General features: G+C 43.3%; 46 protein-coding genes (1 of these 46 running past the window's edge). 28 read left to right on the top strand and 18 right to left on the bottom strand.

All coding sequences use genetic code 11. The annotated features are described in order from the left end of the window. Both Q0590_RS15460 and Q0590_RS15455 read left to right on the top strand, forming a co-directional pair. A protein-coding gene (locus Q0590_RS15460; protein WP_302038470.1) for a PA14 domain-containing protein crosses the window boundary here: on the top strand, window positions 1–1,268 show its 3' portion. The gene continues 526 nt to the left of window position 1, outside the view; only the last 1,268 of its 1,794 coding nucleotides appear in the window; its start codon lies beyond the left edge, outside the window; its stop codon occupies window positions 1,266–1,268. A gap of 865 nt (window positions 1,269–2,133) precedes the next feature. Next, window positions 2,134–5,625 carry a PA14 domain-containing protein gene (locus tag Q0590_RS15455; RefSeq protein ID WP_302038469.1) on the top strand — a complete coding sequence of 1,164 codons (3,492 nt, stop codon included), beginning with the start codon at window positions 2,134–2,136 and terminating at the stop codon, window positions 5,623–5,625. A gap of 129 nt (window positions 5,626–5,754) precedes the next feature. Here Q0590_RS15455 and Q0590_RS15450 read toward each other — a convergent pair whose 3' ends face one another. Both Q0590_RS15450 and Q0590_RS15445 read right to left on the bottom strand, forming a co-directional pair. After that, the gene (locus Q0590_RS15450; protein WP_302038468.1) at window positions 5,755–6,402 is read right to left on the bottom strand and encodes a bifunctional 4-hydroxy-2-oxoglutarate aldolase/2-dehydro-3-deoxy-phosphogluconate aldolase; all 648 of its coding nucleotides are present in this window, start codon (window positions 6,400–6,402) and stop codon (window positions 5,755–5,757) included. Between the two features lie 76 nt (window positions 6,403–6,478). Then, window positions 6,479–7,477, bottom strand: coding sequence for a 2-dehydro-3-deoxygalactonokinase (locus tag Q0590_RS15445; RefSeq protein WP_302038467.1), 999 nt, complete (start codon window positions 7,475–7,477; stop codon window positions 6,479–6,481). A gap of 277 nt (window positions 7,478–7,754) precedes the next feature. On the opposite strand from Q0590_RS15445, the gene Q0590_RS15440 reads away from it, so the two are divergent. After that, the gene (locus Q0590_RS15440; RefSeq protein ID WP_302038466.1) at window positions 7,755–7,958 is read left to right on the top strand and encodes a hypothetical protein; all 204 of its coding nucleotides are present in this window, start codon (window positions 7,755–7,757) and stop codon (window positions 7,956–7,958) included. Window positions 7,959–8,089: 131 nt separating this feature from the next. On the opposite strand, the gene menB is transcribed toward Q0590_RS15440, so the two are convergent. Together menB and menD are read right to left on the bottom strand one after the other, a co-directional pair. After that, window positions 8,090–8,914 carry a 1,4-dihydroxy-2-naphthoyl-CoA synthase gene (gene menB / locus Q0590_RS15435; RefSeq protein ID WP_302038465.1) on the bottom strand — a complete coding sequence of 275 codons (825 nt, stop codon included), beginning with the start codon at window positions 8,912–8,914 and terminating at the stop codon, window positions 8,090–8,092. 49 nt (window positions 8,915–8,963) lie between these two features. Beyond that, entirely contained in the window at window positions 8,964–10,691 is a 1,728-nt protein-coding gene (gene menD, locus Q0590_RS15430; RefSeq protein WP_302038464.1) for a 2-succinyl-5-enolpyruvyl-6-hydroxy-3-cyclohexene-1-carboxylic-acid synthase, read from the bottom strand. A gap of 278 nt (window positions 10,692–10,969) precedes the next feature. On the opposite strand from menD, the gene trpA reads away from it, so the two are divergent. The 3 genes from trpA to Q0590_RS15415 are packed head-to-tail and all read left to right on the top strand — an operon-like array spanning window position 10,970 to window position 13,217. Next, the gene (trpA, locus tag Q0590_RS15425) at window positions 10,970–11,758 is read left to right on the top strand and encodes a tryptophan synthase subunit alpha (protein ID WP_302038463.1); all 789 of its coding nucleotides are present in this window, start codon (window positions 10,970–10,972) and stop codon (window positions 11,756–11,758) included. Window positions 11,759–11,814: 56 nt separating this feature from the next. Beyond that, on the top strand, window positions 11,815–12,831 hold the full coding sequence (aroF, locus tag Q0590_RS15420; RefSeq protein ID WP_302038462.1) for a 3-deoxy-7-phosphoheptulonate synthase: 1,017 nt from the start codon (window positions 11,815–11,817) through the stop codon (window positions 12,829–12,831). A gap of 41 nt (window positions 12,832–12,872) precedes the next feature. Continuing rightward, window positions 12,873–13,217 carry a protein-tyrosine-phosphatase gene (locus tag Q0590_RS15415; protein WP_302038461.1) on the top strand — a complete coding sequence of 115 codons (345 nt, stop codon included), beginning with the start codon at window positions 12,873–12,875 and terminating at the stop codon, window positions 13,215–13,217. 156 nt (window positions 13,218–13,373) lie between these two features. Here the strand turns inward: Q0590_RS15415 and Q0590_RS15410 are convergent, their stop codons facing one another. Then, entirely contained in the window at window positions 13,374–15,764 is a 2,391-nt protein-coding gene (locus Q0590_RS15410) for an OmpA family protein (protein WP_302038460.1), read from the bottom strand. A 77-nt stretch (window positions 15,765–15,841) separates the two neighbouring features. Further along, the gene (locus Q0590_RS15405; RefSeq protein WP_302038459.1) at window positions 15,842–17,026 is read right to left on the bottom strand and encodes a hypothetical protein; all 1,185 of its coding nucleotides are present in this window, start codon (window positions 17,024–17,026) and stop codon (window positions 15,842–15,844) included. 238 nt (window positions 17,027–17,264) lie between these two features. Here Q0590_RS15405 and Q0590_RS15400 point away from each other — a divergent pair, with 238 nt between their 5' ends. The 15 genes from Q0590_RS15400 to Q0590_RS15330 all read left to right on the top strand — a co-directional run bounded on the left by Q0590_RS15400 (window position 17,265) and on the right by Q0590_RS15330 (window position 31,576). Next, window positions 17,265–17,807, top strand: a complete 543-nt coding sequence (locus Q0590_RS15400) for a GFO_1088 family ECF-type sigma factor (protein WP_366970446.1) — start codon at window positions 17,265–17,267, stop codon at window positions 17,805–17,807. Then, window positions 17,794–18,588, top strand: a complete 795-nt coding sequence (locus Q0590_RS15395) for a HEAT repeat domain-containing protein (protein WP_302038458.1) — start codon at window positions 17,794–17,796, stop codon at window positions 18,586–18,588. Before Q0590_RS15400 ends, Q0590_RS15395 begins: the two co-directional genes overlap by 14 nt. A 153-nt stretch (window positions 18,589–18,741) precedes the next feature. Then, window positions 18,742–19,632, top strand: coding sequence for a DUF4097 family beta strand repeat-containing protein (locus tag Q0590_RS15390; protein WP_302038457.1), 891 nt, complete (start codon window positions 18,742–18,744; stop codon window positions 19,630–19,632). A gap of 107 nt (window positions 19,633–19,739) precedes the next feature. After that, the gene (locus Q0590_RS15385) at window positions 19,740–20,447 is read left to right on the top strand and encodes a DUF4097 family beta strand repeat-containing protein (RefSeq protein WP_302038456.1); all 708 of its coding nucleotides are present in this window, start codon (window positions 19,740–19,742) and stop codon (window positions 20,445–20,447) included. Between the two features lie 59 nt (window positions 20,448–20,506). Further along, window positions 20,507–21,334 carry a DUF4097 family beta strand repeat-containing protein gene (locus Q0590_RS15380; RefSeq protein WP_302038455.1) on the top strand — a complete coding sequence of 276 codons (828 nt, stop codon included), beginning with the start codon at window positions 20,507–20,509 and terminating at the stop codon, window positions 21,332–21,334. Between the two features lie 41 nt (window positions 21,335–21,375). After that, window positions 21,376–22,077 (top strand): DUF4097 family beta strand repeat-containing protein, encoded by a 702-nt coding sequence (locus Q0590_RS15375; protein WP_302038454.1) that lies wholly within the window; start codon window positions 21,376–21,378, stop codon window positions 22,075–22,077. Between the two features lie 144 nt (window positions 22,078–22,221). Beyond that, on the top strand, window positions 22,222–22,902 hold the full coding sequence (locus Q0590_RS15370; RefSeq protein WP_302038453.1) for a response regulator transcription factor: 681 nt from the start codon (window positions 22,222–22,224) through the stop codon (window positions 22,900–22,902). 2 nt (window positions 22,903–22,904) lie between these two features. Beyond that, window positions 22,905–24,281 carry a HAMP domain-containing sensor histidine kinase gene (locus tag Q0590_RS15365; protein WP_302038452.1) on the top strand — a complete coding sequence of 459 codons (1,377 nt, stop codon included), beginning with the start codon at window positions 22,905–22,907 and terminating at the stop codon, window positions 24,279–24,281. A gap of 332 nt (window positions 24,282–24,613) precedes the next feature. After that, the gene (locus Q0590_RS15360) at window positions 24,614–24,847 is read left to right on the top strand and encodes a hypothetical protein (protein WP_302038451.1); all 234 of its coding nucleotides are present in this window, start codon (window positions 24,614–24,616) and stop codon (window positions 24,845–24,847) included. A gap of 2 nt (window positions 24,848–24,849) precedes the next feature. Further along, complete coding sequence (locus Q0590_RS15355) at window positions 24,850–25,929, top strand: TolC family protein (protein ID WP_302038450.1); 1,080 nt, start codon at window positions 24,850–24,852, stop codon at window positions 25,927–25,929. 66 nt (window positions 25,930–25,995) lie between these two features. Then, the gene (locus Q0590_RS15350) at window positions 25,996–26,163 is read left to right on the top strand and encodes a hypothetical protein (protein ID WP_302038449.1); all 168 of its coding nucleotides are present in this window, start codon (window positions 25,996–25,998) and stop codon (window positions 26,161–26,163) included. 38 nt (window positions 26,164–26,201) lie between these two features. Continuing rightward, entirely contained in the window at window positions 26,202–27,314 is a 1,113-nt protein-coding gene (locus Q0590_RS15345) for an efflux RND transporter periplasmic adaptor subunit (protein ID WP_302038448.1), read from the top strand. A gap of 108 nt (window positions 27,315–27,422) precedes the next feature. Then, the gene (locus Q0590_RS15340) at window positions 27,423–30,551 is read left to right on the top strand and encodes an efflux RND transporter permease subunit (RefSeq protein WP_302038447.1); all 3,129 of its coding nucleotides are present in this window, start codon (window positions 27,423–27,425) and stop codon (window positions 30,549–30,551) included. Between the two features lie 177 nt (window positions 30,552–30,728). Further along, window positions 30,729–31,085: a DUF6152 family protein gene (locus Q0590_RS15335; protein WP_302038446.1), complete on the top strand. Its 357-nt coding sequence runs from the start codon at window positions 30,729–30,731 to the stop codon at window positions 31,083–31,085. Continuing rightward, window positions 31,085–31,576 (top strand): DUF6644 family protein, encoded by a 492-nt coding sequence (locus Q0590_RS15330; RefSeq protein WP_302038445.1) that lies wholly within the window; start codon window positions 31,085–31,087, stop codon window positions 31,574–31,576. Before Q0590_RS15335 ends, Q0590_RS15330 begins: the two co-directional genes overlap by 1 nt. Here the strand turns inward: Q0590_RS15330 and Q0590_RS15325 are convergent. The 4 genes from Q0590_RS15325 to Q0590_RS15310 form a co-directional block, all read right to left on the bottom strand. Beyond that, window positions 31,573–32,469: an NAD(P)-dependent oxidoreductase gene (locus Q0590_RS15325; RefSeq protein WP_302038444.1), complete on the bottom strand. Its 897-nt coding sequence runs from the start codon at window positions 32,467–32,469 to the stop codon at window positions 31,573–31,575. The two genes, Q0590_RS15330 and Q0590_RS15325, sit on opposite strands and share 4 nt — an antisense overlap. 47 nt (window positions 32,470–32,516) lie before the next feature. Next, the gene (locus tag Q0590_RS15320) at window positions 32,517–33,245 is read right to left on the bottom strand and encodes a DUF72 domain-containing protein (RefSeq protein ID WP_302038443.1); all 729 of its coding nucleotides are present in this window, start codon (window positions 33,243–33,245) and stop codon (window positions 32,517–32,519) included. 70 nt (window positions 33,246–33,315) lie between these two features. After that, window positions 33,316–35,667, bottom strand: a complete 2,352-nt coding sequence (locus Q0590_RS15315; RefSeq protein ID WP_302038442.1) for a GH92 family glycosyl hydrolase — start codon at window positions 35,665–35,667, stop codon at window positions 33,316–33,318. Window positions 35,668–35,832: 165 nt separating this feature from the next. Continuing rightward, window positions 35,833–36,372 (bottom strand): tetratricopeptide repeat protein, encoded by a 540-nt coding sequence (locus Q0590_RS15310; RefSeq protein ID WP_302038441.1) that lies wholly within the window; start codon window positions 36,370–36,372, stop codon window positions 35,833–35,835. 276 nt (window positions 36,373–36,648) lie between these two features. Between Q0590_RS15310 and Q0590_RS15305 the strand changes: the two genes are divergently transcribed. The 4 genes from Q0590_RS15305 (at window position 36,649) to Q0590_RS15290 (ending at window position 41,268) form a co-directional block, all read left to right on the top strand. Continuing rightward, window positions 36,649–37,329, top strand: a complete 681-nt coding sequence (locus Q0590_RS15305) for a phospholipase D-like domain-containing protein (protein ID WP_302038440.1) — start codon at window positions 36,649–36,651, stop codon at window positions 37,327–37,329. Between the two features lie 210 nt (window positions 37,330–37,539). Continuing rightward, on the top strand, window positions 37,540–38,889 hold the full coding sequence (gene mgtE / locus Q0590_RS15300; protein WP_302038439.1) for a magnesium transporter: 1,350 nt from the start codon (window positions 37,540–37,542) through the stop codon (window positions 38,887–38,889). Between the two features lie 64 nt (window positions 38,890–38,953). Next, window positions 38,954–39,892, top strand: coding sequence for a 2-hydroxyacid dehydrogenase (locus Q0590_RS15295; protein ID WP_302038438.1), 939 nt, complete (start codon window positions 38,954–38,956; stop codon window positions 39,890–39,892). Between the two features lie 302 nt (window positions 39,893–40,194). Next, window positions 40,195–41,268 carry a GRAS family protein gene (locus Q0590_RS15290; protein WP_302038437.1) on the top strand — a complete coding sequence of 358 codons (1,074 nt, stop codon included), beginning with the start codon at window positions 40,195–40,197 and terminating at the stop codon, window positions 41,266–41,268. A 98-nt stretch (window positions 41,269–41,366) separates the two neighbouring features. Here the strand turns inward: Q0590_RS15290 and Q0590_RS15285 are convergent, their stop codons facing one another. The 3 genes from Q0590_RS15285 to Q0590_RS15275 form a co-directional block, all read right to left on the bottom strand. After that, complete coding sequence (locus Q0590_RS15285; RefSeq protein WP_302038436.1) at window positions 41,367–41,759, bottom strand: hypothetical protein; 393 nt, start codon at window positions 41,757–41,759, stop codon at window positions 41,367–41,369. A 349-nt stretch (window positions 41,760–42,108) separates the two neighbouring features. Then, window positions 42,109–43,020 (bottom strand): ROK family protein, encoded by a 912-nt coding sequence (locus Q0590_RS15280; protein WP_302038435.1) that lies wholly within the window; start codon window positions 43,018–43,020, stop codon window positions 42,109–42,111. 169 nt (window positions 43,021–43,189) lie between these two features. Continuing rightward, on the bottom strand, window positions 43,190–47,737 hold the full coding sequence (locus Q0590_RS15275) for a PKD domain-containing protein (RefSeq protein WP_302038434.1): 4,548 nt from the start codon (window positions 47,735–47,737) through the stop codon (window positions 43,190–43,192). Window positions 47,738–48,251: 514 nt separating this feature from the next. Here Q0590_RS15275 and Q0590_RS15270 point away from each other — a divergent pair. The 3 genes from Q0590_RS15270 to gap all read left to right on the top strand — a co-directional run bounded on the left by Q0590_RS15270 (window position 48,252) and on the right by gap (window position 51,135). Further along, window positions 48,252–49,274 (top strand): PorP/SprF family type IX secretion system membrane protein, encoded by a 1,023-nt coding sequence (locus Q0590_RS15270; RefSeq protein WP_302038433.1) that lies wholly within the window; start codon window positions 48,252–48,254, stop codon window positions 49,272–49,274. 15 nt (window positions 49,275–49,289) lie between these two features. Further along, window positions 49,290–50,012, top strand: coding sequence for a hypothetical protein (locus tag Q0590_RS15265; RefSeq protein WP_302038432.1), 723 nt, complete (start codon window positions 49,290–49,292; stop codon window positions 50,010–50,012). 115 nt (window positions 50,013–50,127) lie between these two features. Continuing rightward, the gene (gap, locus tag Q0590_RS15260; protein WP_302038431.1) at window positions 50,128–51,135 is read left to right on the top strand and encodes a type I glyceraldehyde-3-phosphate dehydrogenase; all 1,008 of its coding nucleotides are present in this window, start codon (window positions 50,128–50,130) and stop codon (window positions 51,133–51,135) included. Window positions 51,136–51,219: 84 nt separating this feature from the next. Here gap and Q0590_RS15255 read toward each other — a convergent pair whose 3' ends face one another. The 5 genes from Q0590_RS15255 to Q0590_RS15235 all read right to left on the bottom strand — a co-directional run bounded on the left by Q0590_RS15255 (window position 51,220) and on the right by Q0590_RS15235 (window position 57,351). Beyond that, window positions 51,220–52,461 carry an MFS transporter gene (locus tag Q0590_RS15255; protein WP_302038430.1) on the bottom strand — a complete coding sequence of 414 codons (1,242 nt, stop codon included), beginning with the start codon at window positions 52,459–52,461 and terminating at the stop codon, window positions 51,220–51,222. 302 nt (window positions 52,462–52,763) lie between these two features. After that, window positions 52,764–54,845 (bottom strand): vWA domain-containing protein, encoded by a 2,082-nt coding sequence (locus Q0590_RS15250; protein WP_302038429.1) that lies wholly within the window; start codon window positions 54,843–54,845, stop codon window positions 52,764–52,766. A gap of 39 nt (window positions 54,846–54,884) precedes the next feature. Next, window positions 54,885–55,448 (bottom strand): NUDIX hydrolase, encoded by a 564-nt coding sequence (locus Q0590_RS15245; protein ID WP_302038428.1) that lies wholly within the window; start codon window positions 55,446–55,448, stop codon window positions 54,885–54,887. Between the two features lie 276 nt (window positions 55,449–55,724). After that, a complete protein-coding gene (gene fabG / locus Q0590_RS15240; RefSeq protein ID WP_302038427.1) occupies window positions 55,725–56,471 on the bottom strand; it encodes a 3-oxoacyl-[acyl-carrier-protein] reductase in 747 nt (248 codons plus the stop codon). Window positions 56,472–56,565: 94 nt separating this feature from the next. Next, complete coding sequence (locus Q0590_RS15235) at window positions 56,566–57,351, bottom strand: class I SAM-dependent methyltransferase (RefSeq protein WP_302038426.1); 786 nt, start codon at window positions 57,349–57,351, stop codon at window positions 56,566–56,568. Window positions 57,352–57,671: the final 320 nt, after the last annotated feature.

Here is a 57,671-nt window from a genome sequence, read left to right as displayed (position 1 = left end):
CTAACATAGGAGGATTTATAGTAGAAAGCGGAGGCAATGATTTTTACAAAGCTCCGGATGCTTTTCATTATGTCAATCAGCCTTTCAGTGGCAATGCCACCATTGTAGCAAAGGTAGAAAGTATAGGTAATACCCATCCCAATGCTTTAGCAGGGGTAATGATCAGACAAGACCAAACCCCTAGTAGTTCCTTTGTAGCTGTGGCCGTTACTCCTTCGGGAAACATTAACTTTATGTGGCGGCAAGGAGCGGCTACCCCTGGGTATAAGTCGGTTCCCGGTGCTGCTCCTAAATGGCTCAAACTGTCTAGAAATGGCAATATGTTTACTGCCTATCATTCAATAGATGGATCATCCTGGACTGCCATTGGGGAAACAACCATTACGATGAGTAACTCTACGTATGTTGGCATGGCCCTGACTTCCCAAAGCTCTCAGCTAAATAGGGCTACCTTTTCCAATGTGGCAGTAAGTACTACCTCTTCCACACCTGCATGCACAGCCAGTGGCAGTATTTTGCGGGAATACTGGGCTAATGTACGAGGAGGAACTGTAGCCGATATTCCCTTTAGTATTAGTCCCACTTCCGTTACTCAACTTTCTTCATTTGAAACCCCTTCAGGAATTGGCGATAACTATGGTCAGCGGATCAGAGGCTATATTTGTGCGCCTGCTACCGGCAGTTACACTTTCTATATAGCAGCTGATGATCAGGCAGAGTTATGGCTGAGTTCGAGTGACAGCCCGGCAAGTAAACAAAAGATTGCCTACCTGACTGCACATACTTCAGCCAGGCAATGGACCAAGTATGCTTCTCAAAAATCGGTAGCTGTTAACTTGGAGAAAGGGAAGAAGTATTACATCGAAGCTTTGCACAAAGAAGCAGTTTATGGCGATAACTTAGCGGTCGGCTGGACTACACCAGGCAGCACAAGCATCTCAGTGATTCCAGGTTCTGTACTGTCACCTTTTGTGCCTTCGGCTGCTAGATTGGCCGGAGAAGCTGAGCTGCAAGCAAGCCCACTGGTGGTTTACCCGAATCCTTTCTCAGATAAGCTGACTATTGCTACAGGCGAACAAGAAGGCAAGGTAACAATTACCCTTACGGATGTAGTAGGCAAAACTTATTTTGTAAAAGAATATGTTCTATCCGGCCAGTCGGAAGTGGAGCTGGCCTTAACAGGGCTCTCGCTGAAAGCAGGCATGCATCTGCTTAAATTGCAGTCAGAAAATGGCAAAACACAGGTGATCAAATTACTTAAGAAGTAGAAAGCCCAGGTTAGTCATTTCTTGTTAACATACGAAAGGCAGATTGAATTATTCAGTCTGCCTTTCATTTTTTCTTGCTAAGCTTCAATAGACCGATCTAAAAATTATTTTTATAACATGCAGCTATCAACAGGTTAATTGGAGAGATTTTTGTTGCAAAATAAATAAAAAATACCTGTTTCCAGGTATTGACAAGCATAATCGGATAAAGTACCTTTGTTTTCTACACTTTTGCTAAGCCCAGTTTCAGCATTTCTGCGGGCTACATAACCTAAGTAAAATTTTTGCCCAGATACTCATACAGGCATTAACTTTTTGCTGGCAACTCCGTTTATTTATTCATTCACACACCAGTAAAAAAGCTCTAACGTACATGAATCTAGCACGGCAGTTATTATTTTTATATCAACTTGCTTATTATCATCTTAACTTTTCGAATGTATGTACAAGCTTTTAACTTACTCAACAAGCCACTGTATTTGCCCGTAAGGCCGGTTTTTGCTCAACCTGCACGTACACAATAATCCACTTTTGTAATTACTACGCTTACCTCACTAACGACGCCATAGCTACTAGTTATGACTCCTGTTACAGGTATGCCTATGTTTAACGGATAAGGAATTTATAGTACTATAAATACAGCTAAAATCGTTTACTAACCCATTTGCACCACCCACTTTTGCCGGTATATAAAACATAACTATTCACCATAAATTTTTTCTTATTTCCTACAACTACCTTTTTTATGATACATTTATTACCCTCACCTTTACCGTGCGTTCCGGCCTGGATGTCCTTTCACTGTAAAATTTCTAAATATACTGCTGTTTTTCTAAGTGTAATTATTCTTTCGCTCTCACCTCTGATGGCTCAGGAATTTTCATTGCAGTTGCAATATACACCTCAACTGACGGATGTGAATGGTACAGCATTTTTCCCTGCTTATACACCCGATTTTGGAAATGAACTATGGAAAAGCAATGGTACTAGTGCAGGTACAGTTCGTGTAAAAAACCTGCTTGCAGGTTATAGCGAGCCAAGCGGTGATCTTTATAATCTGACTAGAGTAGGCAATAGCTTATTTTTTATAGCTCAAGATATGGAAGGCAAAAATGCTTTATGGAAAAGCGATGGGACAGCTCAAGGGACGGTGAAGCTCAAAGTTATTACAGAACCTGGAAATTTTTACCAGTTTACCGATGTGAATGGGGTACTGTATTTCATAGTTGAAAAAGCTCTTGGTATTTACGACTTATGGAAGAGTGACGGGACAGCAGCTGGAACGCTCATTCTCAAAAGCTTTGAATCTCCCACTGGGGGGACTTCCTTTCCCTATTCATTTGTAGAGGATATCCGCTTAGTAAATGGGAATGGTACCTTATACTTTACAGCCATTGATTACACCTACGGCTTAGAACTATGGAAAAGCAATGGCACTAGTGCAGGTACAGTTTTGGTGAAAGATATACGTCCAGGTCCGGGCTTTTCAGGAATCACTTCTTTAGCTTACTGGAACGGAAACCTATACTTTGATGCCAATGATGGAGGGGCAGCCGGCTTAGAACTATGGAAAAGCAATGGTACGGCTTCAGGTACGGTAATGGTAAAGGATATTGCACCCAATCAAGCTGGGTCAGCGGATTATGCTGGTTCCTATCCTAAAGATTTTAAAGTGTACAACGGAGCCTTATATTTTGTAGCGAGTGGCTCTTTTGATACAAGGAATCCATATCAGAATCAAAACCGGGAATTATGGAAAACAGATGGTACTGCCCAGGGCACCGTATTAGTGAAAGACATTGCCCCAGGTTTATTCGGGTCTCATCCCAGTCAACTAACTATTTCTAACGGTACTTTATTTTTTGTGGCCGATCATGATCGGGCAAGTGCTACGGAGTATGCTGCCGGTGAATTGTGGAAAACAGATGGTACCACCCAGGGCACGGTTTTAGTAAAAGATATTGCCCCTGGCGCAGCCGGTTCTGTACCAGTAGAATTAACCGATGTGAATGGAGTTTTATACTTCGCAGCAGATAAAAATGGTATAAGCGATGGGTATACAGCTCCTAGCTGGGAGTTGTGGAAAAGTAATGGCACAGCGCAAGGGACCGTTTTGGTAAAAGAAGTTGTTCCCACTGATTTACTAGCTGTGAATGGCAGCTTGCTTTTTGCAACAACAGCAAACCAATTATGGAAGAGTGATGGAACAGCGGCAGGCACGATGGAATTAAAAGTACACATACCTCCGGCTACTTGCAGTGCCACAGGTGGCTTATCAAGAGAATACTGGGCAAATGTGTCCGGTACCACTGTGTCTACTATTCCGCTGACAAGTACTCCTACTTCTTCTACCCAACTTACTTCTTTTGAAACCCCTTCCGGTATTGGCGATAATTACGGACAGCGTCTCAGAGGATTTATTTGTGCACCATACAGTGGGAATTATACTTTCTATGTTGCCTCAGATGATCATAGCGAACTCTGGCTGAGCAATAATGAGAATCCGGAAGGAAAACAAAAAATAGCTTCTGTTACCGGATACGCCAGCCCGAAACAATGGACGAAATATGCTTCCCAAAAATCGGCAACCATATATATGGAAAGAGGCTACAAATACTATATAGAAGCCTTGCACAAAGAAGGAGCCGGAGGCGACCATCTGGCGGTTGCCTGGACAACCCCAGGTAGCAATGCTATATCTGTCATTTCGGGTGCTTCACTGTCTCCCTATGTAGAAAACAAACTTCCAGTGGTTACCATTACATCTCCGGTAAATGGAGAAAAAATACCAACTTCTCCTGCGTCTCTTACAGTTACAGCTACTGCCTCTGATGCAGATGGCTCCGTTAACAGAGTTGAATTCTATGCAGACAATGGAAGTACATCTTTTGTAGAATACGACTATACAGCCCCATACAGTGTTACCTGGAATGATGCGGAGGCTGGAACTTACCGTATAAGTGCCCGGGTAGTCGACAATCAGGATGGGTATAGTGAGCTGGCAGAAGTAACCGTAACGGTTGATGGCTTACCTGAACCCTGGGCAGGCTCGGATGTGGGAACTCCACTTACTAAAAGAGGTAGTTCAGGGTACCGGAATGGCGTATTTACTCTTAAAAGTGCAGGCAATGATTTTTACCGGGCACCAGACGATTTTTATTACGTCTATCAACCCTTAAATGGCAATGTTGCGATTGTAGCTAAAGTAGAAAGCCTGCAAAACACCCATCCGAATGCACTGGCTGGCATAATGATCCGGGAACATTTTGGCACGGATGCCTCCTTTGTAGCTACTGCCGTGAACCCCTCAGGTAATACTAACTTTATGTGGCGGCAAGAAAGTAGTTCTCCCGGCTATAAATCAGTTCCTGGTACGGCTCCCAGATGGCTCAAACTAGAAAGAAACGGCAACAGCTTTACTTCTTCCTATTCTTCAGATGGAGTAAACTGGACGGCGATCGGACAAACTACCATCAATATGGGAAGTGATATTTATGTAGGGTTGGCACTGACTTCACAAAACAGCAGTAGTTTTAATACGGCTACTTTCTCTAATGTGTCAATTACGTCGCCTGCTATGCTTGCCTGCTCTGCTACCGGTAGTATTTTACGGGAGTACTGGGCGAATGTCAGGGGAGGAGCTGTAACCGATATTCCGGTCAACACCGTTCCGGCCTCTTCTACCCAACTTACTTCGTTTGAAACGCCATCTGGCATTGGCGACAACTACGGGCAGCGCATCCGGGGCTATATTTGCCCATCGGTAACCGGCAATTATACCTTCTATCTGGCATCTGATGACCAGGGAGAATTATGGCTGAGTACCAACGACAATCCGGCAAGCAAACAAAAGATTGCCTATATCACCGGACATGCTGCCAGCAGGCAGTGGACGAAATTTCCAACCCAGAAGTCAGTAGAAATCGCTTTGGAAAAAGGCAAAAAGTATTACATCGAAGCCTTACATAAAGAATCCGTCTATGGCGATAACTTAGCTGTCGGCTGGACACTTCCCGGCAGCACAAGCATTCAAGTACTTCCAGGATCAGTACTATCGCCTGTTGTGCCTGCTGCTAGAATAGTTAGTGAACAAGATGTTGAGGAAATTTTAATATCCGCATACCCAAATCCTTTTTCAGATAAATTAACCATTGCTACACAAGGGCAACAGGGCAAGGTAATTATTAGCCTGACAGATGTGGTAGGCAAAACCTATTTTATCCATGATTATTCACTTTCCGGACAAGCAGAACTAAGCCTTGACTTCTCAGCCTTACAGTTAAAAGCAGGAATGCATCTGCTCAAACTGCAATCAGAAGATGGCAAAATACAGGTGATAAAAGTTGTGAAAAAGTAATTTTTGAGATAAAAACTCATTTTGTAAAAATTCACAGGGCAGGTTGCGTAGTTCAACTTGCCCTATTTTTTATTACCAGTAAGTATCCTTATACCGGAAATAAAAGCAAGAAAGTATTTATTTGACCGGCTACTTTGCAGACGAACGCTTGTACTGCTCATACGCTTGATATACGTTCGTGAAATGTTTTCTGAGCTCATGCCTGTTCTCTTCTGGTAACAACTTTGCAGGAAACAGCTGGCTGCCCATACCAACTCCTTCTGCCCCAGCTTTAAAAAAATCAGCCAGGTTCTCCGCAGATACCCCACCGGTTGGTAACAGTTTTACCTCATTCAAGGGTGCTTTTACCTCTTTAATATAGGCAGCACCTAGTGTGGTGGCCGGGAATACTTTCACCATACTGGCACCCGCCTGCCAGGCTGTATAAATTTCAGTAGGCGTGTAGGCGCCGGGAAATATAGGAATTTGCTGCTGTACACATAAAGCAATTATTTTTTCGCTAACTACAGGCGTAACAATGTATGTGGCGCCTGCTTCCAAAGCAGTTTGTAAGTCTTGTTGGGTGCAAACCGTGCCTGCGCCAATATTTAACTTCCCTTCATAGGTGCTTCTCAGATTCTTAATTGTTTCTACTGCCCCTTGTGAGTTCATCGTAATTTCTAGGTTGGTAAACCCGGCGTCTATATACAATGGAATCATGTTGTATAGAGCCGATGGGGCTACACCCCGGAGGATTCCAATAATGGGTAGTTTGTAAAATAATTCCCAGGAGAACATAAAGTGTTAGGGTTTAATGCGTTTGTTAAATTTATGGATACGCCCTTATGTGTGAAAAGCCAGGCTCACGAACTTGCTAAGGTAATGCATTAAGGCTGTATCCTACTTGCCGTTGACCTGCTATAGCCGATTGATCTATTAATTCTCCAGAGATAACGGTCAGGTTTTTGGTTAACTCGAGTACTTCTGCCGCTGCCTGGTAGAAATTTAGCAAGTGACTGCTGCTACATAAATATATAGGGGTTTGTGGCTGCTTGGCAAGTTCCTGCAATTCATACCCGATTAGTAAGCCACTTAAGTAGAAGTAGTTTTGCTGCTTTGTTCGTTCTTTAAACAATTCACCAGTACGTACGGTAAACAACGCATGCAGAATATTTTGTAGTTCCACCCCAGCCTGCACCCCCTGTTTGAATGGCAGCATCATTTCATCACTAAGTGTTGCCGTATCTCTTTTTTCTACAGAAGCTTGTAAGATCGTATGATTGGAAATTGTCTGGAAAAGTTCGCCGGTCATATAGGTGCGGAAGGAGGTAATGTAGCCGTTTTCTACCCGGATATGTTTGGAATGAGTGCCCGGAAACACGCAAATGGCATTATCTATCTGATGAGTAGCCGCCAGTCCGATGAGCTGTGTTTCTTCGCCACGCATGACATCCTGTGAACTTTTCAAACCGGAAAGTAAATATGTATCATGTGGAAAACCGGGCTGAGCCGTAAGAGTGTGAACGATGGCATTGGTTCCATTCAGCGCAAAGGGTAACGAAGCATAGGGCAGTTCAAGCATTCCGATGGAAGAAGAAGCCATACCGGATATAAACATGGGAATGCCCTGTAGCAGAAACGCAAGTTGCTTACGTAACTCCTGCAAATGGGTCTGTATAAACTGTGTATAGTAAGTTATTCTTTCCTGCTGTGTGGGTGGATTGGCGGCACTATAGTTTAGAAATGCTTGATAAGTAGCCGCTATGCCCTGGCCATCAGAAATTTCATGCAATACCCGGCCAGAAGCAGTTTCTGCCAAACGCAATCTGAACGCAGACGTACCCCAGTCGCAACTGATAAAATAGGGATGCATAACGAATAGGTTAATTGTATATATAAGCGCTGGCAAGTAAATGGATTCCTGGCAAATTTTATTCTTTACTAACAAATAATATCCTGCTTTTCCAGAAAAATAAGTTGCCAGATACTGGATTATTCCAGGTTTGAAGCACAAATGTAAAAAAATTAGTCCGTACAAATACGGATTTTGCGATTAAATACCCATTTTATACAACTTAAACATTTCAGGATAAGTAGAAAGAAGCGGGCAATAGTATTGTTGCCTGTAAACATTTTTTAACGTTGTGCCCATGCACTACTATGTACGAGTTGATGATTTAGAGGGAAATATTAAGTTTTATTTCAGATTTGAGGACAAAACCAGAGCTTTGGCTTTTTATAATATAACCTGCACCCAACATAACGGGAAGCCAGGGGTGGTAAAATTAATGGATAAGGAATATACTATTTTAGCCACTACCGTTTGTGGAAGCGATTACAGAGGAAATGAATAAACCTGTTGTAGTTGCCCCAGGTAGGATACTGCCTATAGTAGAACTTAACAGAGATTAGATAAAAAATACCCTGTAGTACACTAGCAAGACTACAGGGTAGATTAGTTTTAGCGGTGTGCAGATAAACAAAATCAGGGGAACTTAGGAAATTTTGAAAAGTCGGGTTTGCGTTTTTCAAGAAACGCATTTTTGCCTTCCTTTGCCTCATCAGATAAGTAATAAAGCAGGGTAGCATTCCCGGCTAGTTCCTGTATGCCTGCTTGCCCATCAAGTTCTGCATTAAAGGAAGCTTTTAGCATACGCAGGGCTATCGGGCTTTTTTCTAATATTTTCCGGCACCAGGCAACCGTGGTTTCTTCCAACTTTTCCAGGGGAACTACTTTGTTTACCAATCCCATATCCAGGGCTTCCTGTGCATTGTACTGGTCACATAAGAACCATATTTCCCTGGCTTTTTTCTGGCCGACAATACGCGCCAGGTATGAGGCGCCAAAGCCTCCATCAAAACTTCCTACTTTTGGGCCTGTCTGTCCAAATTTCGCATTATCGGCAGCAATGGTTAAGTCGCAAATGACGTGCAATACATGGCCGCCACCTATTGCCCAGCCGGCCACCATGGCAATGACTGGTTTAGGAATAGAACGGATTTGCTTCTGCAGGTCAAGCACATTCAATCGGGGTACATTGTCTTCGCCTACATAGCCGCCATGTCCACGTACACTCTGATCGCCACCGCTGCAGAAGGCTTGTCCACCTTCACCAGTCAATATTACCACGCCAATTCTATCGTCGTAGCGGCAAAGATCCATCGCTTCACGCATTTCCTGGATGGTAAGAGGAGTAAAGGCATTGTGTACCTTAGGACGGTTGATACTGATTTTGCCTATTCCATCATAATACTGGAACAGGATTTCCTTATATTCTTTAATTGTTTCCCACGGAAGAGTAGATTGCATAGAGATATATATTAGTAGTGAATAGAATTTGTTTCTGTACAAAAAGCTTTCAGGTAGTAAAGTACTGTTTAAACCTGGCATACACTTCGGCATTTACTGCCGGATCGGTTTCAATTTCCAGTAATTTGGCCCCACCAGATAAATCAAAAAAAGCCGTTAATTGTTTGCCAAGCTGTTCCCGGGAATTGCAATAAGAATAGAGCATGCCTGCATCTTTCGCTGTTAACTCGGCTGTATTCCGTTGCCTGGTTTCAAAATATTCTTCTAACTCTGGCTGACCTGCCGGGCCATCCAACAACCTGAAAATGCCACCACCATGGTTATTAAGCACAATAATCCGTAAATTTTTAGGCAGATAATTATGCCAGAGGCTGTTGCGGTCATATAGAAAAGCCATATCTCCGGTTAGTAATATCACTAGTTTTTCTGTGGTTAAGGCGGCTCCTAAGGCTGTACCATTGCTGCCATCTATGCCACTAGTGCCCCGGTTGGCAAATACTTCCACCGTCTGGCCTGCTTGCAAGCTGATAAAATTCGCATAGCGTACAGGCATGCTGTTGGCCAGATGCAAAATACTTTCGTCCGGCAAACGGTCCATCATTTCACTTACAGCTTCAAATTCACTGAAGCTGGCAGAGCTAAACAGTGAACTGTACACCTTGGCTGCTTTCTGGTTCTCTTTCTGCCAGAGAGCATAATAATCAGTGCCATATTCAGGTTCGTCGTTGCTTAAAAAATGCTGATAGTCTAAATCTTCAAACAGGGTTTTAAAGAAATACAAAGGTTCTACCGGCAGCACATGTGTAAGCGACTGAAAAGGATCAGCCGGTATTCCGGCTGGCTGAATATGCCAGTGTATGGATGGTTTATGTTTTCTGAGAAAAAGCTTTACGTTTTTGGAGATTACTGAGTTGCCAAAAGTAATGAGCAAGTCTGGCTTCAGGTTTTCAAGTAGTTCTGTATTTTTCTGCATCAGCAACATATCCTGGTAGCGGATTACATCGGGCAGCGTATGCAGATTTGAAATAATATCAGCGATAATCGGTACTTCCAGTTCTGTCTGTAGTTGTTTTAATACATGAGCCAGCGGTGCCTGGTAGGGATACTGGCCCGCTACAATTAACTTTCTATCAGCATCTTCCCACTGTTCCCGGATCTGTATCCATTGATCGACAGTAAGTATCTGCTCAGGCTTGAAAGGTTGAATAATACGCACCGTTTTGTCAAACACTACTTCTTCACCTGCAGAAGGATATAAAGGCTCCCGCAGTGGAACATTAATATGTACCGGGCCAAAAGGATAAGTCTGGGCAATCGTCAGGGCTTCATTAATAATCCGGTAGGTATGCCACTCAGCATCGGGGTGAGTAAAAGCTACCGGCAGTTCAAAACTGGCTTTTACATGTTTGCCATATACTTCCCGCTGCCGGATGGTTTGCCCGTCTTGCTGTTCAATCCACTCAGATGGGCGGTCTGCAGTTAGTACCAGCAACGGAACCTGTTGATAATACGCTTCGGTAATAGCCGGAGCATAGTTCAGTACGGCCGTGCCGGAGGTGCAAACCAGCACTACCGTTTGCCTGCTCTGAGAGGCCATGCCTAAAGCTATAAAGGCAGCCGACCGTTCATCGGGAATAGTACGTGTATGAATTTGCAGATGGCGAACAAAGGCTAGGGTGAGGGGTGCACACCTGGAGCCGGGAGACAATATACACTGTGTCACATGGCGTTGGGCACAGATCTCTGCTATATTAACAATGGGTTGAAGTATAGCCAAGCGTTTAGTATAAGTGGTTTGGTAAAACTACAGCCATCAAAATTAGAAAATAAAACCCAGATATGTAAACCAGTACGAGCTTTCTGCTATTTCCTCCGGGCTGTAAAAAGGCTAAGTTGGTTATACGTCCAGCTTACAGGCAACTAACCAACTATTTTCTCCTGATCCATTGAAAAGAAATAGGAAATGCAGTAAGTTGCCTGGAAAATCAACAGATTGGTTGATTATTGATTAAATTCAATGCCATTTGGAATGGCAAACCAAGCCTACATTAACCTATGAACCGCATTATAGAATTATTTTCTACCAAGAAAGAGGGCGTACTGAATGTATATTACACAGCCGGTTATCCTGCCTTAAACGATACCCTTCCGGTGCTGAAAGCCTTGCAGCAAGCAGGAGCCGATATGGTAGAAATCGGGATGCCCTACTCTGACCCGGTAGCCGATGGACCCACCATTCAGCAAAGTAACGATGTAGCCTTACAAAACGGAATGACGGTGAAGTTGTTGTTTGACCAGTTAACGGCTATGCGCAAAGATGTACAGATTCCGGTACTGCTGATGGGCTATTTGAATCCGGTGATCCAGTTTGGCATTGAGAAATTCTGTGCCAGGTGTAAAGAAATAGGGGTAGATGGCGTAATTCTGCCAGACATGCCCATGCAAGTATATTTGGATGAGTATAAGGCCATTTTCGATTCATATGGACTATTGAACACTTTCCTGATTACGCCGCAGACTTCTGAGGAACGTATTCGCCAGATTGATGCGCAGTCTGAAGGGTTTATCTATATGGTTTCGTCGGCGAGTGTTACTGGCTCTACCAAAGGTATTCAGCAAGAGCAGGAAAATTATTTCAGGCGGGTAAAAGACATGAACTTACAGAACCCAACTATGATCGGTTTTGGTATCTCCGACCATGCCTCCTTTGAAAAAGCCTGCCAGTATGCCAATGGAGCTATTATCGGTAGTGCGTTTATCAAAGTGCTTCAACAAAGTACAGAGCTGCAAAAAGATATTATAAGGTTTGTAAGAGATATTAAACTGACAGCAGTCGAAGGCTGATTATTTTATCAAAGCATCTGATAATCTTCCCCAGAAGCAACTAGCCCCATACACCTATGATTATACAATTAGAAAAAGAAATTGCCGAAGAACAGAAACAACGTATTCTGCAACAGATTAAAGAAATTCAGTATAAGATTACCGAAGTGCATACGCAATATGGCGATTACCTGATTGCCATTGGCAAAAATGAGTTTGATATCCGCCGGTTTGGCCATTTGCCCGGAATCAAAGACATTCATATTGTATCCGATACGTATAAACTGGTTTCCCGTAAATGGAAAGTACAACCAACAACCATTGATTTGGGAGATGGAGTGCAGATAGGCGAAGGAAGCCTGGCCATTATGTCTGGTCCTTGTTCCATAGAAAGTGAACCGCAGATACGTAGCATGGTTAACCACCTGAAAGAAAATGGCGTACGTATTATGCGCGGCGGTGTGTTCAAACCCAGAAGTTCGCCGTATACCTTCCGGGGGATGGGTATAGAAGGGCTTCAGCTATTTTACGAGGTATGTAAGGCAAATGGCATTAAGATTATTTCTGAGGTAATGCAAGTATCGCAGATTGAGCCGATGTATCCCTATGTAGATGTATTTCAGGTGGGAGCCCGCAATACGCAGAACTTTAATCTGTTGGATGAACTGGGCAAGGTAGACAAGCCAGTGATGATTAAACGGGGAATTTCCGGATCTATTGATGAGCTGCTCCAGTCGGCAGAGTATGTATTTTCCGGAGGCAACGAAAAAATACTGTTATGCGAAAGAGGCATCCGGACCTACGAGACTGCCAGCCGGAATACCCTGGATCTGAATGCCGTGCCCATTTTAAAAGAAAAATCGCATTTGCCAGTTATTGTAGATCCTTCGCATGGCATTGGCATCCGCACCTATGTAGAGCCTATGGCCTTAGCAGCAGTAATGGCAGGGGCAGACGGCATTATTTACGAATCGCATGAAAAGCCGGAGGAAGCCGCATCTGATGGTCAGCAAACCTTAAATTTTGCAGAGTCAGCAGCCTTAATTCACAAACTCCGGAAAACCTTTGAGTTGCGGCAGGAATTAAAAGTATAAAAAGCTATAGTTTCCCCCTACTAGGGATAGGGATGTACAAGATGAGTGAAAAGCCTACTGTATTGGTAGTCTGCGGGCGCAACAAGCGGAGAAGCAGAACGGCCGAATATATCTTTAAAAATGATATGCGCTTTAGTATCCGGTCGGCAGGCCTGAGCCCAAAAAGTGACAGACAACTATCAGAAAAGGATATTACCTGGGCTGATATAATTCTTGTAATGGAACGAAGCCAGAAAGCTCGAATAGTAGCTACATACCGGCATATACATTTACCAACCATAGAAGTGCTGCATATAGCGGATGTATATGATTACCTGGATTCAGAATTGATTGAACTGCTTACTGAAAAAATAAATGCAGCTTTACATGTGGCCTTTTCACTATGAGAATATTCCGCTAAGCTGATTCTTTAATTTTTATTAATACACCCTTCCTTTAGCATTTCCTGTTACTAAGGCAAAAGAGGCATTCAATAAGGAGTTTATATCCACCCGAATGCCTCTTTTGTTAATAGAAATCGTATTGACTTTACAAAAATACACTCAATTCTCCCGGAATAATTCCAGTTCTACCCGCCGGTCGTAGGCACTGCTGGAAGAAGCAGAAGCCTTTTGTTGCCCGAAATAGTTAATTAAAATTTGTTCAGGTTTCACGCCTAACTGAGTTACAAAGTAATTTTTTACATTTTCAGCCCTTTTCTGGGAAAGCTTCAGGTTATAATCGGCATTGCCAGTCTGGTCGGTAAAGCCTTTAACTAGCAGCAACACGGCAGGCTCGGCTTTCAGTTTTCTGCCCAGGATACTCAACCGTTGTTTATCCGCCTCTTTCAACTGGGCATCGTTTATGTTATAGTAGACTACCGTATTTCCCAATGCCGTATAGGGCACACCCAGCGACAAGGTATCTATTCCGGCTGCCACGTTAGTTTCCATATTTTTCAGCGATTCGTTTAATCCGGCAACCTGATTCTGCAAAGACTGAATTAAGGCATCCTGCTCCGCTTTTTGAGCCTCATTCTGGCGTATGTTTGCTTGTCCGGCGGGTGCTGCATTCATAGTTTGGAGCCTGTTTACCAGGTTCAGCAGTGAATCTATACGGTTATCTACCGCTGGGTCGGCATCTACCTTGTTTTGTGTCCGCAGGGTATCTAATTGTGTTTGAATACTGGTGAGCTGGTTTTGTAGTTGCTCCATTTCTTTCTCGGTATACTGGCCACTACCAGCTTGTACACCCAGGCCCACGTTTGGCGTTACTACCCGTTCACGGGTGATTACTTGTGGAGGCGCTTGCCTGGTAGGCGTATTTCTCTCCCGGAGTAGTTCTTGCCGGAGCAAATCTACTTCACGCCGGAGTGCTGCAATTTCAGCGGTATTGTTTGGCTGTGCTTGTAAGCGTTGATTTTGTTGCGTTTGCCGTTGATCTGCCGGTATATCCGTTTGCTTCTCTTGACTGGATGTGGCAGGCTCTGGTTGTGCTTGCATTCTTGTTGGTACTGACGGATTTGGCGTGCGTTTCAAAGAGTCTATTTCCCTGCGGAGTTTGCTTACTTCTTCTGCCAGAGCTGTGTCAGTTACCCCCTGTATAGTTGCTGTACCTGGCCTTGCAGTTTCGTCTGGTATTCTTCTGACAGGTACTTTTAGCGGGATGGTATCTTCCGCTGAAAATTGCCTGTTGGCTGACTTATTTAGTTCTTCTACCGTAGTGGTTTGCTGCTGTGGACCCATCAAATTAACAGGCTCAGTCAAGGTCTGGTTAATGGTATCTACCCTCATTTTTCCGTCTTCCAGCAGAATGCGCAGGTTAATATCTACGGTTTGTCTGGTTGGCGGGCTGGTTTCTCTATTAGCTTCTGTCGTACTGGTTACCGGTTGTTGTGTACGGGGTGGGGCAGGGGGAGTATCCAATGCCTTAGAATTAGTTTGAGACGAAGGCGTAACCGGCTCTTCTTCCGGTTGTTCGGTATCATTCTCCTGTTCATCCGTTTTCTTCTCCAGAGCAGATGCAGTAGCCATTGCAGACGTATGTCCGGCATAAGCTACAGGAGGAGTAAAGGACTTTTTATTAAAATTGAAATGGTAACCTACTGATAAAAAGGCAGCAAAATACAGATCATTTTCTTCATTGCCTCTTTTGTCTCGTATGATGCCGGTAGGATTGGCCGCATAGGCCTGCTCCGGACTGGTATATTCACTGCGGTATGATCCATTTACATCGTCCAGGTAGCCTGTATTTGTGAAGTTTGCTCCTGCTTGCAAGTTGGCACTCAATCTGTCGGATATCCGGAATTGCAAACCCACCCCGGCAGGGATAGTAAATACCTGGGTAGGATACGTTTGCTCGGTAGCCATGCCACTTAGCTTAGTTTCGAATTTACGGTCTTGGCCAATAACCTGAGCTGAAGCTTCATTGGCAGGTTGCTGCGGTAAATTCCGGACGGTATTATCATCCCAGTAATAATACCGCTGTCCGTTTGCACCATATAAATCTCCATACACCGTAAAATCGGTTATACCAATGCCGGCATAAACGTATGGCGCCACTGCTGCATGTTTGCTTAACACTTGTCCGTTGTTTAGCCGGTAGGTAAGCAGCAGGCTGGCATTGCGGATGGTTGTCTGGAAGTTTAACCCCCTGGTAAAGTTTAGATTATCGGTCTGCAAATTGCCACTCCAGTCGCGGGCCCGGTCGTTAGCTGAAATATGCCCGTAACTCCCTTGTAAGGTTAACGCCAGCGAAGGACTGATCGTACGCCCGATAGATAGCTGATAGGCTGGGGCATTAATTTTGGCAGAACGTAAGGTATGGCTCAGGTCTCCGTTATAGGTCATGGCTCCGGACCCGGCTGTAACAGACCACTGATAATATTGCTGTTGTGCCAGAAGCACTGGTATACACAAATACGATAGAATAAGTAAACTAAATATCTTTTTCATAGCTGATGGAAGTAAAGGTGAAGGATGAAAGAGTAGCGTTGCCTGTAGGAATAGCTTCCCAGGAAACGGTGAAAAGCTTACTTCATTCGCCGGTTTCTTCCTAAACCTATCCACAAATTAATGTCGGCACTAATACCCACAAAAGGCCGTACGGTTACCTGCTGAAAATTAAGTCCATCGGGTGCAGCAGCTGAGTTTTGTAGCAGCGTTGCTCCGGCATTCAGCCGCACAAATTCAAAGATGGGGTATCCGAGAGCGGCATATATAGGTAAACCTACTACTGGCCCGGTAATTCTCTGATCTTCTGCATTGCGGAAGTTGCCCAGAAATACACCTGCCGAAAGTGTAGTCCGGCTAATGAATTTGGAATTGAATGCCCCATTGCCTAATGGAAAAGCAATGCCTACATACGGGGCTGAATCATAAGAGAAACTGTTGATATCTCCTGACAAATACGTGGCGCCATAGCCTACATTTACGGTAAGGGGTTTATTTACCTTCTCTGTAGCATACTTGCTGATGTATTTACTATCATAAACGGTTAGCAAGTTGGTGCTGGTGAGGGTGTTTACTTCTGATTTTACCAGCTCTTTCAGCTGGGTTATCTGATCCTGGGCATATTTTATTTTTACATCCCGGTTAGAGTCATCCTTCCGTTTGAACACAGTAAACCTTCCTTCGCTAAGCGGTGTATTCCGGATGTTTTGCAAGCTCTTTTTTACCAGGTCAGAAAAACCTTGAAAGGTAATGTTGCTTTTATTGTCATAGTAAGCCGAGGACCGGTTCACAATGTCGTTCAGGTTATCCATGATACGGGAAACAGGTTCATTTAGCCGTATCCGGTTTTTTTCAATCTGAATAGTCTGGTCTATGTATCCATCCAGATACCCATGTAATTGCTCCTGAAACTTATTGCTGCTTTCCTGGTCTACCTCTTTAAAATAATTAATCCGGAAAGAATATTCATCGTTAGAACGTAGGCGGTAAGAAACAGGAATCTGGAAGGTATTGCCCTGGTCGCCTGCTGCGCGTTTCCACACCCCTTTGTACAACAATTCTTCGCCATCTTTTGCCAGCAGGCTGGCACTTACCAGGTCTACATCCGCTGGCACTTCGCCCTGCAGCATAAAGAATGTTTCGGCAGGTAACGGATTGCCTTCATCAAACAAGGATTTATTGTAGTCGAAAATCACTGGTTTGTATTGTGCCTGCGCCAGGCTGATATGGAATACTACAAACAGGAATAGAGTAAAATTTTTCATAGCTGGTTAAATTAATAAGTCAAGATTGATAGTTGGCTCAGTTATGCCGTATGGGAAAGTGATACAAGCGGAAGAAAATCATTTTATGTTTTTCCGTGGAAACACAACCTACTAAATGGATATACGCGGTTGGGAAAGACAATGTTGAAATTAGTTTATATTTATTGAAATTGATTTTTTCCATTTTTGTTTTCAGTCCAAAAAAAATTTAGAAAAAATTTGCAAAACCCTGTAATGTTTGCCTCACCAGGTTGTCTTAGTAGTAGAAATGAACATTGACGAGTTTACATACAAAGTACTTCCGGCCAGAAATAAGCTGTTCCGCTTAGCGAAGACGATGCTTCAGAGTAAAGAAGAAGCAGAAGATACGCTGCAGGAAGTATTTCTGAAGCTGTGGACAATCAGGCAGGGCCTGCATGCTTACAAAAGTGTGGAAGCCCTGGCCATGAAAATGACTAAGAATGTTTGTTTGAATAAGTTAAAATCGCAAAAGCAGAACAAAATGGTAGACGTGATGCATCTGGAAGTGGATTCTGGTTACGAAACACCCTACAAAAAGGTAGAACTGCAGGATAGTGTCAGTATCATGAATGCCATTTTTGACGAACTGCCTCAGCAGCAGAAATTAATTATGCATTTACGGAATGTCGAAGGGTACTCATTTGAGGAGATAGAGCAGATTACCGGACTCAGCATTAATAACATCCGGGTTATTCTCTCCCGTGCCAGGCAACAAGTAAAAGAAAATTATTTAAAGATTCAGAAGTATGAAGATGATTGATATAGAAGCCCTAGTAGAAAAATATGATGCCGGAGAAACCACGCTGGAAGAAGAAGATCAGCTCGCAAAATATTTCTCACAAGAGAAAGTTCCCGCCCATTTAGAAGTGTATGCTGCCCAGTTCCGGATGTTTGCGCAAAAAAAGGAGGAATCGGCCAGTGAGCAGGAAGACATAGCGCATTTTCTGGCCAAAGTAGAAGCAACCAAAGCCGTTGCTGCACCAGTAAAGCAACCATTCCAGGTATGGGTGCAGTGGGGAATGCGTATTGCCGCAGGTATCAGCTTAGTACTCCTGGGCTTTGTGGCTGGCAAATGGTACGAACAAACAAATCTGGCGGATGATGCAGGCATATCAACCGTTACTACGGCTTCAACCAACGAACTGAAATTGATGAAACAGGTATTGATGACCAGCCAGGATGAATCGAGCTCTGCCAGCGACCGGATTCAGGCCGTAAACCAGGTGCAGCAACTGGAACAAGCAGACAAAGAACTGGTACAACTCCTGATTAATACCATGAATTTTGACCCGAACATTAATGTGCGGATTGCTGCCAGTGAAGCCTTGTTTCAGTTCAACGATGATCCAATGGTACGCTTAGCCCTGGTTAATTCACTCAAAATACAGAAAGACCCGGCTATTCAACTCACCTTAATAGATATGCTGATCCAATTGAAAGAGACAAGGGCCGTAGATACCATGCGTAAATTGCTGCAAAGTGAAGAGGTGCTGGATGTTGTAAAAACCAAAGCAGAGCAGGGGATAGGTACCTTATCTTAATTTGAATACAAAATAAACCGAATAATTACTATCCATAGCCATCTGGCCTGAGCCTTTGCAAGCCGGCAAACAGATCTTTCGTAAACAAGCTCTGGCCAGTATGGCAACACACAATTACCCATTCACCCCAAACGATTTTTATTTCAAAGATATATGAAAAAGCTACTATTTATGCTGATACTGCCAGTTCTGGCAGGTACTACCTTGCAGGCACAAAACGACAAAGCCAAGGACAAAGACAAAGATAAAACCAAGGAGAAAATAGTTAACCAGCGAGATAATGATCTGGACGAAGACTGGGATGACGACTGGGAAGAGGATGAGGGTAAAACCGTGGAGTTTAAGGCCAAGTTTGCCTCCAGCAAAGACCGCAAAGTTATTTTTGAGATGGATAAGAGCAAAGTAACGATTGAAGGCTACGATGGTGAGGAACTGCTGATTACGGCTGTTGGGGTAAAAGAAGCTCCTAAAAGAGCCGAAGGATTAAAACCTTTGTATAACACGGCTGTAGATAACTCAGGCATCGGATTGTCTGTAAACCAGGAAAACAATGTGATGCGGGTAGTAAAAGCCAGCCGGCACGATGCCAGGTATACCGTAAAAGTGCCTAGAAAAACAGCTATTATGTACGAAGAAGTAAACTGGAATGGTGGCAACCTGAGTGTAGCAAATATTGAAGGCGACGTAGAAGTAAAACTTAATAATTCTTCTATGAAACTAACCAATATAACCGGCCCTGTTACTGCCAATACCACCAATGGCAATATTATTGTCACATTCACCGACCTGAATCAGCAGAAACCAAGCTCTATCCGGGCTATAAATGGGCATATAGATGTGGCTTTACCTGTCGGTGCAAAGTCTAACCTGAAAATGAGTACCCACAACGGGGAAGTGTATACCGACTTTGAAGTAGATATTAAAAACAAAGGCGACCTGAAAAAAGTGGGGGGCAGCACCATCGAAGGAGCTACCAACGGCGGAGGCGTACAACTTACCCTCTCTACCATCAACAGCGATATCTATTTGCGGAAAAAGAAATAAGGCATGTATACCACCTGTGAGGTTTTTAAAACCTTACAGGTATATACTAAGCACATCTGTAAATTAACACATCAACCTATGTTTTAACCACGCCTAATCTTTCTTTTATGTACAAATTACTCTTGCTTGCCTTTGCCTTACTGGCAAGCCCAGGACAACTCTTGCTTGCCCAAAAAGTAGTGGAGAAAACATTTCCATTAGCTAACGATGGGAAAGTACACATGAATCTCAAGTTTGGAAATACCATTCTGGTAAAAGCCTGGGATAAAAACGAAGTTTCGTTTAAAGCTACCATAGATATTAACAATGGTAAGCTGAACGATGCCCTGGTACTTACGTTTGATGCCACAAACCAGGAAGTCCGGGCACTAGCCGAATACGATAAGGAGTTAGTTAAAACCGGAAAAAGAGAAGATTGCCCGGAAGAGAAATATTCGTCCTGGAATCATTACCGGGATGGTAGCAGCTCTTATTTGTGCTCTACCATTACGTATGAACTAACCGTGCCCCGCAATGCTGTTCTTAGCATTGAAAGTATCAATGCCAATATCGAATTAAAAGATGTAGCCGGGCCAGTAGTTGCTAAAACTATTAATGGCTTTGTAGATATGAACTGGCCGCAGAATAAATCTTCGGATATATCCATGAAAACCATTAATGGCGAACTCTACAGCGATCTGGATATTGAGTTTTTGAACAAGAAAAACAAGAACCCACAAGTAGGGTATCTGCTCAAAGGTACCGTAAAAGGCGGGGGAACGGCCATCCACCTGGAATCTATCAATTCTGATATTTACCTGCGGAAAGCTAACTGAGTAACGCTGGCTTTCTGTCCAATACTACAAACAAACCGACAACACAAACACTATCTGTTATGCACACCTTCTTTTTTTTACCCCTCTTGTTGATGGGGCTCTTCTCCTATAACCAGTTCTGGATTACCGGAACAAAAACAACCCAGATTCAGGCTCAGCAAAAAGAGTATAAAATAAGATTCAGCAGTACCGGCAACCGGAAAGTAGTGCTGAAGATAGACAAATGCGACATAGATATAACCGGCTACGATGGCGATGAAGTAATAATTTCTGCGACCGGAGAATTTGACGCTACTCCCCCGGAACGGGCTAAGGGGTTGAAAGCCTTGTACCGGACAGGGGAAGATAATACAGGTTTAGGTCTGGCCGTTAGTCAGGAAAACAATACCATCACCATCAATAAAATAACCAACCGGGGCGAGCCAGCCTATGTTGTAAAAGTCCCTAGAAAAATCTCCCTGGTCTTTGAAGAGGTGAATCATCACGGGCATGAGATTACTATTTCAGGTATAGAAGGGGATATAAAAGTAGAATCTAAAAGCTCGGCTATCCGGCTAACAGATATAAAAGGTTCGGTAGAAGCCAGTAGTATCGGGGGAGATATTAACGTGGAATTTACCAGCCTGAGTCAGGAGAATCCCAGTTCATTCAAAGTAGTGGGCAGCACCATCGACGTACTTTTACCTTCCAACACCAAAGCCGACATCCGCATGAAATCCATATCGGGAGAAATCTACACAGATTTTGATCTGGCATTAAACGAATCCAAAGACGGGCTAAAAAAAGTGGCCGGGGGCAATGTGGTAGAAGGCAAAGCCAATGGTGGCGGCGTAGCGCTTAACCTGGAAAGTATAGGCAGTGATATTTTCATCCGCAAAAAGAAGTAAACCATGCACTGTATTTTTAAAACTTTAAAATGTTAAATCGTATGAAAAAGATAATTATCCTGACTACCCTATATTCTATGCTGTTTCTTAGCCCCACTTTCGCTCAGAAGATTGTAGAAAAAACATTGCCCTATGCCAACGGTCAGAAAATAGATATGAACCTGAAGTTCGGCGACCACATTCAGGTAAATGCCTGGGATAAAAAAGAAGTATACATTAAAGCAGTGATTGAGATCAACAGCGGAAAACTGAACGATGCCTTGGTAATGAATTTTACCTCCGATAAAGGCGCCATCCGGGTGCTGGCAGATTTTGACAAGCAACTAATTAAACAAGGCAGGCGGGAAGATTGCCCCAATGAAGACGGCACTTTCAGAGGGTATCACGACGGCAATAATTATATATGCAGCACCATTACTTATCAAGTGTATATACCTAAAGCAGCCGGGTTAGATCTGGAAACCATCAGTGCCAATATTGATCTCAAAGATGTCACCGGGCCGGTACATGCCAAATCAATCAGTGGCTATGTAGATATGAACTGGCCGGTGAAACAAGGGGCTAGTGTAGCCATGAAAACCATTACCGGCGAAGTGTATTCTGATCTGGACATTAATTTCTTGAATAAAAAAGATTCACCGCAAATAGTAGGCTATTTGTTGAAGGGCACCGTAAACGGAGGTGGGCCGGATGTACACCTGGAGTCTATCAGCAACGATGTTTTCCTGAGAAAAACGAATTAACAACTTTTATAAGCAACGAATTATTGGTCGGAAAACGCAGGGGCTTTGCCTTTGCGTTTTTTTGTTTTAACCCCTACCTTTCAGAAAATGCATTATATTTCTTTAAAATCTCAGGTATATTTTGTGAATGAGTAGTTTTGCCTTATGAAAGTATTGATTGTAGATGATGAAATTAAAGTGACATCTTTTATTAAAAGGGGATTGGAAGAGTATGGATTTGAAGCCGATATAGCCCTGACTCCAGATATTGCCCAGAAAAAACTCGGAACCACAAAATACCAGGTAATTATTCTGGATGTAAACCTGCCGCAGATGAGTGGCTTTGAGTTGTGTAGACGTATCCGCCAGCAGGATGAGAACATACCTATTCTCATGCTTACCGCCTTGGGCACCACCGACGATAAACTGGCTGGCTTTGATGCCGGAGCCGACGATTATCTGGTGAAGCCTTTCGAATTTGGGGAACTGGTAGCCAGATTACGGGTTTTGCATAAACGAAGCAGACATATGCCAGTAGAAAGTGATGTGTTGAAAATTGCCGACCTGGAATTAAACCTGACTACGAAAATGGTAAAGCGGGGCAGTAAAAAAATAGACCTTACTGCCCGGGAAATGGCTTTGCTGGAATTCTTTTTAAGAAACCAGTCCAAGGCTCTTTCCAGAAATGAGATTGCTGCCAAAGTATGGGATGTTTCCTTTGATACCGGTACCAATGTAGTGGATGTCTATATTAATTACCTCCGGAAAAAAATTGACAAGGACTTTACCCCAAAATTAATTCACACCCTTACAGGTATAGGCTATATTATGAAGGAAGAGGAGTAATTATGAAAATACGTACCAGGCTAACATTACTCTTCACTATTGTTGTTGCTTCTATATTATGCTTGTTTTCGCTGGGAGTTTATTATTTTTCTGCTAAATACAGGTCATGGGAGTTCTATAACCGGCTCCGGGACAAAGCCCGGACCACTGCCCGGCTACTCATTGAAATAGATGAAGTGGATGCCACTCTGCTGAAGATCATAGACCGTAATAACCTGACTTCATTACCCCAGGAACAAGTAATTGTATACAATGCCCTCAATCAGATTATTTACGACAGCGACGAAAACCCCAATACCAAGGCGGCTTCCAAACAATTTCTCAACCATATCCGCAGTGAAAAACTCATCCGGTTTAAAGATGGCCAGAAGGAAGTAGTAGGCGTGCTGGTAACCTATAAAGAAGACCATTATGTAGTTATTGCCTCTGCGTTAGATAGATATGGGCTAAGCAAACTCCGTAATCTGGAAATAATACTCAGCATTGGCTGGCTGGGAAGTCTGGTGGTGGTGGCGGTTGCCGGGTGGATGTATGCTGGCCGGGCCATTAATCCGATGTCAGAGATTGTACAACAGGTAGATAAAATTACTGTTTCTAACATGAACCTGCGGGTGTATGAAGGAAAAGGCAAAGATGAAATAAGCCAGCTGGCCATTACCTTTAACCGGATGCTCGACCGCCTGCAACAAGCTTTTGAAATACAACGGAGCTTTGTAGCCAATGCTTCTCATGAACTGCGCACCCCCCTTACCATCATAACCGGGCAGATAGAAGTCACCCTGATTAAGCGCCGCACTGTAGAAGAGTACGAGAAACACCTGAAATCCATTCTGTCCGATATTATCAGCCTCAACAAACTATCTAATAACCTTCTGGAGCTGGCACAAGTCAGCATGGAAATACCTGCGCAACCTTTACAAGCCGTGCAGGTTGATGAACTTATTTATCAGGCGGCCTTAACCCTGAACAGCAAATACCCAGGCTATCATGTGTCTTTTGAATTTGAAGACTTAGCTACCGATGATGAACACGGCTTTATTGGCATAGGAGATGCAACCTTGTTGTCTACAGCTTTTCTGAATCTGATGGAAAATGCCTGCAAATTCTCTCCCGACAAAACGGTGAAGGTTATACTGGGTACAGAGCCCTTGTTTCTCAAAATACGGTTTATAGACAAAGGCATCGGCATTGCCCAACCGGAAATAAAACATATTTTTGAGCCATTTTACAGAGCTGGCAATGCCAAAGTGATAAAAGGGCATGGCATTGGGCTATCGTTAACGCAAAAGATTATTGAGTTGCATAAAGGTTCTATAACGGTTGTCTCTTCTTTAAATGAAAGTACTACCTTTACTATATTCCTACCCAAACAGCTCTAATCGTTTTCTAATCCATCTCTAATCAACTTCTAATTAAACTTTAATTAAGCTCTAATTTTTCGCCCTGCCGTCTGATGTATTTTTGTAGTATCAGAAGCAGGTTCTGTAGTAGTTTCCTGCTCAACAACCACAAAACCTAACCGTATCAATGCATCTGGGTAACAGGCCTCTGTAGGTAAACCGCTGTTCCAGGCTGCCAATAATTTTCTTGCCAATCCTAAAACAAGTAACTAAAGCATGGGGGATTCTTTTAATCCTTCCATTTGCAAGTCCTGCCTAACAGTAGTTAGGCAGGCACCATTTAATTGTCTAACTATCAAAAGGTAAATGCTATGGAAAAGAAAAGCAACAAGAGTAGAAACCGCTTTGCCCAGCCAGAAGGACTCAGCTACAAAGAAATAATAAATGATTATTACTGCTGGCAGCAAGAAGAAGCAGATACCTGTGAGCCAACTCGTATGTTTAGCCAAGCAGTAGCCGGCGAATCAGAGTTTGGGGAAGCAGAAATTCTGGAAGATATCTATAAAAGACTCTTGGAAAATACTAATCATAAACGAAGAGAATAAACATGTTACTCATCCGGCAGTTTACAGCCAGCTCTATGCGAAGAAATATTATCTGCATCCTGTTAGGTTTAATGGGATTCATTTCATCTGGGACCTATGCACAAACAGATACAGTACAAGTAAGCCTGGCAGCAGCAGAAGCCTCCTTTACACAAAATAACCTCCTGCTTCTGGCTCAGAAGTTTGCCATAGAAGAAAGCAAAGCTTTTGCCCTGCAAGCCAGGCTCTGGGATAATCCCAGCATTTATCTGGAACAGAGTACCCACAACCGCGTAACCGGCGAAATATTGCCAGCCAAGGGACCTAATGGGCAAAATATTGTGCAAATACAGCAGTTGTTTTTACTGGCCGGCAAACGCAACAAACGGGTAGGTCTGGAAAAGATTAACACACAGATTGCAGAATATCAATTTTTTGACTTGTTGCGCACACTTAAATTTGAGTTGCGGAAGGCTTTTGTTGATACGTATTTTCTGCAACAATCCCTGTCTGTTTACGAGACGGAAATACAGTCGCTGCAACGGACAGTAGACTTATACCAGGCACAGTACGAACGGGGAAATGTACCGTTGAAAGAGCTCATCCGCCTGAAAGCATTTCTGTTTACCCTGGAAAATGAACGGAAGTCGCTTCACTACCGCATAGCTGAAAATCAATCGCAGCTACAAATACTGATGGGCGATCAGCGTACAGTATATCTTGTTCCGCAGATTTCCAGAGAAACTACTGAACGCTTAAGCATTCAGCCCTATACGATCCGTCAGCTGGCAGATTTGGCTCTGGAAAACCGCTACGACCTAAAAGCATACCAGGCAGGTAACCAGTATGCCCGTCAGAATCTGGCATACCAGAAATCTCTGGCCGTTCCGGATGTACACCTGGGCGGGGTATACGACCGCAATGGCAGCTATATATCTAATTACACTGGGGTAAGTGTAGGTATCGACTTGCCGGTGTTTAACCGCAATCAGGGAAATATTAAAGCTGCCCAGGCCAGGCTACAAGCCAGCCAGACTATGGCAGATAATTATGAATTGCAGGTAGGAAAAGAAGTACAGGTAGCTTATACCAAAGCACTGTAAGCGGAAAACCTGTACAAAAAATTTGACAAGCAGTTTGCCGGCGATTTTGATAAACTAATGGAAGGCATGACCCGAAGTTATGAACGGAAAAACATAACCTTACTGGAATTTATTGACTTCTTTGAGTCCTATAAGGAAAATGTGCTGCACCTGCACCAGTTGCAAACCGACCGCATCCACAGCCTGGAAGAACTATCCTTAGCAACCGGTAAAAATCTGTTTTCCTACGAATAACCCTTTTTTCAACATCCGATTAAACATTCACATAACCCATGTATAAACTAGTAAATCCTATAAAAGCAGTAGCGGTAGGAGCTTTATGTATAAATAGTTTTTTTCTGTTGCAGAGCTGTACAGATGCCAAAACAGCTGAAAATTCCGATTCGATGCCTTTCTGCCTCACCGATACCTTAATGAGCCAGCTATCTCTGGACACTGTACGGATGAAGACTGTACAAAATGAATTGAAGCTATCCGGAAAAATTACCTTTAATGAAGACAAAATAGCCAAAGTATATCCCCTGGTGGGAGGTAATGTAGAAGACCTGAAAGTAGAACTCGGCGATTATGTGCAGAAAGGCCAGGTGCTGGCCGTGATCCGTAGCGGGGAGATTGCTGAATTTGAAAACCAGCTGATCTCTGCCCAGTCTAACCAGATTATTGCCCAGAAAAACCTGGATGTTGCTGAAGACATGTTCCAGTCCGGATTAAACTCTGAAAAAGACGTGGTAACTGCCCGCAAGGATCTGCAAAAAGCAGAATCTGAGCTAAACCGGATACAGGAAATCCTGAACCTGTATGGCGTAGGCAAGAAATCCATTTACACAGTAAAAGCACCAATTTCGGGATTTGTTGTGGAGAAGAACATCAACGAGAATATGCACTTCCGCAGCGACAACATGGATAATCTGTTTACGATCTCCAATGTGGAAGAAGTATGGACGGTGGCCAATGTATTTGAGTCAGATATTGCCAAAGTAAAACTGGGTCTGGAAGCTTGTGTCACTACCTTATCGTATCCGGATGTGGTCTTTACCGGCAAGGTAGATAAAATTTTTAATGCTCTGGACCCCGAAAGCCGGGTAATGAAAATCCGCATCAAAATGCAGAACAAAGATTTTAAGCTGAAGCCAGATATGTTTGCCAATGTAACCATCCGCTACCAGGAAGACAAGCAGATGCTGCAAATTCCGGCAGAAGATTTGATTTTCGATAAAAACAAAAATTATGTAATGCTCTACAATGCCAAATGTGACATAGAAACCCGTGAAATTCAGGTGTATAAGGTAGCCGGCGGAAGAGCCTACATTCAGTCGGGCCTCAAGGAAGGAGAAAGAATATTCTCCCGCAATAAGTTACTGGTATACGATGCATTGAACGACTAACCGCTGAAGGATAAACGAACAAACGGTGGATCTGCCAAGTAAATTTGCTATTCACCCACTCCTCCATCACCCATTCACTTATGTTCCCTCAGTTCCCTTCTTCCAACTATGAATAAGTTCATTAAAAATATTGTAGCGTTTTCGCTGAAGAACCGCTTTTTTATCTTCTTTGCTACCCTGATGGTCATTATTGGGGGTGTATATAGCTATATAAAAACACCCCTGGAAGCCTTTCCGGACGTTACCAACACCCAGATTATCATTGTTACCCAGTGGAATGGCCGCAGTGCCGAAGAAATAGAACGCTTCGTAACCGTGCCCATCGAGGTAGCCATGAATTCAGTGCAGAAAAAGACCAGTGTCCGCTCGATCTCCATGTTTGGCTTGTCGGTTATTAAAATTATTTTCGACGACGATGTAGAAGATTTTTTCGCCAGGCAACAAGTAAATAACCTGCTCTCCGGAGTAAACCTGCCCGATGGTGCCGACCCCAATGTACAGCCACCCTATGGCCCGACTGGCGAAATATTCCGCTATACCCTGCAGAGCAAAAGCCGCGATGTACGTGACCTGCTGGCTATCCAGAACTGGACCATCGACCGGCAGCTGCGGAGTGTGGCCGGGGTAGCCGATATTGTAGCCTTCGGGGGAGCCATTAAAGCGTATGAAATTACGGTAAATCCGGCTTTACTTAGCAAATATGGACTTACTCCACTGGAAGTATATAATGCAGTAGCCAAGAGTAATATCAATGTAGGCGGAGATGTAATCGAGCGGAGCGGCCAGGCCTATGTAGTGCGTGGCATTGGTTTGCTCAACTCCATTCCGGATATTGAAAACATCATTATTGACCATATTAATAATACACCAATCCTGGTAAAAAATGTAGCGGCTGTTGTAGAAAGTGAGCTTCCCAGAGTAGGGCAGGTAGGCATGGATGACAATGACGATGTGGTAGAGGGCATTGTAGTAATGCGGAAAGGGGAGAACCCGGCCGAAGTGCTGAAGCTGGTAAAAGCCAAAATAGAAGAACTGAATACCAAAGTGCTGCCGTCGGATGTGAAAATGGTTACCTTCTACGACCGGGATAAGCTGATGGAATTTTGCACCAAAACAGTGACCCATAACCTGGTGGAAGGCATTATTTTCGTAACTGTAATTGTGTTCCTGTTTATGGCCGACTGGCGTACCACCCTGATTGTGTCTATCATTATTCCGCTTTCGTTGCTCTTTGCTTTTATCTGTATGAAAATGAAAGGCATGTCGGCCAACCTGCTTTCCATGGGGGCTATCGACTTTGGAATTATTATAGACGGGGCCGTAGTAATGGTGGAAGGTCTGTTTGTGGTGCTCGATCAGAAAGCCCATCAGGTAGGGATGCCCGTGTACAACCGTTTGTCAAAATTAGGGTTAATTAAGAAAACCGACGCGGAAATGGGGAAAGCTATCTTCTTTTCCAAGCTCATTATCATTACTTGTTTGTTGCCCATCTTTGCGTTTGAGAAAGTAGAAGGTAAAATGTTTTCGCCTCTGGCCTATACCCTCGGCTTTGCCCTGCTAGGTGCCCTCATCTTTACCCTTACCCTGGTGCCGGTTCTGGTAAGCTTCCTGCTCAATAAGAATGTAAAAGAGAAGCATAACCCGATTGTAGAGTTCTTTAACCGGATTGTAAACAATGGGTTCCGCTTTACTTATGCCAATAAACTGGCAAGCATGGTGGTAGCCCTAGCCATTATGATGGGCAGTTTGTACTCCTTTAAATTCCTGGGTTCTGAGTTTTTGCCTACCCTCAACGAAGGGGCTCTGTGGGTAGAAGCCAAACTGCCGATGAGTAGCTCGTTAACCGAAACCACCAAAATGGTGCGTATTTTCCGCGAAACCCTCAATTCGTTTGAGGAAGTAGAATCGGTACTTTCCCAGACTGGCCGCTCCAACGACGGCACCGATCCATCTGGCTTTTTTTATGTGCAGTGCCAGGTAAACCTATATCCCAAAGAGCAGTGGAAACGCAAAATTTCTGTGGATGAGCTGATTGAAGAAATGGATGAAAAACTGCGGCAATATCCGGGTATAGTGTACAATTATTCGCAGCCTATTATTGATAACGTAGCCGAAGCCGTAGCCGGTATCAATGCATCACTGGCAGTGAAGATATTTGGCCCAGACCTGGAAGAACTCAATACCAAAGCCGATTCGGTAGCAGGTATTTTGAAAACGGTACAAGGCGTAAAAGACCTGGGTATTTTGCGGAACCTGGGTCAGCCCGAACTGAGTATTGTGCTGAATGAAGAGAAAATGGGTAACTACGGCGTAACCATGGCCGATGCCCAGGCCGTGATAGAAATGGCTATAGGCGGAAAGTCGGTGACGCAGCTATATGAAAAAGAGAAGAAATTTGATGTACGAATCCGATACCCGAAAGAGTTCCGCTCGTCGGTGAGTGATATTGAAGAACTAAAAGTGCCCACTTTACGGGGCGGTAAAATTCCCCTGAAAGAGATTTCGGAGATCAAAACCGTAACCGGGCCTGCTTTTGTGTACCGTGATAATAATTCCAGGTTTATTGCAATTAAGTTTTCTATCCGCGAAAGGGACCTGGGAAGTACCATTGAGGAGGCGCAAGACAAAGTAAATGCGGTGATTTCGCTGCCGAAAGGCTATAGCATTGCCTGGAGTGGGGAGTTTGAAAACCAGGTGCGGGCCACGCAGAAGTTAACCCAGGTAGTGCCTATCAGTCTGGTGCTTATTTTCCTGATCTTGTTCATCACCTTCGGCAACAGCAAAGATGCCGGCCTGGTTTTAGTGAATGTGCCTTTTGCCTTAATAGGGGGAATTCTGGCGCTGCATGTAACTGGCACCATCTTTAGTATTTCTGCCGGCATTGGTTTTATTGCCTTGTTTGGTATTTGTATCCAGAATGGGGTTATCCTGATTAGCGTGTTTAAAACCAACCTCATTAAATTTAAAATGCCCTTAGAACAAGCCCTAAAAGAGGGCGTAGCTTCCAGGGTACGTCCGGTAGTGATGACGGCTTTAATGGCGGCTATTGGCCTGATACCGGCGGCTATTTCAACAGGTATTGGTTCAGAAACTCAGAAGCCGCTGGCTATTGTGGTGATCGGTGGCCTAATTACAGCTACTGTACTGACATTATTGATTTTCCCGCTTGTATTTGAGATGGCTTATAAAGTGAAGGATAAAAAACGAGCTAAGCAGATAGCAACTGTTCATGCCTAGTCATAAGAAACTCGAAAATTTTATAGTAAAAGTTAACAATTAAAAAAGAGCCGGAAATTTTCTGGCTCCTTTTTTTTCTGGCTATATATAGACACACCTAGTAGAATTTATTCAAGAAAAAATGCTAAGATTCTTTCTTTATCGTTATATAACATAATCAGTAAACCACTTTCCACCATGACTACATTTCATAAACTTTTTTTAGCAGCCTTTATTCTGATTTTTGCTGCTTTCACCAGCTTCCATCATGGATGGGGGAATTATGATCAGACAAAAGTACTCGACTACACTGGCACCATTCAGGAGTCTACCTATGAAAATCCACATGCAAGCGCTAAAATAAAAGATGATAAAAATAAAGTGTGGACAGTGATCTTAGCACCCACCAGCCGCATGGAAGCCCGGGGAGTAAAAGCCGATATGATAAAAAAAGGCGCAACGCTTCAAGTGGTGGGTTATCCTCATAAAGAAATAAAAGATGAAATGCGGGCCGAACGGATAGTTATTAATGGTGAGAAATATGAATTGCGTTAATGGACGTAGGTTCTGTTAACTCCTGGATGCAATGGCTGGAAAATACGGATCTATCTGTAGCTATCCGGCAATCCTTATGGTTATATCCGGGCCTGGAGATCATCCATATCATTGGCATTACCTTACTGGTAGGCGCTGCTTTTATGTTTGATCTCCGGCTACTCGGTTTTTCTGCGTACCTGCCTGTCGTAGGTTTGGCCGATCACCTGTTGCCATGGTCCAGACGAGGGTTAGCCTTGGTTATTCCTTCGGGCATCTTACTTTTTATTACCAACGCTCTGGCCCTGAGTACAGATCCTACCTTCTGGCTAAAAATGGCATTACTGCTTCTGGCAGGAATCAATGTAGCCATCTTTCACAGACTTACCTTCCGGTCGTCGGCCAGCTGGAATGAAAAAATGGCTACGCCAACAGGCGCTAAATTAGCTGCAGGTGCCTCCCTTATTTTATGGATTGCCATTATTGCTTGTGGCCGCTTGCTGGCGTATTAACTGTTGGTTCCTTCTTTTCCGGCCAAACCGGCACTTTCCAGAGATTTCAGGGCTATAGCCGTCATATCCAGTTCGCCACGCTGCTTATCTAAACCTGCTTGAAAATGCTCTTGTACCAATTGTGCCAGCGGCATAGACAGTTGTTTTTCTGCGGCTGCTTCTCTGACCAAGCGGTTATCTTTAGCTGCCAGGCTGAGTGAAAAGCTTACCTCATCAAAGCGTTTTTCGGCAATTTTCTTTCCATAGTTCTTGTAAGGTGCGCAAGCGAAAATAGTATCGGTGAGCATACCCATTACTTGCTTTTGATCCAGTCCATGTTTTTCGGCCAGGGTTAGCCCTTCTGACATAGCTTCCAGGGCAGACTGGATCATGAAATTTCCGGTGAGCTTAACGAGGGTAGCCGCTGTAGGTTCTACCCCAAAATCATAAATCCCCTGGCTCATTACTTCCAGTATGGGCATGGTCCGCATTTTAGCTTCCTCATTCCCAGACAGGCAAATCCATAACTTCTTTTCTGCGGCGGCTGCCGGTGGACCAAAAACCGGGGCGGCTACATAGTGGTTGCCATACTGCTGCTGCCTGGCAGAAAGTTTCCGGGCAATTTCCAAAGACAAAGTACTCATGGATAGATGTACACCATCTTTCCCGAGTGTCTGGCAGAATTTCTCACTGAGTGTTTCTTCCAGTACCTGATCGTCGGAAACCATGGTAATCACTATACCTCCCGGACTGATTGTTTCCAGAGGCGAGTTGGCTAGCCTGGCTCCTGCGTTCAGCAGCGGCGTAGCTTTAGAGGAGGTACGGTTGTAAACAGTTAATTCAAATCCGGCATTCAGTAAACATTGGGCCATGGGAAATCCCATTCTTCCCAGGCCGATAAATCCTATGTGCATGGTATAAAGATAAGGTATAAACTAACGTATAAGAAGAATTCTTTAAGTTAAACGCCTAAAATCCACTTAAGGGTTTGTGCATTCCGTACCGCATTTCCGCCGCCGTCATTGTTAAAATACACATAAACATCTTTACCCATATGTTCCCATTCCCGGATGCGGTCGGCCCACCAGTGCAGATCATTATCGGAATAAGATCCGCCATACAACCATTCGGTGTCCGGGCCATGTAGTCGAACATACACAAAGGGAGCAGTAACTCTCAACATACAAGGCAGATGGGCACCACTCATAATGCAGTAGGCAGCTCCATGCTTTTCTAAGAGATGAAAAATGGAATCCTGGTGCCAGCTGGGATGCCTGAATTCTACAGCCACTTTAATCCATTTGGGCATTTGCTGCAGAAAATATTCTAATCTTGCATAATCGTATTCAAATTTAGGAGAGAGCTGTACCAGCAATACACCTAATTTTCCACCTAATGCATGCATGCCTTGTGAAATCCGGTTTATCCATTTTTCAGGACTATATAATTTTTTGGAATGGGTTAACCCTCTCGGGGCTTTTACTGTCAGAATAAACCAGTCTGGCAGTCTGCGTTTCCAGCTTGAAAAACTGGCGTTGCCTGGCCATTTGTAATAGCTGCTGTTTAATTCCGCTGTGTGAAACCGCTCTGTATAATATCCAAGCCGGTCTCTGGGAGGAATGACGTGTGGATATAGCACGCCATGCCAATGGTCGTAGCTCCAGCCGGAAGTGCCTATGTGTATGGCCATGTATACATTCGGGATAAATTAATAAAAATACTTCCTCACACGGTCATTAAAGCTAAGAAGTTTCTCTCAATTACTCTCCCATTCCCATAGAAGGCGGCAGATCAGCAGTTGAATTTCCCCAGGCAGGATTGGGCTTGCTGCCCATTTCCAGCACCAGTTGTCCTCCGTTGGCAATTTCTTCGTGCAGGAGGTAACTACGGGTAAAGGGCTTATTATTGAGTTTGGCTGACTGAATATACCGGTTCGTATCTGATTGTTTTCTGGCCTGAATGGTAAATTTCCTACCAGCAGGCCCTGTTAAGGTAATAGTATCGAACATGGGGCTACCCAGTACATAATACGGCATACCAGGGCACACTGGATAAAAACCCGCCATGCTGAATACCAGCCAGGCAGACATCTGTCCGGAGTCTTCATTTCCACTTAATCCTCCCGATTCTGATGAATATTCTTCCCGGATAATATCCCGTACGCGTTGTTGTGTTTTCCAGGGTATACCTGCATACGCATATAGATATGCTGTCTGGTGACCTGGTTCGTTGCCGTGCCAGTAATACCGTTTTTCGAACAACGTATCCAGCCGGTTGATAAATTTTTCTTTCCCACCCATTACTTGTATCAGCCCGGCTACATCATGTGGTACATACCATGTATATTGATAAGGAGAACCTTCGGTGATGAAAGAAGCCCGCAGGGCAAACGGATCAAAATTCTCAATCCATCGGCCATCGGCGTAGCGGCCACGTACATAGCCAGTGCTAGTATCAAATACATGTTTATAATTAGCCGCCCGTTGAATAAGCTGTTGATAGTCTTGTTCTTTTCCAAGTTTTTTAGCTACCTGTGCCAGTACAAAATCATCATAAGCATACTCCAGAGTCCTGGAAACCTGCTCCCGTTTATGAAAGGCATCTGGTACAGAGTCTTCCAGCGGAATGTAACCGTATTTCAGGTATGAATCCATTGCTCTACGGCCCTTTCCTTCTTTATAATCTGCTATGTCGGTATTTGCTTCAAAGGCATTCTTCCGCATTACTTCATAGGCCAGCTGGGCATCAAATCCTTCAATGTTCTTAATGTAGGCATCGCCAATCATCGAAAGGGCATGGTCGCCGATCATGGCAGCCGTGTAGCTGTTCCAGCAGGGAAATATGGGTAACCAGCTTCCTTGTTCGGCTTTCCGCAGCAACGAGTTTACCATATCGGATGTCCGTTTGGGTTCCAGTAGCGTTAGCAGCGGATGCACGGCCCGGTAGGTATCCCATAGAGAGAAGTCTTCATAATAGTCATACCCGCTGGTTGTATACACCTTTTCATCATCGGCAAAGCCGGGGTAAGTGCCATCAGCATCACTGAAAATACGGGGGATAATTTTGGTGTGATACAGGGCAGTATAGAACATGATTTTGTCTTTCTCTGAGCTTCCTTTCACTTGGATTTTACTCAATGCGGAGTTCCAGGCCCGTTCCGATTGTTGTTTTATACCCTCAAAATTCCATCCTTTTATCTGCGCATTCAGGTTTTTTCTGGCAGCTTCCAGGCTCGTAAAGGAATGGCCGATTTTCACTTGCACAACCAGATTTTTTTCAGAGGCAAACCGCACATAGGCTCCAACCGGCGACTGGGTTCCTTTGGCTGTGCGTACGCCGGGTTGCAAGCTATCTTGTTGTTGCCAGCTGCCATACTCCGCAAACGGATGGTCGAATACAGCCACAAAATACCCGCTAAAGCCGGCAGGTTTTCCCCATCCCTGGTAAATGCGGTGCACCGGATTATAGCCACTTATTTCATTTTTCTCTGCATCAATTTCTACGTAGCCTTCTCCTTCATCACTATTGGGTTCAATAATTAAATAGGCTTCTTGTTCTTGTGCATAGGTAAACCGAAGAAATCCGGCATGGGATGTCCCGGTTAGTTCCGCGGTAATCTGGTAATCATCAAGTTTTACGGAGTAATAGGCAGGTGTAGCTTTCTCATGCTTATGATCAAAAGCTGAAGCACGGGCTACTACATCTGTTTTCAAGGTGCCACTCATGGGCATGATGGTTACACTGCCATAATCCTGTGTGCAGGAGCCACTCATCCAATGGCTGCCGCGGAAGCCTTGGATACGGGTTTCTTCATAGTAATAGGGGGAAAGGCATTTCCTTTCGGTGGCACGGGTCTGAGGAGTCCAGTGGGTCATGCCATGCGGTACGCCTACGGCCGGAAATGTTTGCCCTTTTAGTTCTGAACCTGCTTCACTGTGAATTTTGGCACTTTCCGTATTGCTGATGGCTGTTCCAATTAAGGGGTTTACATACTGTATGGGTGAAAGGTCTTTTCTGTTCTGCCCATAGCTATGGATGGTCAGCAGGCCCCCAAAAAGAAAAGCTACGAGTTTAAAAAAAAGCTTTTGTGTGGTGGGTACATTCTTAACCATTGGCCTGAGTATTTGTTGCCATGGCAGTTTAGTGAGAAACCTCAATAAAATCAATAGTGCTGCTGTAATATCTGAGTGCTGATTTATCCAAACAGAAAAGCCGTTACTAAAAAAGCCGGCATCAGCGGCTCTACAGTAGGATTGGGAAACAGAAGTTCATTCTATCTAAAGTATTTCAATCATGCCACGTTTGCCAATATAATAACTGGCGTGCTCGTCGCCAAGTTCTATGGCTTTGGCAAAATCTTCATAGGCTTTGTCGGTCATGCCTAGTTTTGCCCGGCATAGTGCCCGCCATCGGTAAGCTTCACCGTTGTTGCGGGCATACCATACGGCTTTATCAAACTCAATAAAAGCATCTTTATACATCTCCAACTCAAACAGGGCAATCCCTTTTACCAGATACGCATCGGCAATACAATGGTCATATGCCAGGGCTTCGGTTGTGTCGTAGATTGCAGCAAATAAATCATTCAGATACAGATTACATCTGCCCCTGTAAGCATACGCTAGGCCACTTTTAGGATTTTCTTTCAGGGCTTTGTTAAAGTATTGGAATCCTTCCTCATATCTCCGGCCGGTAATCAGTTGTATGCCTGCCTTAAATTTTTTTTCATCGCGGGAGGTAGGATCATTAGGTTTGAATAGGAGAGCTCTAACAAAAAGACTTCCTAGAAACAGAACAAATAGTACAAAAACTTCCATTGCTACATCTTTTCATTAACTATAATTAAAGATACTAAAGATTGTTTGAAAATTCCTTAATAAAATTTGTAAACTTCAACCGGAAAAATCAAGGCTTGTTCTTTGGGCAGTTTACGTCCCGTCAAGTAATTCATCCAAGCTGGCAACCTGGTTGATTGTAGTATATACACTACCTGACGTAGCTACCTGGAAAACAAATCCGGGCAGCAGCCAAGACCAAGAACCAGTGCAAAGATGGTTAGTATAAAACGAAATTTTACAAAAAATATTTAGTATATGGAGAAGTTAGAACAGGCTTTTTTTCAGTCATTCAGCGACAAACTGATAAGCAGGCAAGAGAAGCAAGCGTTAAAAGAAATACTACAAGCAGAAAAGCCAGATGAACACAAAAAAGCCTGGTTACGAAGCCGCATCTTTGACTGGGTACATAATGAATTAAAAGACGCAACTAGCCAGCAACTACTGGCATGGCTGGAAGAAGCAAATAAACTGTTAGCTGCTGCGGTGCATCCGGCAACGGAAGAGCAGGTATACTTCAGTCCGGGAGAACAGTGCTTGCAGGCAATTATAACACATCTACAGCAAGCCATTGATACAATAGATATTTGTGTGTTCACCATTAGTGATGACCGCATAGCCTCCCAGATTTTATCCTGTTACCATGCCGGGAAACGGATGCGTATTATCACCGATAATGAAAAACTGCATGATATGGGATCGGATATTAAACAGCTGGCGCAAGCTGGCATTCCCATAATGGTAGACCGGACACGGGACCACATGCATCATAAATTTGCAATACTAGACAGCCAGATTGTGCTGACCGGGAGCTATAACTGGACCCGTAGTGCCGCTTCACATAATCATGAAAATATTCTTGTAACCAACCATCCAGGCGTTGTTCAGCAATTTGAACAAGAGTTCAATAAACTATGGAAGCAACTGGAAGTATTCTGATTCGGGTGTGTTATACGTTTGTGGCTTTTATATTCCCTTTCCACGGCCATCAGCAGGCGTAAAATAATCCTGTTGGGCAGCTTACCTGTTAGGATTCTTACGAAAAGATAAGCAATTTTGCAGGCGAAAATTTCAGGCAGCTATCTCTCGGCTGTTTGTAATAAAATACTCACGAGCTGGCATTACCGCCGGCCTGCTAACCTGAAAAGTATGGCATTTGAACTTACCAGAGAATTCCTTGATGACGTAGAGGAAGCGATAGAAGCACGAAATGACTCTTTTGTCAGGCAAAGTCTGGAAGATTTATATCCGGCCGACATTTCAAATATATTGTATGAACTGGAAGATAAGCCAGCCAAATACATTATAGATCTCCTGGATAAAGAAGAAAGTGCAGAGATTATCAGTAATCTGGACCCCTACCGGCGGGTAGATTTCCTCAAACTGTTTGACACAGCAGAGTTAGCCGAACTGATTAACTATATAGATTCGGATGATGCGGCTGATATTCTTAACGAACAACCAGGTAAGGTACGCGAAGAGGTGATAGCCCTGCTGCAAAACCGGGAAAAAGCCAGATATATTATAGATCTGTTGCATTACGAGGAAGATACGGCGGGCGGTCTGATGGCTAAAGAGCTGGTGAAATGTAATATTAACTGGTCGGTTGTGCAGTGTGTAGATGAGATCAGGCGGCAAGCGCAGAAAGTAGAAAAAGTGAACTCCGTATATGTAGTAGACGACCAGGGAATTCTTAAAGGTAGAGTGTCGCTGAAAAAACTAGTGTTGTATAAAGCCAATACGCGGGTAGCCGATATTTATGATGATGATGTAATTTCTGTAGAATCGCACCAGTCAGCCGAAGAAGTAGCAGAGATTATGGAACGCTACGATCTGGAATCCATTCCGGTAGTGAATGTCCGCGGAAAATTGCTGGGCCGTATCACCATCGATGACATTGTGGATGTAATCCGGGAGCAGGCCGATCTGGATCGTCAGGCGATGACCGGTCTTACGGGCGATGCTGAAGACGACGATACCGTGTTTGCTTCTTTAAAAGCCAGGTTGCCCTGGCTAATGATTGGCATGGCTGGCGGTTTGCTGGCAGCCAGGTTTATGGGTTTTTTTGAAAATGAAATAGCAGTAGTACCGGCACTTGCTTTTTTTACAACACTTATCCAGGGAACCGGCGGAAATGTAGGTATTCAATCGTCATCGGTTATTCTGCAGAGCCTGGCTAATAAGTCGGTTATTGAAACCAATACCCTGCAACGCTTGGCCAGAGTCTTATTAATTGGTATTCTGAATGGGTTAGTGTTAAGCCTGATCGTGTTTGCATTCAATATGTTACTGCTCCGTACAGAGTTCAAGCTGGCTATTGTGGTTTCTATTGCTTTAATTTCTGTAGTGTTAGTGGCATCCTTTACCGGTACGGTCACTCCCCTTATTTTAGATAAATTTGGGGTAAATCCGGCAGTGGCTACTGGTCCCTTTATTACAACAGCTAATGATATACTGGGAATTGCCGTGTACTTTATGACTGCCCGAATGTTATTGTAAAACTAAATACCTGCCTATTCTTTCTAAATAGATACCCTTAAACGCTGAACATAATTTTTTTGCTATGACACATATTCTGGTGGTAGACGAAATGCACCCTTCTTTGCTTCCCATGCTTTCGGCAAAAGGCATACAAGCCGATTACAAACCTGCTTTCGTACGGAAAGATATTCTGGAGAATATTGCTCCCTATGATGGTATTATTATCCGCAGCAAAACCGTAATAGATGAGGAAATACTCTCCAGGGCCACCAACCTGAAATTTATTGGTAGAGCAGGTGCAGGCCTGGATCAGATGGATTTAGAAGCAATTGAGAAACGCAACATTCAGGTTTTTAACGCACCGGAAGGCAACCGTGACGCCGTGGGTGAACATGCCCTTACTATGCTTTTATGTTTATTCAATAATATTCTCCAGGCAGACAAAGAAGTACGTGCGAAGAATTGGAAACGGGAAGCTAACCGGGGTATAGAATTAGGTGGTAGAACAGTAGCCATTATTGGCTATGGAAACACAGGTAATGCCTTCGCCCGGAGGCTGAGTGGTTTTAATTGCCGGGTATTGGCTTATGATAAATACCTGAGTACCTATACAAACTCCTATGCGCAGGAAGCTACCATGGAACAGATATTTGAGCAGGCAGATGTGTTGAGCTTACATATTCCGTTAACGCCTGAAACCCTTAAACTAGTCAATACTGAATTCATCAACCGTTTCAGGAAGAACATTTTTATTATCAATACTGCCCGTGGAGAGATCATCTCTTTACCTGACTTGGCCAAAGCTGTTGAAGCGGGAAAAGTACGTGGAGCCTGTCTGGATGTGCTGGAAAACGAGAAATTACAGACCTTAACTGACGTACAAGAACAAGCATTTTCTTTTTTAAGCGGTGTACAAAATGTCATTTTTTCGCCACATGTAGCAGGCTGGACGCATGAATCCTATGTCAGGATTAATGAAGTTTTAGTGGAAAAAATAGCCCGTTTCATTAATCAATCCTAAAACATACATCTCCCTTACAAAGTGTTTCAAAAGGACCTCTATCAGTCAATGAATCAGCTGATTAAAAATAAATCAGGTACTTAGGTAAAAGGGTGTAAAACGCATTAGTAGTAGCTTGTTTTTTAGTGGAACGAGGCTGGTTTTTGCTGTCCTCAGCCCAGACCAGTATAAAGTATACTCACTTATATTACATAAATGCAAGATATATCTTACAAGTAAGTATTCTCCAAGTTAGCTATAATCATGCAAGGGCTAATATGGTATATTGAAGAACACAGATTTACATAAACTGTAACTTCAGAATGAAAAAAAATGACCCCAATTACCTGGATGTTCTTATTCAGGCTAGCTATTTAATCGCAAACAATCAGACGGAAGAAGCCCATTCGCTGCTGGATAATATCGAGCCTCTGGACGATATTTCTAAGCTTTGCAAGCAATCATTGCGGGAGCGCAATACGCAGGCAACTCCGCTGTATTTGAGAGATCAGGGTAAGGAAGATAAGCAAATAAATGTTTTCGACCTGGTCCTGAAAGCTGTTCCACCTGTACAGGCCCTCAGCCAGACAGCCCTGGAAATTATGAAAAACTTATATGATACCGGGGTGCCTTCCTTTACACACTTAAATGTGGGAATCGGAAAAGGCCATCTGGAAGTAAAAATGCTTCAGCAGCTAGCCTCCAGCTACAACAGAAAGCCAGACTATATAAAAATAATTGGAATTGATATAGATAAAGAGTCGCTGGAAGAAGCCGGTAGGCATATTAAAAAAGCAGCGCAGGATTTGTTCCCGATGACTACCGTACTGGAGTATATTCCGATCTGCGGGTTTGCCGAAAAACTAGATCAACATATATGGAGTAGCATAAAAAACCATGGAACAGAATTACTTGGCGCTGTTTCAGCTTTTACGTTACATCATTTACCTACGGTAGCCGATAGAAACAATGTTTTGACAAAAATTGCCTCCTGTGACCCGTATTTGTTCCTGCTGATAGAGCCGGATGTAAACCATTACTCTCCGGTATTAGCTGAACGCCTGGTAAACTGTTATAACCTGTTTGGTACTATCTTTAAACTGGTAGATAAACAAAAGTTGGAAGAACGGGAGGCCAGAGCCATTAAATACAAATTCTTTGGAAGGGAAATAAATGATATTCTGGGTAATCAGGAAGACAAACGGACGGAGAAACATGAAAAGGCGGACATATGGGCGGAACGTTTAATAAAGGCAGGCTTTAACCTCCATAAGTTTGCCAAAAGTCTGGATCATCCAACCATGAATATTATCTATGAGAAAGACAACCGGTTTGTCACCACGGAATTTGAAGGCACGCCTATGGTAGCCATTATGATGGCAAGCCGCCAGGTATAGGCTTGTTACAAATGAAGGATAAATAGGAAAAGTCTTCTTTTAGCTTATCAGGCTGAAAGAAGACTTTATATTTTTACTCTATGACTACCCTTGATCTGTTACAGACTGCTAATCCATTGTTTGGCTTTTTCCAGATCGTCAAAATACTGAATCTGGAGAACATCGTCTGCTTTGCTTTTGAAATTATTAACGGATACCTGTGTAAAAACATTCGTAGGAAGAACGAAAGCCATAAACTTTAGTCCGTTTTTTATCAGCACCGGATTGGCATGGCTTGCTACCCAGTCAGTATCTTCCTTCTTCACTACCGCAAAATCTTTGGTATTGCTGATAATCTTATTTAAATTCTTTTTTTCCTCGAAAAACTTTACCGATTGGTTTATAGCTTCTCTAAACTGTTCAGAAGTAGCAAAGCCTTTCCAGTTTTGAATTAAGCACTGTGCTTTTTCGTCAAGCTCAAGGGTTACATAGGGTTTTTGATACAAAATCATGGATTAATAAGTTAATAACCTGAATACTAGAATAAAACTTAGCTGGTAAATAATGTTTGAATATATACGAAATTACAGTAAAATCCTTAATCAGACTAGTTTTATTGAATTTTGATGTAATTAAATAAATAAATATTGAATAAAACAAAAAATACCTAAGCACTAAAAAATAAAAAATCAATGCCCGTTACACCACTAACGCAAGTTATTTTCTATTTTCCCAACATCTGCCTAAAAAATAGCAGCAAAGTATAGAGTTATCTGCTAAATATTACGCGTTACAAAAAAGCAGCATCATTCATGCAATAATTTGGGTGCAAGCATCTGACTAAATAAGAATCCTGATTGCTTAGCCTGTAAGCATAGCTGCTCCGAAGACTCCAGCACTATCGCCTAGTTTAGGTTTAAGAAAGATCGTATCCAGCCGGTTGTTAAACACATGCTTTTTCACTTCTTCAACACCTTCTCTGTAGAGAATATCAATGTTTCCTACGCCGCCACCCAGTACCACCACATCCGGGTCGAGGATATTAATGACTACTGAAATAGCTTGTCCGAACTTTGTGAGCAGCCGTTGAATCGTATCTTTTGCATAGGCATCGCTTTGCTCCTGGTAACGCGTTACAATCTCGGGCAGCCGGAGACGTGTGCCACTAAGCGTCTGGTAATATTTTTCCAGGGAAGAACCTGCTATTACCGTTTCTACACATCCGGTTTTGCCGCAATAACACTTGCCACCAGATTCGTCCAGGAAGTTATGTCCCCATTCTCCTCCAATGCCCTGCCTGCCTCCAATAATCTGCCCATGTATGACAATGCCACCTCCCACACCGGTGCCCATGATGACGCCAAACACGACAGTTGCTTGCGGAAATACATCTCTGATTACTCCCATCTGCGTTTCTGCCAGTACAAAGCAATTGGCATCATTGGCTAGTACAACGGGTATTCCCAAGGTATGCTCCAGATCTTGCTGAAAAGGCATCCCATTGAGGCAGACCGTATTGCTGTTTTTGATTTTTTGAGTAATCGGATCAAGCGTGCCAGGAGTGCCAAAACCTATTTTCTCAGGAGTCAGCCCTGAGTCGTTTTTCAGCAGATCGAGTAACTTTTTTATTTGCCCGATAATATGCCCATACCCCTTCTCAGATTCAGTAGGTATACGCATGCGACTAATTACCTGTGGATGGCTTTTCGATTGAATAACGACACCTTCTATTTTGGTGCCCCCTAAATCTATTCCCCAAAGTGCTTTTTCCATACGTACAATGCAAAATTACTATTTGCCTGGTTGTAAATCTGTTGCTAAGAGTTAACTATTCACACGGAAGTCTTTTCCCAAGGCATCCTTCTTTTATGTATTACATGAAGAAGGCTATAGAATAACCTATAGCCTTCAAAGATAAAATATGTGTGAAAAATACCAAGAGTTATCTAATCAATAATACACCACCCCGCATTACGACAGGCTCACGGTCCGGATAGTCGCGGCTGCGGTAGGTGATTTTCCAGGCATACGTGCCTACAGGCGCCGGTTGCCCCAGATAGGTACCATCCCAGAAACTGCCATCTTCCAAGATACCTTCTGCAGCAAATACCACCTCGCCCCAGCGGTTGTAAATTTCAATTCTGGAATCGGTAATGTAGTCGCCTTTTATCTCTAATACATCATTTAAGCCGCTTGCATCTGGAGTAAAGGCATCCGGAACGAATACCCGGGCATCGCATCTGTCTAACACTGTAATTTGTTCTGTTTTGGTGCAGCCTCCCGGATTCGTCAGTACAACATCATAAACACCGGGCTGTGTAACTTCTACAATCCGCTCGCGGCTGTTGAGCTGTGGCCAGAAATAGGTGAAGTCGCCTGGGCCGGCATCCAGATTTATAGGTCTTACTGGCCGGTCGCTGGTACAAACAGCTACTTCTCTGGTTACTACATTGGTTCTGATGGCAGGCAGGATAGTTATAGCTACCTCATCGGTTACCGAGCAATTGCCAATAGTAACGGTTACTGAATACGTTCCAGAACGTGTCGGGCGGATGGTTGGCGTAGTCTCCGTTGTAGACCACCGGTAGGTTACGCCATCCCCCTGGTTGGTTGCATCCAATACAGCGGCATCATCTATGCAAATACTGCGGTCAGCGCCTAAATTCACAACAGGTGAACGGTTAATGGTTAGCCTGGCTTCTGCTGCTTCGCTGCGGCAGGTTCCGGCAGTTTGTACGACATAGAACGCATAGACTCCTGGTACGGCAGTACTTGTCAGATTTGGGCTGAATGAGGTTCCCCGGCCTACTTCACTGGTGAGATTAGCATTGTCGTACCAGATATACGTATTATTAGTTGGATTGCTGATTGTAAAAGGAGGAATACCTGCCCCTGAACAAATAACCGGTGCCGGATTGGCTATGGTAGGTCTGGCAGGAGTAGGGGTAATGGTAACATTTACGGTCGTTGTACTTTCGCAACCTGTTGCATTCCGGACTGTAAGCCGGTATGTGCCACCTATAGTTGCATTCAACACTGGTCCACTGAACGTCGTATTGTCTGGTAATGTCCAGGTATAGATTGTCCAGTTGGGAGAGGTAGCATTCAGAGTTACCGGTTGGCCCTGGCAAACAGGTGCCGGTGTTGCTACGGTAATTGCCGGCGGAGCAGGGGTAACCGTTACCTGGATACTAAAATCTGAAGAACAATCTGGATTTGCTCTTTGTGCAATACTCAACGTATAAAGCCCTGTGGTAGTAGCAATCGCGGTGCCAGTAGTTGCATCGGTTGCAATGTCACCAGAGTCATTTTTCCACTGATAAATAAAATCGCCACTGGCCCCTGGGAATAACGTTACTTGCCCACAACTGGTAACTACCGCTCTAGGATTGGCTACCGGGCTGTTTGGCGCAGGCTCAATAGTAGCTGACTGAAATGCCTGGCATCCGGCTAGTGCTTCTACTTCTACACTATAGGTGCCCGCAGGAGCAACAAGTACATTAGAAGGGCCATTTTGTACAATAGCATTAGCTGCATCCCGCCAGATAAAATTTGTAGGTGTGCCACTGGTAACATTGATGGTAATAGAGCCATTGTTTGTCGAGCATACGGCATTTTGTACCGCCGGATCTCCTAAGATTATGGTAGATTGGATGGAGTTTACTTCTTTACTTAGCGTAGCGGTGCAACCTGTAGCCGTATTAGTTACTACTACCTGGTAAATGCCCGGCTCAAGTCCAGTTAAATCTTTCGTTGTCCCTACTTGTGCACCATTCTTTGTCCAAAGGTAGGTAAAGGTACCTGCTGGCACGGTTAAGGTTATGCTACCATCAGCTGCTATAGGGTTCCCCACGCAGCCGGAAGCAGGGGCAGAGGTGGCTGTAACGGTGAAAGGTTCAGACACGGTAACGGTAATATCATCGGTAACTGTACAAGCTGGATTGGCAGCCAGATTAGTAACCGTAGCCCGGTATGTAGTAGTAGTGGTAGGGGTAACCGTAATGGTTTGTGAAGTGCCGATTACCTGATTTGTAGTTACATTCCGCCATTCAAAGCGTACATTTCCGGATGGAGCTACACCAGCATCCAGTACCAGGCTGGTTGGCTCGCATAAGGTAACATCATTACCCAGGAAATTAGCTGGAGGGCCAGTTAAAATAACATTTACAGTACCTGTCTCCACACATTGCCCTACAAGCACAATGGCTGTATAAGCCCCACCCAGCGTAGCAGTAAAGGTTTCTCCGCCTTGCACAGTGGTCCCATCCGGGCTCGTCCAGAAATATTGCGCTCCGGCTGGGCCGCTTCCATTAATATAAGCATCTAAGGTAACTGTGGTGCCAGTACACACGGTTTTGTCTGGTCCTAATTGTACAGGGGGCGGGCTCTGGAAAATAGTAAAGTCTTGTGGTTCTACCGCTTCACCTCCTTCATCTTCATTACAATCATTGAATATTGTTAACTCTGCGCGGTAGTCTCCTGGGCCAGGCATGTCTACGGTAAGCGTAGCATTCTGCCCATTTGCGCCTCTGGCTACACTTCTTACAATAGCGCCTGTTGTCAGGTTGGTAATAGTCCATTGATAGGACGATTTTTCCGGATCGCCGCCGGCCCGGTCAGGCTGAGCGGTAAAGATATATTGTACAATTTCTCCTATTTCGGCACAACTCGGTCCGTCGAAGGAAAGACTCTGGCCGTAGGAGTTCCCTGAGGAAGGAGAATTGTTGGGTAAGCCTAATCCACTGGTTCCGCCATTCAGGCTTAATCCTTCTATCTGGAAATCAACATTGGCAGGGTCAGGATCTGTTGCATTATTTATGGTGCCCAGAAAGCCGCTGCCTTCAATAGCCAGATAAATTACCTGGTCCGGGCCGATTTGTAGGGCTCCAAAAGGGTCTGTAGATGAAGCAATGGTATCTTTGCTTTGGGCAATTAACAGGGAATCGCTGCTAGCCAGGTTGTAACGGTAAAGCTGCGACTGGGCCGATCCATCTCCTGTCAACGAAACAAATAGTTCCTGGCCGGCAAATTCCAGGCCGTAAGCGGTAGGTGGCGCAGGACCCAGATCCATAGTTACTGGGTTAGACACTTCACCGGTTGCTGTATCAAAATCAAAAATTTCCACCTTATTATTTACTCCATTTGACCCAGGAATCACTACTGCTAGCTTACTGCCATCTGGCGAAACTTTCATATAGCCTTCACCTTGTGCGGGTTCTGGTCCGTGTGCAGTGCCTACAGTATAGGTAACTGGCGCACCTACACCTTGTGCAGTAAGAGGATATACCCGGAAAGTAGCTGTTGTAAAATCATGCGTAACAATCCAGGTAGTAGCCGTTGCATTGGGGTCGGTAGGGTTGCCCTGTACAGAAATAACCCGCTCTGTAGAAGGAATACCAGGAGACATAGGTACATTTTTCTGAATAACGGTGCCTAGGTTATTGTTTAGCGACATATCTACCACACTGTAAAATACCTGTGAACCAGAGGGGGCTACCTCTGTAGTAGTGAATATATAATAGATAGTCTGGCAATTATCGCAGCCGGGCTGTGCCACAATGGTAACTCCCTGAGAAGCGGTAGGGCTTCCAGTTAATCCATCTGCTCCGGTAACCGGAATATTATTAATATCCAGCATCGGCGCACCAGTGGAGTTATATACAGTAGTACCATCTGTATAAAACAGCAATTCTCCTTCACTATCTAATACAGAAGAGCTTCCTTGTGGTGCATTAGCCGGAAGTTCATTTGTTACATTGGGTTGACCCCCAGTAAAGCGAATTTCTACATTCGTTCCAAATATCCACCGGGCCTGGTCTTGCGGAGGCGGCGGCTGGGTTGGGTCTGGTTTGTAGAGGCGTACATCTAATTTATTTGTTCTGGTACAACCTGTAGTCTGGTCGGTAATGGTTAGCGAATAACAACCCTCTTCAGTAAAGCTAATGGAACGATTATTACGGGTAGCATCTGTTACACCAGGCCCTGTCCAGGTATAGGTAGCATTTGCTGGCTCAGCACCACCTTGAAATTCAGGAACTAAATCTGGAAAATCTGCATCTATACAAAATTCTTCTTCCTGGGGGCCTAGATTTTCATCTACTGGACCAATGGTAAATTGATTAATGCCATTTACTGTTACCGGAGTGCTGGCACAAACTTCCGGCTGCTCAACTCCATTTATAAATACCTTTACAGTTACCGTATAACTGCCAGGTTGCTGATAGGCATACGTAGCAGTGTTGGTAGTGGTCGTAAGTGTATCCGTAGTAACGTTTTGATCGCCAAAATCCCATTTGTATACTACGCTGGTACCAGGAGGAGTACTTCCGTTATATTGGAAGGTGGGCGCATCGGTATCGCAGTTTCCGCCAGCGCAGAAAGGCCCGGCAGTTGTGGGAGTTACACATTGTGCTTGTATCTGAAAATGAACTAAACTGAGCAATAAAAAAATCAATAAACAGCAGGGTACTCGGTATACTGGTTTGAGCATTGTGTAAAGATATTTGCACTAAAATAATTAAAAATTATATATATTGTTTAAAAACTGATTCCCGTTTGGATTGTGCTCATTCCGCTTACCGAAGAGAGCTGTTTGTCAGAAGTAATAATAGTATACTTATTGCGTATCGGAAAGTAAGTTAGCCGGAATATTTATCAGCTGTACTTATCCGGGTGTATTAAGTAATCTGTACGTTAGCTTCTAGCTTCATGCAGCCAGAGGCATCCTGGTTACATTCCAGGTGAAACTATACCTGGGCAAATAGTATAAATAGGTAGTTAAATATTATTATTTCAGGATATGGATTTGTACTTATTCAACGTTGAGGTAGAAAATACCATACAGCAGAATGGCTATTTTTTTATAAATTTAACCCGGTTGATTGAAAAGTAATTTTATAACTTTGAATACTGGGCTTGTAGAGATTATTTTGCCGGCTTATTCTACTGACCAAACAATTTATTTATTGATCTTTTGATAAAATAGTACCCTTAAGACACCGTACATGAGGAAGTATATCTTTACGCTATTTTGCCTGTTTGCCACTGCTCTTACTGCCCTTGCACAAGATCCACAGTTCTCGCAGTTTTATGCAGCCCCGTTATATTTAAGTCCATCGTTTGCCGGCTCAGCCCTGGCACCCAGAGCCGTGGTGAACTACCGGAACCAGTGGCCCAACATTGACGCCAGCTTTGTCACCTATGCGGCTTCCTTTGATTATTACTTCCCTAAAGTGAACAGTGGCGTAGGTTTGCTGGTTACCCACGATCGGCAAGGGGTAGGAGGGGTACGGTCTACAGATATTGGTGCCCAGTATTCGTACCGGCTGCAACTATCAGAAAATTTATTCTTTCAGCCAGGGTTTCAGCTATCGTATGTACTGCGGGATGCTAATTTCTTTAATCTTACGTTTGGGGACCAGTTAAATAATTTAGGGCCTATCCCTGGGCAGGGTACAGCAGAGCCTTTTGCCGGAGAGTACCGGTCTTACCTGGATTTCTCTTCCGGAGGTTTGCTTTATACCGAACGGTTTTATGTAGGCGTATCGGCCCATCACATGAACCGGCCTAACCAGTCGCTAACCGGAGATGTAAGCCGCCTGCCTATGAAAACAACTTTTCATGCCGGTTATAAAATTCCGCTGGATGCCTCTACTGCTAATGGTCTGGCGCAAAATGTAGATGCTCCCGAACGCAGCATTACACCAGCAATTCTCTACAAAATGCAGGGCAAATTCGATCAGCTGGATGTCGGGTTGTATGCTACCTATGATCCATTAGTGTTCGGCTTATGGTACCGGGGCTTGCCCATCAAACAATATGAACCAGGCTTGAATAACAGCGATGCCGTTATCTTTTTATTCGGGTTTAAGTATGAAAGTTTGTCTGTGGGCTATAGCTACGATTTAACTATTTCTAATCTGGGGCCTGCCAGTGGGGGGGCGCATGAACTTTCGTTAAGTTATATCTTCAACAGCCCGCAACCCCGCAGCCGCTTTGCTAAACGTATTCCCTGTCCTAAGTTCTGATAGAGCAGGCGTGAGATGGACTACTACCGAAAGCATGGACTTTACCGGTTTTTATGGTTATTTGGTATACTAGCCGTTATCGTAGCCATTATTTATCTGGCAGGAAAACATTTGGTGCCGCCGGAACCAACACCTGCCTCTGTTACAGGTATTGTAGAAGAATACAAGGCTGACATATTGTATAACCTGGATAGTTTGAAGCAACTCTATGGCCGGAATAAACGCCTGTTAAAAAAATATGAACTACAGACACTACTGGCTTTATCTCATTATCCTGAGTTAAAAGAGGTTTTTATTAATTTTTATGAAGAAGAAGCCTTTTTGCCCCTAGCTTCCCGGCCCGAGCCTGCCAGTATGCTGGGAGCGAAAGATACATGGCAATACAACGTCATCATTAGTACAAAGTCTATTGACGAACTGGAACCTATACTTCTGCACCGCATACCTTTTAATGCCCAAATAGGCATTATCGGGCATGAACTGGCACATACAGCGTATTATTTAGATAAGAATGTTGCCCAGATGTTGCTTATTGCCCTGAATTATCCTTTTCCTGATTTCAGAGCTGCTTTTGAAAAAAATACTGACCGGCGTGCCTTGTTTCATGGGCTGGGCTGGCAATTGCTGCACTATTCCCAGTATGCACGCCAGGTAATGAAATACGATGAAACGAACCTGGGCAGCGATTACTACTTGTCGCCAACTGAGATTGAAGCACTTATCAAAGAAAATTATTGACTTATCCTATTATAAAAAAACTCAGATGAGTAAAGTCTTAATTGCTTGATTTTGGTAAGTAATGATTGTAATATTGCGGTCAGAAGATTGTTTCACAAACTAACGTTTATCAATTATGGCAAAGATTAAAGTTGCTATCAATGGATTTGGCCGTATAGGCAGGCTTACACTCCGTGCACTCCTAAGCAAAGAAAATGTAGAGGTGGTAGCCATTAATGACTTAACAGACAATGCTACTTTGGCACACCTGTTTAAATATGATTCTATACATGGCAAATTCAATGGTCAGGTAAGCTCTGATGCAGAAAGTATTACAGTGAATGGCCGCAAGATTGCTGCTTTTGCAGAAAAAGATCCTAAAAACCTTCCATGGGGCAAACTAGGTATAGATGTGGTTCTGGAGTCTACCGGTAGATTTGTAGATGAAGCAGGCGCTGGCGGCCACCTGACTGCAGGTGCTAAGAAAGTAGTTATTTCTGCGCCGGCCAAAGGAAATATAGCCACTGTTGTGTTGGGTGTAAATGAAAATACCTTGACAGGCAACGAAACTATCCTTTCCAACGCCTCTTGTACCACCAACTGCCTGGCTCCTATGGCCAAAGTACTGGACGATAATTTCGGTATAGAAAAAGGATACATCACTACTATTCACGCATATACAGCTGACCAAAACCTGCAAGATGCGCCACACAAAGATTTGAGACGCGCCAGAGCTGCCGCTCTTTCTATTGTGCCTACTTCTACTGGTGCAGCAAAAGCTGTAGGTCTGGTATTGCCTCACCTGAAAGGAAAACTAGATGGAACGGCTATGCGTGTACCAGTGCCAACTGGTTCATTAACAGATTTAACAGCTATTCTGAAAAGAGAAGTATCTGCTGACGAAATTAATGCAGCCATGAAAAAAGCAGCCCTCAATGAGATGAAAGGTATTCTGGAATATATGGAAGATCCAATTGTGTCTACGGACATTGTAGGTAATCCGCATTCCTGTATTTTCGATGCTGAACTGACTGCTGTGAATGGTACTTTGGTGAAAGTGGTAGGCTGGTACGACAATGAATCTGGCTACTCTGCCCGTACAGCTGACCTTATCGAGCGGATTGCTAGCAAAGTGACAGCTTAATACAAGCTCAATACATTCTAATAAATAAAAAAACGCCTCTAAGGCGTTTTTTTATTTATATAATCTGCCATAAGAAACAGTAGCTTACTCAGCCGTTACTTTCGCTTCCACTGGCTGTGGTGGTACCTCTGATGCAGGATTAACCGTTTTTAACTTTTTGGCAATAACAATGCTGAATAAGCTGATGATAATACCGACAATACCCACATAATTATAGTTCTGTAATTGCCCGGCTTCATTGGTGGTTACAATAGCCCCAGCCAGCATGGCAGCGGCTCCGGAAGCTAGCTGCTGTACAGAGGAGTTTATACTCATAAATCCGCCCCGCTGTTGTGGGGTTACTACGGCTGTAATCATCGCCTGAGCCGGAATCATCCGCCCACCAGAGAAAATGAAGAAAAAGGCAGTAACCACTAATACATAATAATAAGGAATAGGGGGCATATGTGTTATTAGAAAAACCGGCCCGGCAGAGAGTACAATAAATATACTGAGTACAATAAATTTTCCGTATTTATCTGCCAGTTTACCCACTAATGGTGAGGTAAAGAATGTTAATGCACCCCCTACCAGGTAAATATACGTAACCTGATGTTCGGTAAAGCCAACATTGGACACCATATACGGCGCGATAAACGGGATGATAGAAAAATGCCCCAGTTGCAGAATAATCATCAGCAAAAGGCCTCTTTGCTGGTTAGCATCGTTTACTATGTTAGTAATAACAGCAAACGGGCTTGGTTTATAAGACAATTTCTGAATGTGCCCGGTCATGGTAGGAATATAAAAGTACACCAGGGGAATAACTACCAGGCCAATTAAGCCTACAGCAATAAAAGGAGCATGCCAGCTGATTTCCGCAGCCAGAAACAATCCTACCGGAACGCCTACTACAGAAGCTACAGAGAACGCAGCCATCAGTGTTCCCATAGCTGTACCCCGCCTTTCGAATGGAATAATATCGCCTACAATAGATAATACCTGTGCGCCAATTAATCCGCCAAAACTACCGGCGAAAATACGCGCAGCCACCAGCAATTCATAGGTAGGAGCAAAAGCACAGGCAAACGTTCCGGCAATAAAACCAATATAGCCCAGTAAGAGTACACTCTTACGATCGAATTTATCTACAAAAAAGGCGGCAACAAAACCACTAATTCCGGCGCTGAATGTATACGCAGATACAATGAAGCTGAACTGTTGCGGATTAATTTTAAATAAAGGCATCAGATACGTCCCCAGTGGCATCATGATCATAAAATCGATGATATGGGTAAAGTTGATACAGGCTAGTATCAACAGAATAATGCGTTCTTTGTTTTTCATATACGTGTAGGGTGGTTTGTGTTCCATTTACTCAACATACAGCCGCTATTGCCCGGAGGTACAAACGTGATAGGGCTATACTATGAGACACATGAACAATAGAGGTAATAGGTAGTTGTGTTACGAATTTGGAATATATAAGGCAACAGTTCTGTCCAGATGGATGTTCACTCTCCAGACAGATTCTATATCTTATCCTACATTTTCATGGATAAATAAAAAAAGCACTAAGGCGTGACAGGCTTAATGCTTTTCTGTAATATTTTCTACCAGATGTTGCTTATATAAAGCAGTATGTTGTGCTAGTAAGCTCCCTGATATTTGCGTGTGCCCCACTCAAGGGTTAACAGTGCCAGCAACAGGAAAAACAACCATTTCAGGTGAATAAGCTCCAGTAGTTCTTCGCTGGTCTGAATTACGTCTGGCGGTGGATTCTGAGTCAGAGAGGCGGTTAACTGATCTACTTCTGTTGGTAGATAGAATTTGCCGTTTGTGGCTTCTGCCAGCTTGCGCAGCAAGTTATGGTCGGCGGTAGTGGTCAGGGCTTCCAGTTGCAGATCTTTTACCCGGAATTCACCAGTAACCGTTTCTGATTTACCTTGTACCTGTGCCGTAGCTTTGTAGGTATATATGCCTTTACTCAAGCTACTGACTTCAAAACGGGAGTTGCTTTCCGAATTGGTGAAGGAATAATTATTCACCTTGTTTGCTTCATCGGTGATTTGCAGCCGGATAGGAATATCATAAATCCGCTCATAGATATCATTGTAGGTTTCTGCTTCAAATACTACTTTCTCGGTAGCCAGAAATTCATCGGCAATGGGGTAAACGCGTAGTTTTCGTTTATCTTCTTTCGCAGACAGGTATTGCACCAGCTTATTCACCAGATCGTCTACGGCTTCGTGTTTTTCTGTAAGGTTGTATTCTTCCAGCCACCATTCCCATAAGCCTTCGCCCGCCATTACAGCCGATTTTTTAGTTTTATCGGTATTTACAGCCAGCAATGGTTTATTGGTAACTAAGGCTCCTACTTTCTGGTAAAGAATAACTTCTGTATTAGCAGTGGCTTTATATTCACCGAAAGGAACCGAAACCGGGGGTAGTTTTTGTAGTAAGGTTGCTTGTTCTGGGGTAAAGCGGAAAATAGTAAAGTTCTTGTTGAAAGCCGGTGTAACCTGATCTGTCTGTCCCATACGTGTGCCTATTTTTACCAGGTTATTTACACTGTTGTACTGGTTAACATTGCTCTGATTTCCCAGAATATACCAGATAGGGGTATTGCCTTCCAGGTATTTGCGGGCTACAGCCGTTCCGGTATTATAGTTATCTGGAATTTGATGCAAAATAACTAAGTCGTATTTAGTTTCCTTAGGTGTTCCGTTGCCGGCAACAACAATGTCCAGCTGGTAGTTTTCGTTTTTTTCCAGAATACTTTTAATGGCTTTTATATCCGGATGGGGAGCCAGAGCCAGAAGCAGGATTTTTTCTTTCCCGTCAATAATATCTATATAAGCATCACGGCCATTGTTCTGTCCGGTAAATTCGCCTTCCAGCATATCTATCTCTACCACGTAATGCTGCATTCCTTTGTTTTTGGCTTCATGCACAAAGGTTACTTCCTGTACAGTATTTTCCCCTTTTAAAGAGATGCTTTTCTTTTCCAGCACTTTGCCGTTTTGTTTGAGCAGCACAGTGGCCAGTTTGCCCGAATACCCGGTACTATGAATTTCTGCTACTACCGGGAATTTGTTCTCCAAATAGGTGATCTTATTATAATGCAATACTTTTAGATTGATATCTTTTTTGGCAACCGTATCGCCTAAAGCTACCGGATAAATAGGAAAGTTATACCGCTGATATTCCGGAGAAGTACCCTGATTGTATATACCATCCGATACTAGTACTACGCCAGCCAGATTCCGGTTCTGGTAATTGCTGTTGATGTTGTTCAGCATCTGGCTCAGGTTTGTAGAGGTGTTCTGAAAAATACCGCTTCGGAGAGTGGTAGCCTCACTTTCATCCAGTAACTGAACATCTACATTTACGTTTTTTTCCTGCATCTCCTGACGCATACGTTCCAGTTTGGTAAGTAAGCTATTGAGTTGCACAGAGTCGCTGGTAAGGGCTACTGATTGGGAATTGTCTACTGCCAGTACAATGGTTGGTTTTTCATACGAGTTTTTTACCTGACGCACAAACGGACTCAGCAATAAAAAACAAAGCACACTAACCACTATAAACCGGCAGGCGGCCAGCGCCCAGTTAAGATTTTGGCCCCACAGAGGTTTTTTCTGATATAAGGCCGCTGCATAAACAGCCCCCACCACCAGACAAAGTAGTATAAACCAGGGCGAAGATGATATAAGTACTTGAAATTTATCCATTTCTCACATATTTCAGATTATTTACTAACGCTACAGCGGCTATTTGATTGTGATCTGTTGCAAATGTTGTAAGGCTAGAAAAGAGATGGCAATGGAACCTGCCACACATATTTCTCCACTACTGATTTTTCCTGGAATTTGTTCCAATCGTACTTTTTCTATCACTATGTCTTCCGTGCTATCCAGGTGCTGGTCGTATAGTTTTTCAACATTCTGAGCCAGAAAAAAATGTATGCGGTTGGTATCTTTTGTAGGATTATCGAACACCGTAGATAATCTGGTAATCTGGGTAGACGTATAGCCGGTCTCTTCTTGTAATTCCCGCATGGCTGCTTCTTCTGCCGGCTCTCTGTCTGAATTGAACACGCCTCCGGGAAACTCCAGCAATATCTCCTGTGCGCCGTGTTTGTACTGCCGCACCATAATTACTTCGCCTTCTTGCGTTACCGGAAATACAATAGCTACTTCGGCCCGCACGCTTACAAAATAATCATCTATGAGGGCTCCATTCGGCAGGCGCACCTCGTCCCGTCGGAGTTTATACCATTTATGGTCAAATACCAGAGCTGATTTAAGAATTTGCCACTTTTGCAGTTGCTTCATACTAAGAGAGGAAATGTTAACTACTAACCCATCGGAAACTTGATTGTTTTGCTAAAGGGCAGGATTCAATATAGGAATGATAAGCTGTTTTCTAAAGTGTTTGGCTATAAATTTACCTCTAATTTTCTTTTGCGGGCATGTATTCAGGTAATAAGCTTCAACTAACAGAAGAAGCAGAAAGACATGGTATATCTTTCTGCTTCCCAAAGGTAAATTACTTTTGTAGCCTACTTCTAGAATAATAGTCTATTCAATAAGCCTTAACTAAGCTTAAGTTTACGTTAGCATGCCGCCATCTACTTGTAATACCTGGCCGGTAATGTATTTAGAAAGGTCTGATCCCAGAAAAACAGCACAATCTGCTACTTCATCTGCACTGCCAGCCCTTTTTAGCGGAATACCCTGTTTCCATTCATCTACCACTTTCTGATCCAGTTCGCCAGTCATTTCAGTTTCTATAAATCCGGGAGCAATCGCATTAGCCCGGATATTTCTGGAACCTAGTTCTAAAGCCACAGATTTAGTAAAACCAATAATTCCTGCTTTAGAAGCGGCATAGTTTGCTTGTCCGGCATTGCCCCGTAAACCTACCACAGAAGTAATATTGATAAAAGAACCATTTTTCTGTTTCATTAACACCCTGGTGGCGGCTTTGGTTACATTAAACACAGACTTGAGATTGGTATTAATTACGGCATCCCACTGCTCTTCCGACATACGCATCAGTAACCCATCTTTGGTAATACCGGCATTGTTTACCACAATTTCCAGAGAGCCAAAGTCGCTAACTACCTGATTTACCAGTTCTTCGGCGGCTTTGTAGTCGGCTGCATCAGAGCGGTATCCTTTAGCTTTTACGCCAAGCGCAGCCAGTTCTTGTTCTAGTGCTTGTCCTTTTTCTACACTCGACAGATACGTAAAGGCTACATTAGCTCCTTCTTCAGCGTATCTTCTGGCTATGGAGCGTCCTATTCCTTTGGATGCACCGGTAATTAACGCTGTTTTTCCTTTGAGTAAATTCATGTGATGTTGTTTCGCTTAAAAATCAAAACGCAACAAAAACATATTATTTTCATTGCGTATATATATTAGTAAATAAAAGCTAAGAGAGTTGTGTTTACATCATTACAGATTCTTTTTTGCATACAATGACATCTTGGTGGTTATCCCAACCTTTTTCAAGATACATAATTATTTTCAAGCTTGTACTTTTTTCAAGTTGTTTAATAATCCATGATGGTTTTATTAATGATAATCCATAATTCTTAGAAAACGCATAGTCTGTATAGCCATAATTTAAAAACTTGTAGCCAAATTCTACGATTCTCCTCTTTTTTTTATCAATACCATACCAGCGATTTTTTAAAGCTGTTAAACTAAATCGGCCATGATTTGTAAACACAAGTAATCCATCTGATTCAAGGATATGTGTAAAAACTTGCAAAAGCTTAATAAATTTATCTTTAGAAAGATGAGTAAATAAAGATCCACACCAGATAAGATTATATTTAGTATTAAATTTAATTCTTGTGAAGTCAGTATTTGAAAGAATTGGTAAGCAGGCAAATTCTTTTTGACAAAACTCTAAATAATTCTCATCAATCTCTGAGCCTGCAATTGTAGCTTGAGGAAAATAAGCTCTTAAGAACCGCATAACTCTACCATAACCACAAGGAAAGTCTAAAATATTGTTAATCGATTCTCTCTTTACTCCTGATACAATTAATGCTTTCTCTATACAAGATATAGCTGAAAGCCCAACCTTAAAGTAGTGATCTTCTTTTCCTTTAATATACATTTCATCTTTTGGATGAATTTTTTCATTAATTAGATGAATAAATTCTAAGTTTTCATCTACGGCAATTTGATTTAGGATAGTTCTTAATAAATCCTTTTCATACATAAATTTATCGAAAATTAGTAGGCAGATAAAAGTAGTTTTAGCCTTCTGTGCAATATTAATATATATTATTGTATTACAACAGTAAAATTTTTGTCTACTAATTATTCTTTCCGGAGAAGATTTTTGAATTATTACAATTAGTGCACTTCTTACAACAAATGATTGTTCTCTGCAAAGAATACTCATTTGCCCTAATCAATGATTATTCAATTATAAAAAAATCTAACTTAGAATAGTATCTGCCTCAGGATGTCATTTATACATTGTGAACCTGCTACCTTTGACTAGACGGTAAGTTAAGCGAAAATAATTATCTTAAC

The organism is Rhodocytophaga aerolata (assembly GCF_030503435.1).
GTDB classification, from domain to species: Bacteria; Bacteroidota; Bacteroidia; order Cytophagales; family 172606-1; genus Rhodocytophaga; species Rhodocytophaga aerolata.
The sequence above is the reverse complement of the archived record's forward strand: the minus strand, read 5'-3'. Positions and strand labels throughout refer to the sequence as shown.

Bases quoted from the DNA above. Each gene is read 5' to 3' on its own strand.
- Q0590_RS15455 (WP_302038469.1), top strand. From the start codon at position 2,134: ATGGCTCAGGAATTTTCATTGCAGTTGCAATATACACCTCAACTGACG.
- Q0590_RS15450 (WP_302038468.1), bottom strand. From the start codon at position 6,402: ATGTTCTCCTGGGAATTATTTTACAAACTACCCATTATTGGAATCCTC.
- Q0590_RS15445 (WP_302038467.1), bottom strand. From the start codon at position 7,477: ATGCATCCCTATTTTATCAGTTGCGACTGGGGTACGTCTGCGTTCAGA.
- Q0590_RS15440 (WP_302038466.1), top strand. From the start codon at position 7,755: ATGCACTACTATGTACGAGTTGATGATTTAGAGGGAAATATTAAGTTT.
- menB (WP_302038465.1), bottom strand. From the start codon at position 8,914: ATGCAATCTACTCTTCCGTGGGAAACAATTAAAGAATATAAGGAAATC.
- trpA (WP_302038463.1), top strand. From the start codon at position 10,970: ATGAACCGCATTATAGAATTATTTTCTACCAAGAAAGAGGGCGTACTG.
- aroF (WP_302038462.1), top strand. From the start codon at position 11,815: ATGATTATACAATTAGAAAAAGAAATTGCCGAAGAACAGAAACAACGT.
- Q0590_RS15415 (WP_302038461.1), top strand. From the start codon at position 12,873: ATGAGTGAAAAGCCTACTGTATTGGTAGTCTGCGGGCGCAACAAGCGG.
- Q0590_RS15410 (WP_302038460.1), bottom strand. From the start codon at position 15,764: ATGAAAAAGATATTTAGTTTACTTATTCTATCGTATTTGTGTATACCA.
- Q0590_RS15405 (WP_302038459.1), bottom strand. From the start codon at position 17,026: ATGAAAAATTTTACTCTATTCCTGTTTGTAGTATTCCATATCAGCCTG.
- Q0590_RS15395 (WP_302038458.1), top strand. From the start codon at position 17,794: ATGAAGATGATTGATATAGAAGCCCTAGTAGAAAAATATGATGCCGGA.
- Q0590_RS15390 (WP_302038457.1), top strand. From the start codon at position 18,742: ATGAAAAAGCTACTATTTATGCTGATACTGCCAGTTCTGGCAGGTACT.
- Q0590_RS15385 (WP_302038456.1), top strand. From the start codon at position 19,740: ATGTACAAATTACTCTTGCTTGCCTTTGCCTTACTGGCAAGCCCAGGA.
- Q0590_RS15380 (WP_302038455.1), top strand. From the start codon at position 20,507: ATGCACACCTTCTTTTTTTTACCCCTCTTGTTGATGGGGCTCTTCTCC.
- Q0590_RS15375 (WP_302038454.1), top strand. From the start codon at position 21,376: ATGAAAAAGATAATTATCCTGACTACCCTATATTCTATGCTGTTTCTT.
- Q0590_RS15370 (WP_302038453.1), top strand. From the start codon at position 22,222: ATGAAAGTATTGATTGTAGATGATGAAATTAAAGTGACATCTTTTATT.
- Q0590_RS15365 (WP_302038452.1), top strand. From the start codon at position 22,905: ATGAAAATACGTACCAGGCTAACATTACTCTTCACTATTGTTGTTGCT.
- Q0590_RS15360 (WP_302038451.1), top strand. From the start codon at position 24,614: ATGGAAAAGAAAAGCAACAAGAGTAGAAACCGCTTTGCCCAGCCAGAA.
- Q0590_RS15355 (WP_302038450.1), top strand. From the start codon at position 24,850: ATGTTACTCATCCGGCAGTTTACAGCCAGCTCTATGCGAAGAAATATT.
- Q0590_RS15350 (WP_302038449.1), top strand. From the start codon at position 25,996: ATGACCCGAAGTTATGAACGGAAAAACATAACCTTACTGGAATTTATT.
- Q0590_RS15345 (WP_302038448.1), top strand. From the start codon at position 26,202: ATGTATAAACTAGTAAATCCTATAAAAGCAGTAGCGGTAGGAGCTTTA.
- Q0590_RS15340 (WP_302038447.1), top strand. From the start codon at position 27,423: ATGAATAAGTTCATTAAAAATATTGTAGCGTTTTCGCTGAAGAACCGC.
- Q0590_RS15335 (WP_302038446.1), top strand. From the start codon at position 30,729: ATGACTACATTTCATAAACTTTTTTTAGCAGCCTTTATTCTGATTTTT.
- Q0590_RS15330 (WP_302038445.1), top strand. From the start codon at position 31,085: ATGGACGTAGGTTCTGTTAACTCCTGGATGCAATGGCTGGAAAATACG.
- Q0590_RS15325 (WP_302038444.1), bottom strand. From the start codon at position 32,469: ATGCACATAGGATTTATCGGCCTGGGAAGAATGGGATTTCCCATGGCC.
- Q0590_RS15320 (WP_302038443.1), bottom strand. From the start codon at position 33,245: ATGGCCATACACATAGGCACTTCCGGCTGGAGCTACGACCATTGGCAT.
- Q0590_RS15315 (WP_302038442.1), bottom strand. From the start codon at position 35,667: ATGGTTAAGAATGTACCCACCACACAAAAGCTTTTTTTTAAACTCGTA.
- Q0590_RS15310 (WP_302038441.1), bottom strand. From the start codon at position 36,372: ATGGAAGTTTTTGTACTATTTGTTCTGTTTCTAGGAAGTCTTTTTGTT.
- Q0590_RS15305 (WP_302038440.1), top strand. From the start codon at position 36,649: ATGGAGAAGTTAGAACAGGCTTTTTTTCAGTCATTCAGCGACAAACTG.
- mgtE (WP_302038439.1), top strand. From the start codon at position 37,540: ATGGCATTTGAACTTACCAGAGAATTCCTTGATGACGTAGAGGAAGCG.
- Q0590_RS15295 (WP_302038438.1), top strand. From the start codon at position 38,954: ATGACACATATTCTGGTGGTAGACGAAATGCACCCTTCTTTGCTTCCC.
- Q0590_RS15290 (WP_302038437.1), top strand. From the start codon at position 40,195: ATGAAAAAAAATGACCCCAATTACCTGGATGTTCTTATTCAGGCTAGC.
- Q0590_RS15285 (WP_302038436.1), bottom strand. From the start codon at position 41,759: ATGATTTTGTATCAAAAACCCTATGTAACCCTTGAGCTTGACGAAAAA.
- Q0590_RS15280 (WP_302038435.1), bottom strand. From the start codon at position 43,020: ATGGAAAAAGCACTTTGGGGAATAGATTTAGGGGGCACCAAAATAGAA.
- Q0590_RS15275 (WP_302038434.1), bottom strand. From the start codon at position 47,737: ATGCTCAAACCAGTATACCGAGTACCCTGCTGTTTATTGATTTTTTTA.
- Q0590_RS15270 (WP_302038433.1), top strand. From the start codon at position 48,252: ATGAGGAAGTATATCTTTACGCTATTTTGCCTGTTTGCCACTGCTCTT.
- Q0590_RS15265 (WP_302038432.1), top strand. From the start codon at position 49,290: ATGGACTACTACCGAAAGCATGGACTTTACCGGTTTTTATGGTTATTT.
- gap (WP_302038431.1), top strand. From the start codon at position 50,128: ATGGCAAAGATTAAAGTTGCTATCAATGGATTTGGCCGTATAGGCAGG.
- Q0590_RS15255 (WP_302038430.1), bottom strand. From the start codon at position 52,461: ATGAAAAACAAAGAACGCATTATTCTGTTGATACTAGCCTGTATCAAC.
- Q0590_RS15250 (WP_302038429.1), bottom strand. From the start codon at position 54,845: ATGGATAAATTTCAAGTACTTATATCATCTTCGCCCTGGTTTATACTA.
- Q0590_RS15245 (WP_302038428.1), bottom strand. From the start codon at position 55,448: ATGAAGCAACTGCAAAAGTGGCAAATTCTTAAATCAGCTCTGGTATTT.
- fabG (WP_302038427.1), bottom strand. From the start codon at position 56,471: ATGAATTTACTCAAAGGAAAAACAGCGTTAATTACCGGTGCATCCAAA.
- Q0590_RS15235 (WP_302038426.1), bottom strand. From the start codon at position 57,351: ATGTATGAAAAGGATTTATTAAGAACTATCCTAAATCAAATTGCCGTA.